The organism is Ktedonobacter racemifer DSM 44963 (assembly GCF_000178855.1).
GTDB classification, from domain to species: domain Bacteria; phylum Chloroflexota; class Ktedonobacteria; order Ktedonobacterales; family Ktedonobacteraceae; genus Ktedonobacter; species Ktedonobacter racemifer.
In genome coordinates this window covers 2,364,352-2,422,022 of the sequence record NZ_ADVG01000002.1, presented here as the reverse complement: position 1 = coordinate 2,422,022, position 57,671 = coordinate 2,364,352, and the positions used below count along the sequence as shown (strand labels likewise).

The window sequence follows — 57,671 nt, the reverse complement described above, 5'->3', positions numbered from 1 at the left end:
GCCACGTCACTAAAGATCTGCATCCCGATGGTACCTTCTCACTCGGTGGCACCGTTACTTTTGCTGCCCTGGCCGCCTATCGTCTGGGATTAGTTCCCACTATCGTAACTTCGGCCGATGCCGATCTCCTCTCTCGCCTCCCCTCGCTCCTCTCGCCCGCCATCCCCGTTCAAGCCATCCCCTCCGCCGAGACATCTACGTTCGTCAATGTATATGCCCAGGGCTTCCGCACACAGTATTTACGCGCCCGCGCCAGCACTATCCAGCCCGAGCATATTCCCACCGCCTGGCGCGACCTCCCAGTTGTGCTCCTGGGACCCCTGGCGCAAGAGCTGACACCCCAGATCCTCTCGGTCTTTCCACGCCGCCCCGGTCGCATCCTTGCCGCCACGCCCCAGGGCTGGCTGCGTCGCTGGGATGCCGATGGGCGCGTCTGGCCTACCCCCTGGCACGACGCCGAGCAGGTGCTCCCCCAACTCGATGTGCTAATCCTCAGCCACGATGACCTGCTCCCCTTCGCCAATGGTAGCCGCACCGAGGCCGACGCCATTCTTAACGCCTGGAGCCAGCGTGTCCCCCTGCTCGTCGCGACCGATGGCCGCCACGGTGCCACCCTCTATCAGCAGGGCGTCCCTACCAGTTTCCCGGCCTACCCCGCCCACGAGGTCGATCCCACCGGCGCGGGCGACGTCTTCGCCGCCTCCTTCCTTGCTCATCTCTACCAGCATGGCGATCCCGCCCAGGCCACCAACTTTGCCAACTGCGCCGCCTCCTTCTCCGTAGAGCACCCCGGTATCAGCGGCATCCCCACCCCCGCCCAGGTTGCCCAGCGCTTGTGCTAATGCCAGCAGTGCAAGTACAATACAACATAGAACACAAAGCATTTCTTCGGGTAAGGTGGTCTGATGTGCCCTGGCGGCCTTCGGCTGCCAGGGCACATCAGACCACTTAAAACCAAACAGCCAGAAACATTTCCGTTTTTTGTAGGGCGAGAGGAATAGAGGGATAGATACACCTGGTTACGTGCTAGCCTGACCAGGATTACGAAGTAGAGGGAGAATATGATCGATCTAAATGATCCCACGCTTCAAGAGCGTTTGCGGCGTCGCACTCCGGAGGGACGCTACGAAATCAGCGAGATCGAGCTGGTCCAAAATATACGCGCGCGCCAACGCGCTGGCGATACACCAGGAGTGAGCATGCTGGCGGAGGTGTTGCTTCAACGCTGCGCCCCCTTCTTTCAGCGCCACTCTCAGGGCCTGCGCCATCGCCCAGAGCTACGCGAGGAGGTCATCTCGAATATGAGCGAGCACCTGCTGCGCGAGGCCCTCAATCCAAAAGAGGTATTTATTACCCAGAACTTTGTCCATTATCTACGCTGTCTCTGCGTCGACGAGTTTAACCGCGTGCTCCGCCAGGAGGGCCTCTACTATCGCCGCGATAACGAGGGGCGACCTGCCGGCCGACCCCAGCATGTGCCACGCGCCCTGGTAGAATCCCTGCGCTCAGCCTCGCCGGATGACGAGAACATGCCCAGTTCCGACGTGGCTGATCCACAGGACCAGTACGAGGTGCTACACGCCAACGATGAGAGCAAGCGTATTTTAACCTACCTGAATGACCCTCTGGATCGCATGATTATGGTCCTGCGCGTCCTGGAGGGCATGAAGTGGGACGATATCGCCGTTGTTTGTAAGCGTACCGAGCGCACTGTCCGTCTACGCTATGAGCGCGCTCGCGGCTATCTGCGCGAATGTATCGCGCGCGAGGGCCAGCATTCATATCCGCCCATGATTTCACAGCCATAAACTACCCAGGTACTACCCAGGTTTCCGCAGAAGGTAAAGGGTTGAGGCACGAAAGGAGCACTCACGATGAGCATGTCAATACAAGAACTCAAAATGGCCTGGCTGGCCGCCAGGGAGGCAGGTGATGCGCAGACACAGCTACAAATCCTGCGCGAGCATCCCACGGCACAGGCCGAACTGACTGATTTTATCGCTGGCTATTATGCCACCACCGCCCAGGAGCTAGAGGAGAACGCGACCCTCCTGCCATTAACGCAGCGCGCCCTGCAAAGCGCGCTCCAGCGCGTCCTCGCCCCACAGGCCAGGACCGCGACCCTGGTTGAACTGCGCAAGAGCCGCAACCTCAAGAAGGTCGATGTTGCCAGAGCCTTGCGTCTCTCGGTTGATGTCTGGAACAAGTTTGAGGCGGGCGCCATCGAGGCCGCAAGCCTGAGTCAGCGCCAGCTAGAGCGCCTCGCGGGTTACTTCCAGCTCTCACTCGATCAGTTCGCCACGCTGCTGGACAATAGCCAGCCCGCGCTAACCTATAATCGCCGCCAGACCTCTCAAGCCGCACGCAAGCAGGAACAGGGACCACAGAAACAGAGTTTTGCCGAGGCCATTGCGCGCAGTAACATGTCAAGCGAAGATCAGGCCTTCTGGTTGGAGCAGTAGGCTGGCCTGTGCATTGTTTGTCTTTCGTGCCGTATGATCCTTGCGAAAATCTCGAAAACCTTGAAATCTTTAGTTATCCGCGTCTATCCACGTCCCTTTGTCGCGTAGCCAACATAAGAAACGAGCTTTGGCCCACCCACACCCAGCGTCAGGCGCCCTTTGACGAGACGGGGTGTGAAACCAACCATCTCGCGCACCGCTAGCTGGTGCCTGGTCAGTGTCGCGTGAAGCTCTCGTGGTTTGATAAAATGCTGGTAGTCATGTAACCCTGGAACCAGGCCATGCTCATGGAAGAAGCGCTCGCCAATCCAGATCAAGGCCAGGCGGGCCAGGAGTGTGCGATTGATGGTATCAAAGATAAAGATGCCTCCGGGTGCCAGTACCCGTGCGATCTCGTGGATTGTTGCGTCCAGGTCCTGGACATGCTCCAGAACATCCAGGCACACAATCACGGAAAAGCTCCCACTGGCATAGGGGAGCCGCTCGGCGTAGCCCTGCGCAAAAAAGGCCTGCTGCCCCAATCCCGCCTGCTGTACCTTTGCGCGTGCGACCTCCAAAGCCTGAATTGAGGGATCAATCCCAAAGGTGACCGCTCCTCGCCGCGCCAGGCTCGCGCAGATCAAGCCCCCTCCACACCCCACCTCCAGTACCTCCTGCTGTGGCAACGCCTCCCGCCCAAAAACACGCTCCACCCGCTCCTCAATATAGTCACAGCGCTCCTCCGTAATCCGAAAGAGCAGGCAACTCTTGTCCCACCAGTTATACGTGGAGAAAATCTCTTCCTGCGCCTGCTTATGTGTCTCCCTAAAACCCAAAAGTCGCATATAATCTCCCTCTGTCCCCGAAAAATAATCTCCTCACATTCTAGCATATCTATGAGCTTGCCCAACGCTTCTCCATAATGGCTTGCTATAAAACGTGCTCCCCCTTGGTAGGGACCCGCTTTAGCGCGTCCAAAGGCGATTCATCGCCTGTAGGCGCAGCCTAGAATAATACGGGCGTTCATAGCGTGCGGCACATGCAAAAAACAGGCTTGCGCCGCACTGCCATTAATGGCATTTGGACGCGCTAAAGCGGGTCCCTACCGAAATGATTGTTCCGCTTGCTTTGCATTGTTTTATGAGATTATAAAATATACTATGATACAGAAGCAATTCAGCAGGGCCAGGAGGTCCTTGAAATGCTTATAGAAAGCGCAAAACAGGATGGAGAGATGCCTCCTCCACCGAAGATATATGCTGCATGATCTCCTTTAAAATACACGTTAGCTGTGCCCTGTAGACAAAACTTAAAGTGACGATTAAATATACCAGGATTGTTAGCAAATACTATTTCTGGTATATGGTGTGGTGCAGATTGGCAGCAGCAGGCTGCCAATCTGCACCACACCATATACCAGGGCGAGCGCCGCAGGCGCGAGAAGTCACGCCCAGGATATACAAAATATTACACATCGGGTTAATTAGATGATCTCATGCTTACCGCTGTAAAGAAACATGATATAATAGTGACCAATTATAAGATAGGCGTTATCTGCTCGGCGGAGAGAGAGGAACGAGAGTAATACAATATGGCAATGTTTGAAAGCTTAACCAAACGCCTCGAGGGCATCTTTCAAAACCTTGAAGGGCGGGGCAGACTGACGGAAGAAGACGTCAACTCCGCCCTCCGCGAGGTTCGCATCGCCCTCATCGAGGCGGATGTCAACTTGAAAGTAGCACGGCAGTTTGTCGACCGGGTCAAGGAGAAAGCCATCGGCGCAGATGTGATGGGAAGTCTCTCCCCCGCACAGCAGGTGCTCTCGATTGTTCATGATGAACTGGTCGAGGTGCTCGGCGGTACCGGTGAAAGCAATAAGCTCGATACCAACGGCAATCCCACCATCATTATGCTTGTCGGGTTGCAGGGTTCGGGTAAGACCACCTCGGCGGCCAAACTGGCTAACTACCTGCGCAAACAAAACGGCTCACGTCCCCTGCTGGTGGCGGCCGATATGTACCGCCCCGCTGCGGTCAATCAGCTCAAGACGCTCGGTAAGCAGATTCAGGTCCCGGTCTATTCGGAACCCATGGGTTCCGATCCCGTTGATATTTGTGTGCATTCGTTAGACTATGCGCGCGAGCAAGCCTGCAACGTGATCATTCTCGACACGGCTGGCCGCTTGAACATCGATGAGCGCATGATGCAAGAGGTCGTCAATATCCGCGAGCGCGTGCGCCCACATGAGGTCCTGCTGGTCGCCGATGCTATGACTGGCCAGGAAGCCGTACGCGTCGCGAAGGACTTTAACGATGCCGTCTCGCTAACCGGTATGGTCCTGACTAAGATGGATGGCGACGCCCGTGGCGGTGCCGCGCTCTCCATTCGTACCGTCACCAGCGTGCCGGTCAAATTCATGGCGCTAGGCGAGAAGTTGGATGCCATTCAGCCCTTCTATCCCGACCGCCTGGCCCAGCGTATCCTGGGTATGGGCGATGTGCTTACCCTGATTGACCAGGCCCGCGATGCCATCGACGAAGAAGAGGCTCTGCAATCTCAGCAGAAGCTACAACAGGGCAAGTTTGACCTCGAAGACTTCCTGACCGCCATGCATCGCTTAAAGAAGATGGGTCCCCTGCGCCAGATCATGGAGATGCTACCCGGCTTCAATAAGCTGGCCTCCACCCCTGAGATGGAGGAGGCGCTTGAAGGCGATCAGTTGAAGTATGTCGAGGCCATGATCCTCTCCATGACCAAGGAGGAGCGCCGCAATCCCGATGTCATCAATGGTAGCCGTCGCAAGCGTATTGCCATGGGTAGCGGCACCAAGGTCGAGGAGCTGAACCAGCTGCTCAAGCAGTTTACTGAGATGCGTACCATGATCCGCCAGGTCTCCTCCGGTAAGGGACCCTGGGGGCAGATGATGCGCCAGTATGCTGGTGCCGGTGGCCAGGGGATGCCTGGCCTCCCCGATGGCCTGGGTGGCTTCCCTGGTATGGATGGCCTCTCCAATATGCAAGGCATGCCCGGTCTGCCACGTGGCAAGAAAACTGGCAAAGCCGCCCGTAAAGAGAAGCGGAAGAAGCAGAAATCTCGCGGCGGCCGCGGCCGCTAAATTCATAAACTCATGCAAAAAAGAGAGCGTGTACAACCCAGGCGTACGCCTGGGTTGTACACGCTCTCTTTTTTGCATGAGACAAAAATTCCTTGTTCGGCGTTGCATTTTTATATATCCTGCGATGTAATATATAGAAGGATAGAAATGTCCAAAGGTACCAGGCGCGCGAAAAGTTTACATGTCCAACGTCTCTTATGTCAGAGCATGTAAGCTTGCTCCTTCCATACCATATATCAGTAAATAAAAATACTTAAATGAAGCCCAATATACCCTGCCCTTTTCTGTCTATACCAATGCATTGATTCAAAGCAAGGATATGCCCGATGCAACCAATAGTGCGACACAAAGGAATGACTCACATGCCAGCACCTGTCCCGCCCTCTCATGTGGCTCGCCAGACCACATCTGCCCGCAGGCAGGCGCGTACTAAACGCCTGGCACAAATGATTCTGCTGACCCTGCTCCTCAGTGCGCTGCTTCCACTGGTCAGCGCATGTGGCGCGGACCCACGCGTACAGCAAGAAAAAGATCAGAGCCTCACTAAACTGACGCAACTTCTCAAACATGCTCAGGATATTGGTGTCCCCTCAACTACTCTACATCCCATTCTCACCCAGAAACAGAACCTGGATAACTCTTCCGCCCCCTGGAATCCCTTCAATGCGCAACTGGTCGATACGTACTACACAAATGCTGCCCATAGCTATGATCAACTGTATCTCCAACTCCAGGGCGTGATCGATACGACGACTGAGCGTACTGATAACCAGGCCCAGGATAACCTGCAAAAGCTTCAGATTACGCTGGCTCAGCAACGCGCTAAGGGCTATCCCACAGAGACGCTTCAGCAGGTGTATACCCAGAACCTGGCGAAGATGAAGAGCGCGCAGTATCCCAAAGACTACCTCGTGGTGAGTGACGCGACCGGAAATGCCATCCAGACCTTGAACATGATGCCTGCGACCAGTGATAAACTCGCCACGCTCAAGAGCACGATTGATCTGATGACCGAGGGCAAGGTAGATGTGACCACGCTCAAAAACCAGTACGAGAGCGATCAGAAAGAGATGGCCAAAGCTACCAAACCCGACGATCTCAAAAAAATCGACAAGACGATTGATGTCCAGTATCAGCAGGCCGCGGCGACCTTCAAACAGGATATCCCCATTATCGCCAAGGCCAAGGTCGATGACCTGGAGACGAAGGTCAATCAGCTCAAAAGCAGCGGTGTTGATGTCAGCAACTATGAGAAACGCCTGGCCGCTGCCCGCGATCTCCAGCAGAAGACCAAAACGCTCGATGACTACAAGGCCTTTAGCAAGCAGATCGATGACGACCTGAACGCGATGCAGAAGGATCTGATTATGGCGCAGGCCCGCCAGTTGCTCCAGCAGTTCCATAATGAGGTCAAGAATTGGGGCAACGCGCACATGGTCTCTGGTGCCTACTACCTCAATGTTGGCTATATGGATCAGGGTATCGGCAGCGACCTGGATGCGGAACTCGCCAATGCATCGACGATGGCCGATTATCAGACTGCCCTGAACGATATCCAGAACGCGATCTTCCATCACCAGATGCTGGAGGCTGACTACAACGATAAGACTCCCTACAATCAGGTTCATCAGTCCGACCTGCAACTGCTTGACCACTACAAACTGAAAAAGGGTACCGCGGTCGTCATCTCGATGGTTGAGGAGACTCTCCGCTTCTATCGCGACGGGCAACTGATCAATTCATTCTACATCACCGCTGGCCGCCAGGAACTGCCCGCGCTCCCTGGCCTCTGGTCAGTGCTCAGCCGCGAGACCAATATCAAGTTCAAGTCTCCCTATCCCAAAGGGTCTCCCTACTGGTATGAGGATACCCCCATCAACTATGCCATTGGCTATCATGCGGGCGGCTACTTCCTGCATGACTCCTATTGGCGCGCCGACTACGGTCCAGGCACACAATTCCCCCATGTGGATGCTACCGGCAACAGTAGTGCCAGTAATGGCTCTCACGGCTGTATCAATATGCCAACCGCCCAGGCCGCCTGGTTGATGGACAATAGCGACTGGAATACCAGCATCATTCTGTACTAGCTTCTCTACTCAGAGAGCAGCACCTTCCTCTTCTGAGTCATATGTGGATGTTGGCCTGCCTGGCTTCTGCCAGGCAAGCCAACATCCACATCTTTTTTTCTCTTGCATTTTCTAGCGTTTTGTTGGCTTAATATAGGTACCATGATATATAAGCGCGTGCGCTTGCCCCCGCTTGTCCCCGAATGGGGGAATGGGGGTTAGCAGCGTCGCCCCACGCGGCTCTGCTTTGCGCCAGCGTTGGCCCTTCTGTCCCATGGAGGCTGCCCACATGCGCCAGATTCTTTCGCAGAAACAGGTGCCGCTCGATATCCTGGGCGCGGCAACCGCCTATCGCCTTGGCACGCCCGAGAAGGTCTTTGAGGCAAGCCAGGAGCTGCGCTTCTTCCGTTTTACCGGCTTCGCAGCTCTCTGCGTCGGTTGCCTGATCCTCCTGGTCTTTGGTGTGGCCTACCCACAGCTCTTTAGCTGGTGGCCCTTCTGGCAGGCCCTGCTGATTCCGCTGATTGGTCTGATCTGGCTTATCTTCGGTGGCTGGGTCTTGCTGGCGCCCCATTTTTATACGCAACCTCAGGTCTACCTCTGTCCCGAGGGGCTTATTTTTAGCGCCGACACCATCGAGGCCGTGCGTTGGGACCAACTGGAGCGTCTCTGGAAGGAGAGCGATGGGCGCGAGCATGGCAGGCGACGCTACACCATCCGCCGCAGCGATGAATCCCTGCTCACCTTTACCAATGAGCTGCAGCATATCGATCTCCTGGGTGCGCTTATGGAAAGCGAGGTCACGCGTCGCTTGCTGCCGCGTGCCATGACCGCCTATCGGGCTGGTGGAAGTGTCTCTTTCGATGAGATCGGTGTTAGCCGCCAGGGCCTGGCCATTCGCTCACTCAAACGCCTCTTGCCCTGGACGGAATTTCAAGCTTTAACCATCGATGAGCAAGTCGTGCTGGTACATACGCGTGTATCCCAGGAACCACTCGTTCGTCTCAAAACAGCCAATCTACCAAATATCGACATTCTGCGTCGCCTCGTCGATCATGCCTGGGAAGAACATACTCTGCATCATACCCCCCACGTTATGGCCTATAAGGCCGGACAACCGCTCTCCTTTGGCAGATTGAGAATAGACCAGCAAGGTATTCAGCTTGAACTACCACATCCCATCTGCCTCGCCTGGGAGGAGATCGGTGCCATCGGTATTGGTCCCCAGGAGATGCTGATCGCGCGCTACGGCGAGCAGCACACGCGCGAATGGTATACCCTCCCCCTGCGCGAGATACACAACCTGGAGCAACTGCGCGATGTCATCCGCTATATCCTGCTCAACGCGAACTCCTGAGCTTTCGCACCCTCGGTACCTGCCCTGGAGTAAAGATGGTGGTACGAAAATACTGCAAGCACCCGCCCTGGAGTAAAGATGGTGAGCGAAAATACCGCGAGCACCCGCCCTGGAGTAAAGATGGTGAGCGAAAATACTGCGAGCACCCGCCCTGGAGTAAAGATGGTGAGCGAAAATACCGCAAGCATCTACCCTGGAGTAAAGATGGTGGTGTGAAAATACCGCAGGTATTTTCACACCACCATCTTTATCCCCCGCGAGCCACGCAGTGGCGAGAAGTCCAGAGTAGACACATTTTTGCCATTTTTGTGAGATAGCTCATAGCAACTACGTACAATAACTGGTATATTTATGGCATAACAGGTAGCATATTGACTTCTGTATCTTCTCTTATGCAGGGCCTGTATGTCGTTCCTAATCATTATTTGCACTCTTGAGGAGAAGCACTCATATGTCTGAACCTATCTATCAGCAAGCAAATGCCCTGCCCCCTCAGGTCGCTACGGGGCAGATTCCAGTCGAGATTACTCAGCAGGCGGAAATCAACGCCCTGGGTCCCTTTGTACGTGCCTTCAGACCAACCAACATCTGGGTGGCTCTAGGTATTACCGTCGGAGTGCTGGTTCTCGATATTATCCTGAACTACCTCATCTGGCTGGCCGGCTATGTTGTCTACTACTTATGGATCGTGCCCATTCTGGTCATTATCTATGCCGTTAATGCCATCAGAACCAATAACCACAAGGCTTTCCTCTACCAAGGGGGCTTCATCTATACCAGTGGTTCTCAGCTCAATGTCATCCGTTGGGACCGTGTTGAGGCGGTATGGATGAAGGTTGTGCGTACTTCACGCTATGGCTCTGCCCGTCATACCTACACAATTAAGAGCCCCGATGGCTCTCAGGTGGTGATTAGCAGCCACTTGAAAAAGGTCAAAGAACTGGGCGATGTTATCATGAATGAGGTGACCCGTCGCCACCTGCCCCTGGCTCGCCAGGCCTACGCGAGTGGCGTCCCCGTCAGCTTTGGCGACCTGAGCGTAAGCTTGCAGGGCATCGGCTTCAGGGATAAACTCCTCCCCTGGCCCGAGGTCAAGGATGTCAAACTGGTCAATGGCTCTGTACAGGTGAAGAAGCAGGGCAGCATGCTCTCCTGGGCCACAATAGATGTTGCCAAGGTCTCCAACCTGCCAATCCTGCTCCAGCTAGTAACCGATGGCCTCAGTGCCCAGCCCCAGTACCGCTAGACCCCCTCAAAAAAGCTTTACAGGACCAATAGAAGCCTTCAACAGACAAAGGGGCTATCTTCCCACGAAGATAGCCCTTTTCGCGCCTCAGTGCCCTTATCAGCTTGCAAACCACAGTGACTAATCGGGTCAAGATGTAAGGCGGCAGCCTGGCTTCGCCAGGCTGCCGCCTTACATCTTATCCTTTACATTCCAAGAGGAAAAGGCGGTAGCAAGCCAGCATCCACCTCGGTGAGCCCCTTGTAGAGGTCAACACCACTCTGCTGTGTACGCCAGCTGTGTGCTGGCAGTAGATCTTGCAGGAAGTCGTACTGGAGATCGACATCCACGGCCTGCCAGGTCAGACTGATGGCGCGACGCGCGAAGGCGATAGCGTTGCGTGGCTCAATCCTATCCAGGTCCTCAAAGAAGAAGGCGCAACTGGTGAAGCTATACTGCTGGTAGTACTGCGCCTCCAGCAGCAAGCGCGCGCGATACTCCAGCTGCTGCTCGGGACGCTGACCACCTTTACCATGACGGCTCCAGAAGCTCTCTTCACTCTCCCAGCCATTGCGCAGAGCCAGGTAGTCATTGCGCGCTGCCCAGGGATCCTGGAAGACCTCCGCGGTATATTGCTCAAAGAGCAGGTCACCACGCTCTGCCAGGCGCGAGAGCGCGCGTCGCAGGACTGATTTCCAGCTACTCTCGCCCTCTGTGCAGGTACAACCCCCACTCCAGCGTGCGACCCCATGCTCACAGCTCCAGGCACTGGGGGTACGTAACTGAACCTCTTTGGTCGCCGGCTGGATCTGCATGTAGCGCTCAAGCGTACATACCTCAAAGCCCTCTGTTGGCGCGCCATGCTGGATCAGGTAGGAGAGAAACTTATCACGCCACGGTTTGTGATGCCCATACAGCTCTCCATCTGTCGCGATCAGAATCAGTTGCGGTTCACCGTTATCGAGCTTCTCCCGTACCAGGTTCCCGGTCAGGTGTGAGCCCGCGAAGACATCGGCGTTGCTCGTCATGGATGAATCAAAGGAGACGCCACCCGAGAGCGGACCATTATAGAAAAAGACCGTCATCGAGCGCCCATTTTTCAGGCGCACAATATATGGCTCCGTCGGATCGACAGGCGTGGCCGCCTGCCAGGGAGCCAGCACCGTATAGGTGACACCGTACTGGGCGAGGATGTCCAGGCATTCCAGGTCAATCGCCGTCTCCGCTAGCCACATGCCATGGGCCTCGTGCCCATAGCGCTGCTGGAAGTCGCGCAACCCCCAGAGAATTTGGGTATGCTTGTCGCGTGTCGTCGCTAGTGGCAGGATGGTATGGTTATAGGCCTGTGCCATAGCGTTGCCTACACCGTAGCGCGCGATATGCTGGCGATCCGCATCGATGATCCGCTGGTAAACTTCGGGATGATGGATCTCCAGCCAGGCTGCCAGGGTAGGACCCATATCATAGCTGATCGCGGCAAAATTGCCTTCTTCCGCGTTGGGGCGATAGCATTCAGCCGTGATTTTCTCATTGAAATTGGCAAAGGGAGAGGCACTGACTTCAATAGGTATTTCATGTGTAAAAGGATTTTCACGTGGAGGCTGATAAAAATGACCATACAAACAGAGGTAAGACTCACCAAGCTTCGAACGTGATAGAGATTCATTGGAAAGTATCTTTTCGATCATGCAACCACCTTAATTTTGTCCAAAGCAGAAGCAGCACTCTCACGCCTGGACTTACTTCCTATTAGAAAACCTGAGCGCGAAGCGCTAGCCACGAGAGTAGCGCCGCTGTGTCCCCGAATGGGGGTTGGTTTTCACAATAAGAAGGACTCTACACAACTAGGCTACTCATCAATAATGGTAACAGAGTTGTCAGCAATGAGGCAATCAATGTACCAATATATGTGGTCCATCGCTAGCGATTGTCACACTGCTCACTTTAAATACGTATCGACGAGCCCCGGTGGTTGCATGTGAAGGCTGAACGACGCCGCTAAAGCACGCATCTACATATAACAGGCATATGCAGACGCGTGCTTTAGCAGCGTCGGGCCACATATGGTCCATAATATGTAGACGCGTGCCCTGTGCCCTTTATGGGTATTCAGCAGCGTCGGGCCACTCTCTCTACCAAGAAAACGATAAGAACAAGAAAATTTGCTATCTATAAGGCCTATACGCATTGAGACTATCAGGCTACGCGCTCATAATTCTGGCCTGACCGCCATGAAAGCCAGTAATAAACTCTTCATAGGCGGCGCGTAGCTTGGGATAGCGCAGCAGGAAGACACCAGCATACTCCGTGGTGAGCGGGCGTGGCTGGCGAAGTAGGTGCATATTGGCATCCTTCAACAGGCGACTGCCTTTTTTTCCGTTGCAAGCACGACAGCAGGCTACCAGGTTCTCCCAGGTGCTCTGCCCACCACGTGAGCGCGGAAGAATGTGGTCAAGCGTCAGTTCGCGGGTGCGCTTGCCGCAGTATTGGCAGGTATCATCGTCACGCAGGAGGATGTTCGAGCGCGTCGGTTGGAGTGCCATGCGAGGCACGCGCACATTCGCCAGCAATTGGACGATAACGGGACGTTCAAGATCCAGGCGACGAGCGTTAATGCTCTCCTCAATCAAAGCCCGGACGTTCTCATCGACAAAGGTGACTTTCTGCTTGGATAGCAAGACGATGAGACGGCGTTCGGGAATAACTGAGAGAGGTTGTAGTGAGGAGTTCAAGACAAGAACAGGCATGAATGACATCCTTTCCTCTCTGTCAGAGCCGACACAAACACAGACAGCGAGGAAGAGGCGCAAGGAATATTGGAAGCAATATATTGGAATAATAAATTTGGCTTCCAGGCCCTACGCTTCTACTGCCGCCTGTGACGACTAAGCGGATAAGGGTGGAGAAATCTTGCATGTCCAGGAAGGCCAGGCCATGCAGGAGTCGTTGCGTGCTTTCCCCCAGATTTATGTTGCCCGCGCAACATATCTAGTGAAGAGGGAGGAGGGCTTATAAAGCTCACTGGGCCATCCTGAGATGGGGAGAGCGTTGTACGCAACCTGTAAACCCGCATGCTAAGAAAACTCCTTAGTGCCTACCCGGAAACCTGAGCGCGCTTGTCCCCGAATGGGGGAAGCGCTAGTCGCGAGAGCGACGTTGGTTTCCGAATAAGAAGGCGTGCCTGCAAAAAAAGAGGCACATACTCTTACGGCTGAAGGAATGTCTTTTATAACATCGATCCAATTCATCGATAGTTCCTTCACTCCCCTTGAAAAAGAGGGAAGAGTATGTGCCTTACCTGGTCGGGGTGAGAGGACTTGAACCTCCGACCTCAGCGTCCCGAACGCTGCGCGCTAGCCGACTGCGCCACACCCCGAAAGTCTTCCATGCAAATGCTTTATCGCACCGCACTTATCCGTACTGAGCAATCCTACTCAATTTCCAGGCTCGACCACTAGACGAATACCTCTATCCGACTACGAAGTTCTACCCTACGAAACCGGCAGTTTCCCTTTTCTTCCCAATCCCTCGGATTGGTGAGATTTTTAATACTGCTCATGGGCTAGTATAGCATACCTCTTGCTATTTGACAAGAGGAAATGCCCTTGTTTAGTATATATCGATCAAATTGATCCCGGCTTGAGAGGCCGTGTCATAGCCAATTGCTCCCCTCGCTCCCTTGAGTGCTTGCGGCGCCCATAAAGGGGTTTGCTGTCACCAGAGGCAAAGTAAGCCTCGAATGATGAGACGTTGATGGCTGAGATGAGTTTTGACACAAATATATCAGGTTATAGTGAACACGGAATGAGATAGGCCCAGGATATACGTAAAAATCACTTAGAGTAATAGATTTTTACGTATATCCTGGGCCTCCCTTAAAAAGGGGGTCCGTCTCCTCCCGTCAAGCAGGGGTGATGGTGACCATGCTGGCAGAACTTGCGACTTCGATGTCGTAATACGGGGCAGACGGCTCAAAGTCAGAGCTTTGCAACCACACGTTGTTGCCCATATCGCTGTAGGTTTGATCATCGAAGACGAATGCGGAGACCCAGCCTTTGAGATGCGCTCGTGCGGCGACGCCTACAGGCTGTCGAACGATGATCTCTGATGCTCCTCCACTGATGCGTATGGGAACCACGCTAGAGGGCGTGGGAAGCTCCAGGCGGATTGTGCTGGCTCCCTTCTTGACCTCCAACCCGGCGAGATTGAGGCCGCTCAGTTCGGCGGTGACCTCTGATGCTCCGCCCTGGATCATAATCTGCCAGGGGATGTTTTTGTTGAGCATGACCTCTGCCGCGTGCTGCAGCCCACTCAGACCCAAGAGACGGCGGGGATAGCGGATAGTTGACCACCCCGTCTTTGGCCTTTACGTCTGGCGCTGGTCCCTCGAAGCGAGACTGGTAGAGTTCGGCCATTCCTTCGATCGCACGCAAGGTCAGCCGGGAGACCCCGGAGGAGACAACGAGTCGGGCACTCTTGAGATCTAAGAGTGGAGCGGAGAAGATTTCCCCCTCGCTCGATGGCGCCTCTTGCAAGCGGTTAATTTCCTTCCTGGAGAGCACGTTGCTGCGCTTAAGAAACTCCAGGAGGAAGGCGATCTGCTCATCGTCGTAGTCCGATGCCAGTTCATCCCATGCTCTCCCAAGAGAATCAAAAATGGGGCCAATTTTGTGTATTTCGTCCTTGCCTCTTTCGAGTTGGACGATGACTCTGCGGCCATCGTTGGGGTCACGCTCCCGGCGCACGAGTTCGGCCTCCTCTAACCGGTTGAGCATTACACACCGCTTGCCGGAGCTGTATGAGGAGCCAGACCGCTTCAAGCCGGAACGCTGGGCAACACTCAGCCGAACTCCGTACGAGTATCTGCCGTTCGCCGCCGGGCTACACAGATGTATCGGAGCAGAATTCGCGTTACAGGAGATGAAAGTGGTGCTGGCGATGCTGCTTCAGCGTTACCGTCTTGCTGTCGTGCCGAATGCCAGGATTGAGCCGAAGGGCAGCAACCTGGACCCGGCGCATGGTATGCCAATGCGCATCATCCCCCAGGACCGTCGGTTTGAGCGCGTCCCGGTACGCGGCAGCATCCATCGCCTGGTCGAATTTGTGTAGGAGTGTTCTCAATGCGCATTTTATTACTTTAAAACTTGTTTTATCAAACGCTCGGCTAGCTCAAGCGAGTAGTTCTGCCCCCGGTCATGGGGATAGACCTGGAACATATTCGCCATCCACAGCCCCGCTAGCGGCGTTTGCAGCGGCGGAATATGCTCGCGGTAATCGACGGTGACAATAGGCTGCGCGAAGGGCGCGTGGAACATCCAGCTCTCCGTGACCCAGCTGGGATCAAAATCAGGCTGGATGCGCTTTACATGCGGCAGAAATTCCTGTAATACCTCTTCTTTACTCTGCGTAAAGAGGGCATCATTCATGGGGCGATAATTCCCCAGGTAGATCAGGTGTCGCCCACCATACTCCTCGGGTGCGCGATAATTGGTATGCTCGACCAGGGCCATGAAGGGATAGCCCGGATCACAGACGTTGATCCAGTAGCTATCGGTCAAAGGCCGATCCAGACCCAGGATGAGGCAATGTGCGCCATAGGCCTGTCCCCAGTCATACTGACGCCGGTAATCCTCAGGTAACTCTGGAACCAGGCGACAGGTCAGGCGCGTCGGCAGCGTCGAGATGACCTCGTCAAACTCCCAGTTTCCCTGGTCGGTGCGCACCTGCCAGCGCTCCCCCTCGTGCTTCACCTCTTCCACGGTGGTGCCAAAGAGCAGCTTGCCCCCGCGCTCTTGAATGCGCTCGACCAGGCGATCATAGAGCAACTGGAATCCACCGCGTAAATACCCCAGTTGCGTCGTGCGATCATGCAGGCGCGCCCAGATCCAGGGCAGGGCGATCTCATCGCGTAGCTCGCCAAATTTCCCGCTAAACAGTGGCTCAAAGAGGACCTCGTAGGGACGCTTCCCCATCCATTTACGCAACCAGGTCGTGGCTGTCTTCCCCTCAAACCACGCGGGCGGCGCGACCTTCAAAAAGGCCAGGACCGCGCCGACGCGCAGGCGCTCATCCAGGCGCCAGGGCTTGAACCTTAGCAGCGTCAAGGGCGAATCCAGCTGCTCAAGCTTCCCGTCGACCAGGCTGACCGTGCGAGGGCGCTGCCACTCCAGCCGCTCACCCAGCCCCAACTCTTCTATGGCACGAATGGCCGTGGTGTCCGAGCGAAAGATATGATGATAGAACTTATCCAGCCATGCCTCGCCAACACGAAAGCCCGCCGCCAGGCCACCCGCCATCGGCTCCTTCTCAAAGAGCATTACCGTATGCCCTGCCTCTACCAGGCGGTACGCCGCCATCAAACCCAGCGCCCCGCCGCCAAGGACCGCGTATTCCATGCCTTCTTCTCCCCCAGATATAAAATAATCTCAACATATGCACCCAGCTACCCTACCCTGCCCTATTCTAACATACCCGATCTCTGCTGGCCTTTTTCGATACATAATCATGGGACCACTTCGATAATGCAGAGGTATTTCTCATGAAGAACAAAAAAACGCTTTTTGACACGAATTCCTTGTGTTACTATACTTATTCACTTAGCCCGTCTTGTTTGATTTTGCCACAACACAGGCGTTCATAGCTTTAGGTAATCTCAAAAATGATCAAGACTGACTATAGTTTGTAAAAGGAAGGCGATTCTTATGTCAAGCCTGGTCCAAATATTGCGGCAGTTCTTCAAAAATCCTTATGTTTCAGCTATGGTATGTTTTCTGACAAGCCTGGCATGGTTCATTGCTTTTGCTTTTTTTGAAAGAAGGGTTGCATATCTCGTAATTGGTACTGTCACTATCCTCTTTGCATTAGCTTTTCTCGATCAAGCACGCCGCACGAAATAAATCTCAGAAGAGTACAGTGGCTTCCATTATGTCGGGGCCTTGCAGAAAGGAAAATAAAGGCGTACCCTAAAGCCTAAACACTCTAGGAGGAACCCACTTGCCCATCCATACCTGCGCCCTGGCTCTACTCACCTGCCCAATCTGTGGCGACCCACTCCACGCCGAGGAGAAAACCTTGCGCTGCGAACACGCCCACTCCTTCGATATCGCGCGCGAGGGTTATGTCTCTCTGTTACGCAAGCAGGCAAGTGGGGGAGATACAAAGGAGATGCTAAAGGCGAGGCGGGCCTTCCTGGAGCGAGACTACTATGCTCCACTGGCACAGACACTAACGGACCTGCTGGCGGCCCACCTTCACAAGAGGTCGGTAGAGCAGACCTCTCCTCTCACTATTCTCGATGCAGGTTGCGGAAACGGTTACTATCTAGGCTCCATCCTTCACCAGCTACCACCCACCATTCCCAGCCAGTCCCTCTGCGCGCTCGGACTCGACCTCTCCAAAGAGGCCATCCGCATGGCCGCGAAGTCATACCCAGATGCCCAATTTATCGTCGCCAGCCTGTGGGAGCGCCTCGTTCTCGTCGACGCCAGCATTCAGGTTATGCTCAATATCTTCGCTCCTCGCAATGCCCCCGAGTATGCCCGCGTCCTCGCCCCCGATGGTCTCCTGCTTATAGTCATCCCTGGCCCACACCACCTCTCCCAGGTACGCGCCGAGCTTGGCCTGCTCAATATCGAGGAACAGAAGCAACAACACATCCTGGAGCAATTCGCGGCCGACTTCACTCTACTGGAACAGCGCGAGCTTGCCTATCAGCTCACCCTCGATCAAGACTCCCTGCGCCAGCTCGTCCGCATGACCCCCAACTACTGGCACATGACCGAGAGCATCGAGCAACACCTCTCCACCATCGACTCCCGCCCCTGCGACATCCAATTCCACTGCCTCCTCCTCCAAAAGTACTCATAAAAAAATATCGGAAACATTGATGCGCCACGTCAGCGGCGCATCAATGTTTCCGATATTTTTTTTATGAGTGTGTAATCTCCTGCCCGGGCATCCAGCGCAGGTTCGGCTTGCGCGCGGCCAGGGCCTGGTCCAGGCGGCCAATCACCGTGGTGTGTGGCGCGGTCTTCACAACCTCTGGCTCTGTGCGCGTCTCTTCCGCGATCTGCTTCATGACGGCGATAAAGCTATCTAGCGTCTCTCGCGTCTCGGTCTCGGTCGGCTCGATCATGAGAGCCTCGGGGACGATCAGCGGGAAGTAGGTCGTGGGGGCGTACATACCGAAGTCGAGCAGGCGTTTGGCGACATCTGTCGCGGTCACACCGGCCTCTTGCTTCTGCTTGCGGGCCGTGGCCACAAACTCGTGCTGGCAGATGAGCGGATAGGCGATCTCATAGTCCTCTGAGAGGCTATGCTTGACATAGTTGGCGTTGAGAATGGCGCTCTCCGAGACATGGCGCAGGCCATCGGGTCCGTTGTAGCGAATGTAGGTGTACGCCCGCACCAGGACACCGAAGTTACCCAGATTGGCACGTACCTTGCCGATGGACTGGGGGCCTGCATCCTCCCAGGAGTAGCTGCCGTCTTCGTTCTTCATGGGCAAGGGACCCGGCAGGAAGGGCACGAGATGCCCCTTGACGCCGATGGGACCGGCACCTGGACCGCCACCGCCATGCGGAGTGCTGCATGTCTTGTGCAGGTTGAAGTGTACGACGTCAAAGCCCATATCGCCTGGGCGCGTGATGCCCATGACAGCATTGGCGTTAGCGCCATCATAATAGAGCTGCCCGCCAACCTCGTGAATCTGGCGCGCGACCTCCAGAATGTTGGAGTCAAAGAGGCCCAGCGTGTTGGGGTTGGTCAGCATGATGGCTGCGACGCTCTTACCATGCTGCTGCAAGAGTTTATGCAGGTGCTCCAGATCCACGCCGCCCGTCTCGGGATTGGTCTTGACCTCGACGACCTTGTAATCAGCCAGGGTCGCGCTAGCAGGATTGGTGCCATGTGCGTTATCTGGGATCAGGACCAGGTTGCGTTCTCCCTCGTCCCGGCTCTGGTGATAGGCCTTGATGAGCATCAGGCCGGTCAGCTCGCCATGTGCGCCCGCCGAGGGCTGCAAGGTGACGCGGATCATGCCCGAGATCTCCGCCAGGTAGCGTTCCAGTTCATACACAACCTGAATCGCGCCCTGCACCGTCTCATCGGGCTGCAAGGGGTGAATATGTGCGAAGCCCGGCAGGCCCGCCATGTCCTCGTTGATCTTGGGGTTATACTTCATGGTGCAAGAGCCGAGCGGGTAGAAGCCGCTATCGACGCCAAAGTTGCGCTGCGAGAGATGCGTATAATGGCGTACCACCTCGATCTCGCTCACCTCGGGCAGGGGAGCCTCTTCCTTGCGCCGCATGTCTGCGGGCAGAAGCTCGTCCAGCGACTCCATGGGGATGTCGAACGCAGGCATATTCGCGGCGCGGCGTCCTGGCGCGCCCTTCTCAAAAATTAATGTCTCAACGCTCATGCCTGCACCTCCTTCAACACAGACACCAGGGTGTCGATCTCCTGCCGGGTACGGGTCTCCGTGACGCAGAAGAGCAGACAATCCTTCAACTCGGGATAGTGTTCTTCCAGGGCATAGCCGCCAATGATGTCGGCCTGGGCCAGCTTCTGCTGCAGTTTCGCGACTGGAATGGGGGACTTAACTACAAATTCGTCATAAAATGGATTATGGAAAACAGGCTCAAAGCCGGATACTGAAGTGATCTGTCGGAAGGCGTAATGCGCCTTGCGCAGGCATAACTCACCCAGTTCACGGAAGCCCTGCTTGCCAATCGCGGCCATGTAGATCGTCGCGCCAATCGCCAGCAGCGACTGATTGGTGCAGATATTTGAAGTGGCACGCTCGCGACGAATATGCTGCTCACGCGTCTGCAGGGTAAGCACATAGCCGGTCTGCTTATGACCACCCTCTTCCACCGTCTGGCCAACCAGGCGACCAGGAAGCAGGCGCATAAACTTCTGCTTGGCGGCCATAAAGCCCAGGGCCGGTGCGCCATAGCTCATGGGATTACCAAAGCTCATCAGCTCACCCACGACGATATCGGCATTGTATTCTCCAGGAGTTGCCAGGATACCCAGCGAGGCCGGCTCGGTAATGGTCGTAATAAAGAGACCCTTGCCCTTGTGCACGATGGCCTCAATTGCGTGCGCGTCCTCAACACAGCCAAAGAAGTTCGGCTGCTGAATGATGACCGCCGAAGTCGAGGGCGTCACTGCCGCGTCCAGCTCGTCAAGGGAGGTGACGCCATCCTGAGTTGCAACCTCGCGTACCGTAAAGCCGCGCGCGAAGGCATAGGTCTGCAACACCCGGCGATACTGGGGATCTACACCGGTCGATATGACGACCTCGCCGCGTCCACCGGGGCCAAGGGCCACGAAGACCGCCTCAATCATGGCTGTCGCGCCATCATAGAGCGAGGCGTTGGCGATGTCCATGCCGGTGATCTGGCAGACCATGGTCTGGAATTCGTACGTTGCCTGCAGGATGCCCTGGCTCACTTCCGGTTGATAGGGCGTGTAGGACGTGACGAACTCCGAGCGGCGCTGTAGGTGTGGCACCACGCTGGGGATGGCCCGGTCATAGGTTCCCGCACCCAAAAATGAAATGGTAGTGTCGAGGCTCTTATTGCGTGCCGCCATGCGTGTGATCACGCGTCGCAGGTCTGGCTCTGAGAGGGCTTGCGGCAGATCGAGCGGACGATCCAGGCGCACATTTTCAGGAACGGGAGTCAGCAGGTCTTCAATCGAAGAGAGGCCCATGCTTTCCAGCATGTCCTGCTGCTCTTCCGGTGTATTAGGCACATAACTCATTGAATTAAACATCTCCCTGGAGATTCTAAAGGCTTTGGTCTTCTGCAAACCATAATCGGCAGGCCTCCTGCCATCTCCCCTGGGGAGTACACAGAGACCCGCATAAAGTACTAAAAATTGATCTATTATAATGGGATGAAGTGGTCAATGCAGACAACATATTATATCGCATTGACGAACGGAATAGCCAAAAAGGATGAGTGGACATAGCCCTTCTTCATTAGCGAGCAAGAAAAAAGCCACTGGGATGGGGCAACGCCCATCCCAGCGGCTTTTTTCTCTCTTGTTATTATCTACCTTCGAGGTATTGCAAATACTGCTCGGCAGTCATCAACTGGTCCAGCTCCGCGGTATTGGCAAGCTTGATCTTCAGCATCCACCCCTCATCATAAGGGTTATCGTTGATCAGCTCTGGGCGCTCCTTCAACTCTTGGTTGGCGGAGACCACCTCGCCGCTGAGCGGTGCCACAAGCTCGGAGGTCGCCTTGACCGATTCAATATCACCGAACTTCTCTTCGTTACCAAGCGTCTGGCCGCCATCCCAGGGCAGCTCGATGTACACAATGTCACCAAGCTGATCCTGAGCATAGTCCGTAATACCAATTGTCGCCTGGTCTCCCTCTACAAGGACCCACTCATCGGTCTTCGTATATTTCAGGTTAGCAGGATGGTTAAGGCTAGCCATCATCTATCTTCTCCTTCAATGTATCTCTGTTTGTTCTATTCCCCGCTTCACGGAAATTGTAGGGTCCATGCTTGCATGGACTAAAAGCCCACAACTAATTCTATTCCCCGCGCTTATAAAAGGGAAGAGCCACCACCTGCGCGGCGACGCGCTTCCCGCGAATTTCGATCTGCACGCGTGTCCCCGCGCTGACGTGCGCTGGGTCCACAAAGCCCAGGCCAATGCTCTTCTGCACCGTTGGCCCGTGCGAGCCGCTGGTAAGAACGCCAATACGCTGCTCACCATCATAGATGGCATAGCCGCTACGTGGTACGCCGCGCTCTAGCAACTCAATCCCCACCAGGCGTTTCTTCAGTCCCTGCTCCTTCGCCTGCTGGAGGGCGCTGCGACCAATAAACTCCGCGCTCTTCTTCAGCTTCACAGTCCAGCCCAGGCCGGCCTCAAGCGGATTAGTCTCATCGTCCAGCTCATGCCCGTAGAGGCAGTAGGCAGCCTCCAGGCGCAGTGTGTCGCGCGCTCCCAGGCCCGCCGGCAGCACCCCCTGTGGCTTGCCTGCTTCAAGCAGGGTCTGCCAGAGCCTGGCCGCGTCAACGGAGGGGTAGTACAGCTCAAAGCCATCCTCGCCCGTGTAGCCGGTGCGTGAGATCAGGCAACGAATGCCCGCGACCTGGCCCGGCGCGAAGTGGTAGTACTTAATCTCGTCCAGCTTGACGTCCGCCAGTGGTTGCAGAATACTCGTCGCCAGTGGGCCTTGCAGGGCGATCAGCGCAGTCGTATCCGACTGATTGGAGAGGGTGACGTTGGCAAACTTCTGCGCGTGACTCTCGATCCAGGCATAATCTTTATCGATATTAGCGGCGTTGACGACGATCATATATTGCTCTTCCGCCAGGTGATAGATCAGCAAATCATCAATCGTCGTGCCATCTGGTCGGCAAAGCTGCGTATATAACGCCTGCCCAACTGCCAGGCGTGAGACATCATTGGGCACAAGATATTGCAGGAAGGCCAGGGCATCGCTCCCCTCAACCTTAAACTCGCCCATATGACTGACATCAAAGAGCCCCGCCTTCGTGCGAACGGCCTGGTGCTCCTCGATAATGCCGCTATACTGTACAGGCATATCCCAGCCACCGAACTCCACCAGGCGGGCACCCAGAGCCCGGTGCTGTTCATAAAGCGGGGTCCTTTTTAAACTAGGGACGGCGCTGTCTTGTGTGGTCATACAAAAACTCCCATGCATGCGCTCTAGAGGATCGATTACTCTCGCTATCTAATAAAAATACCAGACGCGCAAAGCTTCCGCTGTCCACTATAGCAAAATTTGGTCAGCGCGACAACAACACGCTATCTCAGCGGCCTGCGCGCAAACTTCTGCTGTACTATGACCAGCAAGCCTTGCAGGAGCGCGATATTGGGGACGCGCGCCACTAGCAGCCAGGCCCATGGCCGCGCATACCCCTTCACCGTAATCGTAATCAGTCCCCAGCGCTCATCGACAGAGAGGGCGCCGAAGAGCTGCCAGGGCAAGAGATCCTGCCCATAGTAAATACCATCTTGACTGAGCAGGAGTGGACCAAAGGAGACAGGCCTCCCCTGTTGTAGTAGCGTCTGCGCCAGCGAATACTGGTAGCGCGTGGCCTCGTGATCAATCGTGTCACACAGCTTCGACCAGCGTAGATAATGCTGTGGAATGTTCAGCGAAACTCCTCGATATGAACGCACAACATACGAATGCTTGAGAATGCTCGACCCCTTGGTCGCCTCGGTATGGGTCACATAATCCAGATTACTCCACGATGTTGCATGCGGATTATCATACGCGATATATGCCAGGCGGTTCGTATCAATTTCAAAATCCGGATCAGGCGTCTGCAGATCCACCTTGTGCCAGATATACTCAATCTCATCCCAGCGCAGCGCCACCCACCCCTCGCGATTCGTCGCCACCAGCCCCTGCTCATAGACTCGCACCGCCTCATGCCGATAGCGCAGAAACAACGCCAGGCAGAAGCCAAAAACGATCAGCAAAATTACCCCAAAGAACCCCGCCATCCCCACCGTCAACATATGAATTTTTAACAAACGTACAGCCTCTAATATTAGCCCCAGCGCAATCACACAAATAATCAGCGTCAACATTGTCTTCAACAGCATAACGTGGCGATACGTCGCACGTAGCGCCCCAAGATATGGGCCCCCATTCTGGCCAGCATCGCTATATCGAGATTGTTGAACCATAAATACACACCCTTTGCTATCTCGCTTGCTATTATACCTTATATCGTAACATCTATTTACATCATTTAGAATGGAATCCGGCAGCAAAAATCGCGCAAATTTACCCCCAGCTACAAAAATACCAAAAATGCCCTCTAGTACCATAAAAATATAAATACATACACTTATCCGTCTTAACAAGAGGAAGCCTCGATTCCGTCCCATCTCCTCCCCCTCGGTAGGGACCAGCTTTAGCGCGTCCGAACGCCATTCATGGCAATTCGGCGCAAGCCAAAGCCTTGGGTGGGCAACTGGTAACCCATCGCTACATGATGTCCTGGAACGTTTAGGGCTGCGCCCGCAGGCGATTAATCGCCTTCGGACGCGGTAAACCGGGTCCCTACCAGCCGGAGAAGCCGTCTCGCGTGATAATTTTTTTCTGCCGCCTCAGGCAGCCTTGGTCAGGAACTGCGGGGGGGCGGGGGCAAAGCCCCCGAGTAAATTTTTTTATAATTTTTTTCTGCCGCCGCAGGCGGCAACGTGGAAAGAAGGGAAAGGGAAACATATGCTCGAAATATTACCAAAAATCGCCAAAATACAAGCCTCATACGCCACAGGCCAACCACAGGCCCTCCCACTCAACCTCACCATCAGCGTCAGCTATCGCTGCAACTCGCGCTGCAAAACCTGTAACGTCTGGCAACGCCCCAACGACGACTTCACGCTAGAAGAATACGAACGCACCTTCGCTTCAATTGGCCGCGCCGCCTACTGGTTCACCTTCAGTGGGGGGGAACCCACCCTGCGCCGGGATCTCCCACAGATCATCGCCTCCGCCTACCAGCACTGCCGGCCCGGCATTATCAATATCCCCACCAACGGTATCCAGGACGCTATCATCCCTGCGCGCATCGAGCAGGTCCTGCAAGCCGCGCCCGGCTCAGAAGTCATTATCAACCTCTCCCTGGATGGCATTGGCGAGAAGCATGACCGCGTGCGAGGTGTCAAAGGTAACTTCGCCCACGCCCTCAAGACCTATGCCGGCCTCAAGGCCCTCAAGGCGCGCTACAAAAACCTGACCGTGGGAGTACATACCGTCATCTCAAACTTTAATGTCGACGAATTTGAGCAGATCTATGCCTACGTACGCGAGGAGCTGCGCCCAGATTCCTTCATCAGCGAGATCGCCGAGGAGCGCGTGGAGCTGGACACCGTCGGCATGGGCATCACCCCTCCTCTACCCAAGTACCAGGCCGTTATTGAACGCTTGCAGCAGGGGATACGCCAATCCGAGGCCAGCGGCGTCTCGCGTATCACCCAGGCCTTCCGGGATCGCTATTATGATCTCGTCAAACGCACCCTCGCCGAGCAGCGCCAGGTAATCCCCTGCCTCGCGGGCGTCGCCTCCGCCCAGATCGCCCCCAATGGCGACGTCTGGACCTGCTGTATCCGCGCCGAACCCATGGGTAACCTGCGTGAGCACGACTATAATTTCCAAAGCGTCTGGAGTACCCCCCGCGCCGCCGAACTGCGACGCAGCATCAAGGCCGGCGAGTGCTACTGTCCTCTCGCCAACGCGGCCTACACCAACATGCTCTGTCATGTACCCACCGTCAGCCGCGTCGCGCTCTCAGTCGCCCGCGAGAGCGCCCAATCACTGATCACCTTACACCCCCGCACCGGCGACGCTCAGGCCAAAACCGCCAGCCAACCATCATAGAAAGGAGCCACTTCACCATGTCTAATCCCATGTTCATCTGCCCTCAATGTGGCGAAAGCAATGAAGAGAGCGCCAAAAACTGCCGCGCCTGCCGTATCAACCTCTACTGGGCCGCGCAACACTACGCCGAACTAGCGCACATCAAACAAAGCCAGCAACAACCCTCACATCCCCCAACCGCCAACTTCCTCTTGCAATCCAGCCAGCGCGCCGACCAGGGGCCTGTCGCCACCTGGCTGGCGCGCACCATCCAACGCTTCGGCCTCAAACACTCCAACACTCCTAAATCCTCTCCCGACTAAACAATGCATCTGTAAGGTCCATGCTTGCATGGACTTCTGGCTACCCATTGAACCACTGCGCCGCTAACTGAATTCCCTCGCGCAAATCCACCTGGGGCGCGTAGCCCAGCTCGCGGCGCGCCTTCTCAATACTATGCTTATTATCACTACCAAACATCAAGGCCCCCAGCTCCGTGACCAGGGGCCGGGTCCGCGTCATACGCGCCACCAACTTCTCCGCGCAGATCGCCCCCAGGCGGATCGGCTGGTAAGGCAGGTGCAGCCTGGGGCGCTCTCCCCCTACGGCGTCCGCGATCTCATTAAACATCTCAAGCTGTGTCAGCGGCTGATCATTCGTAATGTTGTAGACGTTCCCTGGTGCCTGGGGATGATATCCCGCCAGAAGATAGCCCTGCACGATATCGTCAACGTAACAAAAGGGGAGATGATTATCACCGCGCCCCAGAATGACGCCGCGCCCACGCCTCAACTTCTCCGCCATGCGCGCGAAATGCAGCTTATCGCCCGGCCCAAAGAATGTCCCTGGCCGGATAATTACCGTCTCCATCGGGCTTGTGAGCATCAGGCGGCGCACCAGCCTATCCCCCTCCGCCTTGCTCAAGCTATAGGGATCGTTATCGGGCCGCAGCGGCTCATCCTCCGTCAGAAATCGCCCATACCCCAGTCCATACACCGTATGCGAACTGGTATGCACAAACCGCCTCACTCCTGCCTCCATAGCTGCCTTGTAGAGATTCCGCGTCCCCTCAACATTCACGTGGTGGTAGTCCGCCAGGGGACGCCAGACCCCCATCATCCCCGCCAGGTGAAAGACCAGCTCACTCTCCTGCACGGCCGCCGTCAGCGCGCCTGCCTCCGTAATATCTCCACACACCACCTCGACTCCCAGTGCCTCCAATGAACGCGCATCCTCAGCCGGAAGTACCAGTGCCCGCACCCGCTCATCCCTCTCGCGCAACGCCTTCACCAGGTGCCCCCCCAGCAACCCCGTCGCCCCCGTCAACAACACCCGCATAAAATTATCCTCCTCACTCCCATCGCATATCTAGATTGAGCATTGTACAATAGAAAAGAAGATTTGCTTATTCCCATTACGCAACGAGCAAATGTCAGAGGCTAGTGCCAAAACTTCTAAAAGTACTAGTATTTCGATGTGTCACAGGTCAAGAAGACTTCTGCGTGTAATCTATAGTTCTTCTAACTTGTATGTTCACACATCTTACAGTAAAATCTTACTGACCTTATCACATTGACCTATCAATGTAAGAAATGTTTTCAGAGGGAAGACACATGCAGAAACCAAAAGTTACTGATACCAAGAATACCCTGCAAAACCAGGCGCCAGATGACAATACCGCGCTCTCCGGCGAAGTGAAGGTTGTTTTTCCGGAATGGCCCTCCTCCCGGCCCGGTCCACGCACCACTCCTCCTCCCACTGGTATGAAGCCCATCAATGCCATCCGCCGCGAGCAGGTGACCGAGGTTGAGTACAACCAGGAGACTGGCGTCTCCGAAATCCGTGGCGCTGAGGAGAAAACCTCCCCCTTCATCCACAAAAAGCCCAAACAACGCCTCTAAAATATTAGGTGTAAAAAGAGAGTGGCGTGGATGCCGACATGCGTCGGCATCCACGCCACTCTCTTTTTACACTTGACCAGGACACTCGTGATCCGTCCCACTCTCTTTTTGCACCAGGGTAATAGTGTGTGGTGGTGGCGGTGCGGCTCCGCCGCACCGCCACCACCACACACTATTACCCTGCGAGCCACGCAGTGGCGAGAAGTACACAGATACCGATATGTAGGTATTTTACATATAAAATACCTACATATCGGTATCTATTTTTACAAGGGGCGGTGTATAGTATTTTTAGGCAGAGTATTCCGCCCTTAACGGGCCAAAATTGGGCAGTGCGAACCCATACGGTGTTAGGAAAGGAGTACAAGCCATTGCAGGGGTCTGCAAGTTGCCGAAATGGAAGAGGATATAGTGCGAACGCAGCGAAAAAGCTGGAGCGAACTCCAGCCATCACATATACTACAGCGTGTACTCAAGACCGGCGCCCTGGCGCTACTAGGTGTACTCTCGATTGGTGTTGCCCTGGGACTCTCCATGCAGAACGTCCAGGTCGCCGCCGCCGAGGCGTCTCAGTGTGCAAGCGTGGAGAGCGCAAGCCAGCAGCACCTGTCAGATCAACACGCCCAATCTTCTCAACACTCCTCCCGCAATCAACTTGTATGCCATAACAATGGAAGAACATCGCCATACCAGAACGAGTCTCTCAAGGCTGCCGATGCGGAGGAGGGCGTGAACAACGCCGCGAAGGGAGAGAATGCGCAGCCTCATCTACAACCCCTGTCGTTGCAACACAACAGGGGAGGGCCACAACAGCCCTCATTTATCAACCAGCTTCCCTGGTTTGATTCAGATGATGAGATAGACTACAACAGCTTCCCCTTTGGAACCTGTACCTGGTATGCCAATAAACGTTTCCATGACCTCTACGGATACTATGTCCCATGGAGCCACGGTGGCGCCATGGCCTGGCAATGGGCCGACCGCGCGGCCGAATTAGGCTGGAACGTCTCCTCAGCCCCCACTGAGGGAACCATTATCGTGCTCCAGGGTGGCGTGCAAGGTTCAGGCGGAGCAGGCCACGTCGGAGTCGTAGAGCGGGTTCTAGACGACGGATCAGTGATCGCCAGCTCCATGAACTGGCAACCCAATCCCCGTGCCGTCTCCTACCAGCACTACTACCCCGGCCGGGGTGTATCTTTTGTCAGCCCCCAATAAAAAACTATATACATAGCCAAACTATAAATAGCCAAACTACCTTTCTTATGCTTGCCCGCGCGAGAGAGGTAGCCCCTATAAATGGCTGTCGTATCGAGACCCCATGCACCTTCTTTTTGGTAGAGAAGAGGCAGACTGTACCTGGCTTCGTCAGGCACAATTTGCCTCTCCCTCTTCCCTGAAATACCCCACAAAAACTATTGAACGATGATTGACGAGTATGGTATCATTGAAGGCGATGGGCCTGTAGCTCAGTGGATAGAGCAAGCGTTTCCTAAACGCTGTGTCGGAGGTTCGAGTCCTCTCAGGCCCACTTTTCCACAATTCATCCACATCTTTTCCACATATGTCCTCTTGCCGAATAAATCGCGTTTGCATACTTCTGATCCGAAAACCCTGAGCGCGAAGCGCTAGACACGCAAGTGGCGTTGGGTTTCGGAATATGACCATTGTATAATATTCACATCTAACAAAAGCCCTTACAGCGCAAAGGATATTTTTATGAGTGATGGGTCCGCCCAGGATATGGTCTTTCCTTCCTCTCTCCGTATCGAGGATCAGGAGTTTCGCCTCGAAGATCGCACCGCCACCGACGTTATCTACCATACCACTAGCCTGGCGAAGATCGCCGGTCATCACATCGGCCTCCTGCTCGTCTTCTCCTTCAACGAGGGCTGGCATGTCGGCCTCCTGCTCGAAAAAGATCCCCTCGCCTTCTTCGATGGCATCTTCGCCAGTGCCGAGGACGCCGTCGACATGGCCACAAGCTTCATGACCCATCCCACCAACATCCAGAATATCGTCAAGATGAGCCACCGCGTCAAAGACCCCCAGGTCCTCATGATCGAGTGCCTCTCACCAGATACATCGGATTAAATTCTTCAGCGTTTTTTCAGCAAAAACCTCCTGATATTTCAATCCAGCTTGCTATGCTAGCTCTCGAAGGCAAGACCACACCTGTTCTCTTGTCTGTAAACATATCAAGGAGGAAATACTATCCTATGTCAGAGGAAAGAAACCCTGAGGTCGAGAACAGTACGTCTCTCGACAAGATTAGTCCGCGCTCGCCTCGCTTTAAACCAGTTCATCTCTATGCCCTGGTGGGCACATGCCTGATGCTCGCGTCCTTCGTCGCTGGCGGCATCTTTATGCACACGGCTCAGGCCTCTACCAATGCTTCTCTTCTAGCTAACACAAACCTGGTTGATCTCTCCAAGTGCAATCCGGGGAAGCAGCCCGATCCCAATGTCGCAAATGTGCTCGGCACGATTACCGCCATTAACGGCTCTTCGCTGACTCTACGTCGCTATGACAATGGGGCGACTGTCTCGGTCACCACAACCTCTACTACAGAGTATGGGAGCAAGCTGGCGGACAAGGCCATCTCATCTCAAGATTTGAAGGTTGGTGACTTTATCCAGGCCTCTGGCACCTATAATGCTGAGAAGACTCTGACAGCCAAATCCATCAAGATTGGACTGCCTCCCTCCTCCAGTGAGAAAAAGCCCTCTTCCGAGGGCGATAAGCAGAAGCTTGAGAAGCTTGCTGGCTCGGCCACGACCAACCAGACCGGCATCGTGGGACGCATTACCGCGATCCACGGGGCAACGCTTACGGTGAGCGGTTTTAATAATGGCAAGACCTATACCGTCAATACTAGTACCAGTACCGAGTTCGCGAGCAAAATCGCTGGCCACTCGATCTCCCTGAGCGAATTGAAGGTTGGCGATTTTATCATGGCAGATGGTAAGCTAGCTAGCAATGGTTCACTGGATGCCCAGCAACTGACCGTTGGCCCACCTCCTTCGGATACTCCAGCCTGCAAGCAGTCCAGCAAGTAAAAGCGTTGTTTTATGTGTCACACCTCAGTACCTGCGGTGCTTCAACCCGGGGAAAGGGGATATGGCGGCGTGGCTACGCCACGCCGCCAAACGTCCCATGATATGTAGACGCGTGCTTTAGCAGCGTCGTCACTCACCTTACAAAGAACGAGGCCATATGGTATCTTCTCCCGAAGCACAAGAGCACATGCCTACCATCTTGCTCGTCGATGATGAGCGGCAGATTATTGAGTTTCTGCGCATGGGCTTCGAGTATGAGGGCTTTACTGTGCATGTATCCATGACCGGCCACGAGGCCCTGCAAGCCGTGGAAAGACACAAGCCAGATATTGTAATCCTTGACCTTATGCTCCCCGGCCTGGATGGTATGGCCGTTGCGCAACAAATTCATGGTGCCTACAATACCGCCATTATCATGCTGACAGCGCGCGAGGAGGTGGAGGATCGCGTAACTGGCCTTGAGCTAGGGGCCGATGATTATGTGACCAAGCCCTTTGCCTTCAAAGAACTCCTGGCCCGTGTACGGGCAGTCCTTCGACGACGCGGCTTGCAGCTTGGCAATGTGCTGGTCTTTCAAGATATTACCCTCAATCGCACCACCCGTGTCGTACGCCGTGGTGCGCGCGAAATAGAGCTGACTCCGCGCGAGTTTGAGCTTCTTGAGCTATTTCTCTCTCATCCCCGCCAGGTGCTGACGCGCAACGCCATCCTGGCGCGCATCTGGGGCTATAACTATGTCGGTGATGATAACGTCATCGAGGTTTATGTCAAACACCTGCGGGAGAAACTCCAGGATCTCCCTCCCCAACTACTGCAAACCGTGCGTGGCGTTGGCTATGTCCTACGTGAAGTGAAAAACTGAGGTGATCCTATGCGCCGCTTCTCCTGGCTCTCTCTCTGGCTCAATCGCCTTCCCCTGCGCTGGCGTGTGGCTCTCGTCTCCTTTGGCCTGCTGGCGCTGATCTTGATTACGATGGGCATTGTCGTTTCAAGCGCCGAGGAGCAGGTGCTCCTCTCCAACCAGCTTAGCACGCTTAACACTCAGGCGAGCATTCTGATCAATGCCTCAGGTGTCCCAACTAACACCCTTTCCAATCCTCTGCCCCTCTCACTGAACCGGGCGCGTGAAATCGCCTCGAAAGCGCAAAGCCTTGTCGATAAAAGTACCCTCGTGACCATTCTCTCTCTTGATGGTCATCCCCTGGCTCAAAGTGACAAGGGGAAATTTTCTGCCACCATCTTTAGCTCCGAGCAGGAGCAGGAGCTACTACAGCAGGTGCATAAACAGGGCCACGCCAGCATGCTTATGACTCTCCCCAATGGACAGCGCCAACTGGTTGCCTGCTATAATATTTTTATAGTGGCGGATAAGCAAAGCATGGCCTATGCTGGGGGCATCCTTCAACTTCAAAGCTCGACCACCGTTATCGATAGCGCCGTCTCCTCCACACGCCTGCTCCTCCTTATCGCCATCACCATCGGACTCCTTGTGGCTGCCCTTTTGACGCTACCCCTGATTCGCCACGCCCTGCGCCCCCTGGCCGAAATCGAGCGCGCCAGTATGCGTATCGCCGGTGGCGATCTCACTCAGCGCCTCTCCGAACCCCCAACCCAGGACGAGCTTGGCCGCCTGGCCACGGCCTTCAATAGTATGGTCATCCGCCTGGAGCACATGTTTGCGCGCCAAAAACAATTTGTGGCCGATGTCTCTCATGAGCTACGTACCCCGCTAACGGGCCTGGGAGGAAGCCTGGAGATGCTGTTGCTGGAAGCCGACAATGGTGACGCGGTGGCTAAACGCCGCCTGATGCTTGGTATGTACAACGAGGTCGAGCGTATGCAACGCCTGGTCGCCGACCTGCTCGTACTCTCTCGCCTGGACGAAGGCCAGGTGAAACTCAGAAAGACCCACATCGATCTCTGCCAACTCCTGACCAATGTAAAAGAACAGGCCGATATTCTAGCTCAAGGTCAGCATATTACTCTTGATCTGCCCAAACAACCCCTCTCCATTGAAGGCGATAGCGACCAGTTGCGTCGTGTCTTCCTCAACCTCATTGAGAATGCCATCAAGTTTACCCCTCCTGGTGGAGATATCACTCTGCGCGCTCTGGGTAAACAATGCGAGGATTGCTCCCTGGCCTTTATAGAGATCACCGATACCGGCCTTGGCATTCCTGCCTCAGCTCTCCCCCACATCTTTGATCGCTTCTACCGCGTCGATCAAGCCCGCACACGCACCACCGCCCAGAGTGGTAGCGGCCTGGGCCTCTCCATCGCCCAGGGGCTGGTCCACGCCCACGGCGGCACCATCACCCTCACCAGCACCCCCAATCAAGGCACCACCATAACCCTCCAATTTCCCACGAATCAGCGGGTAGGAAATCAGGTGATGCCGTGAAACACGTTGACGCCATGCCTTCATATTGTATATACCAACTACTCCACAGCCACGTCAGCCTTGACTCGCCTCTCTCTGGTGATTTCACGTCCCGCCAGGATAATCCACGTCGGAATCAAAACCAACGAGGGCAGCAGCCCGATAAAATGCGTCGGATCAAACGGCGCGACAAAAGAGTAGCCACCCAGCACCAGAGCCAGGAGCAGCCCCACAACGCGCATCGTCCCCTTCTGTCTCCAGGAGGCCGTGGCGAACCAGACCGCCGCCGAAATATGCCCACCATACTTCAACGCGATATACGTCGCATGTGGCACACCATTCAACTGCATGATCTCGGTCGCCATGTCAATCGCGATCCAGCCATAGCCCGCCGCCTTCCCCCATCTCGGACCCGGCAACGCATCCACAACAGGCAGCAACGTCATATGCGTCGCGATCCCCAGCACACAAAATAGCTCGCTTAACAACGGCGCCCCACTCGGACTCGCATCCCGCAATGCCGGAACAAAAAAAGCCAGCAAACGCACGATCCAGAGTCCCGCCGAAATATACGCCACCCGCCCCACCACACGCCTCGTCTTACCCGCAACAGCCTCAGGCTGCTCAACATAAGTATTCATCATGCCATCCTTGTCATAAAGAAACAAATACATTGATAAGGTTATAACACATGACAGATTATATTTGAAGCCAAAAGTTATCTAAAGAGCAAAGGAAAAGCGCGACTACGAAAAATCGGCCACTAAACTTAAGCAAGGATAAAACAGTAGGGAGGGTCGCACATGTGCGACCCTCCCTACTGTTTTATCCTTGCTTATTACTTCTTTTTAAGAGCCTGGTTGATCTGCTTCAGATCGCTGGCGGCCTTTTGCAGGTCGCTCTGGATGGTCTTCTCATCGCTTTTCAGTGTGTTGAGCCGCCCCTCATAGGCGCTGCGATTAGTATTGAAGTTTGCCGGGGTCATGTTAGGCAGGATGGCCTTCGCCCCATCAATCAGAGGCGCGACCGCCGTCAACTGCGCCTTGTAGTCATTGTACAGGCTGTTCAACTGATCTTTCTTATCTGCGGGCGCTTTATCGATGCGTGTCTCGATCTTCGTTTTCATATCCGTGAGCTTATCGTTGAGGGTCTTCTCGACGTCAAGGTGCAGCCTATGCTCATCGCGTGGTAGCACAACGGCATAGATGCGGAACTGCTCATAAATGTTCTTCACATCCTGGCGCGCGGCCTGGGCATCGCTCTCGGCGTCCAGCTTGCTCTTCAGCGTATTGAGACCATTCTTATTGGTGCTCACATCATTTTTCAGGGCCTCAGCCTCGTCTTCGCCGATATGCTTCTTCTGCTGCAAGGTCTGCACCTTGGTGTCCAGGGCACTGAGATCTGTCAGGCGCTCAGTGATGCGCTGATCCCCAAAGGTAATCACACACTTTACATCCTTGGCCCCACACTTCTGGGCATCAACATTCGTCGTGGCCGCGAAAGCCTGTGTCGGAAGCGCCATGCTCAACGAGAGCACCCCCAAACCAACCGCGAAACCAACACGACCCGAAAACCGGCGTACAAACTGCATTGGGCTGATCATATCTTTACCGAATCCTTTCTCAAAAACTCTCCTTCAGAGTGAATATAGGCTATGAACTTGGCCACCATTCCGGTAGGGACCCGCTTTAGCGCGTCCAAAGGCGATTCATCGCCTGTAGGCGCAGCCTCAAAACTTTTCGAACGGATGCACGCACCTACTCTCCCTTGGCCTCAACAGTAGCCGCGTACGCAAGTAGCGGGCCCGCTTAGGGAATAAACCCATCATCGCTGCCATGCGAACTACCATTGTTATCTGGAGACGTATCATTCGCCGATTGCATCAGGTTCTGAATCTGCTGATCATCGCTGCCATTATCGCTCGTCGTAGACTGATCAGACGTCGTCTGTGTGCTGCTCGTCGTCGTCGTCGTACCTGTGCTCGCACCCCCAGCATTACCTCCACACGCCACCAGCGTGCATGAGAGAATCAGCAACGCGCTCAAGACGAGAAGAAGGCTCAAGCGCCGTGCCTGCTTTTTCCAATTCATCAGCTAGCTCCTTCATTTCCAAAAATTCTATCTATTCTCTTTTCGCAGAGCATAAACATATGCGCGGAATAAGCTTGTCGCCCGGGAACTTATTTCTCTGCCTACTTGTTTTTCCACCGACACTCTCGATTATAAAGCTGAGGTTTCAAGAAAATATCAAGAACCAATAAATCTTTACTCTGCAAATACTCACGAATAAGTCACCACCCCGCCAAAGCATTGTTCTTGCCATTTTCAAACGGTTCTGCTAGACTTTTTCCTAATATTGCTAAGAGGAAGCAGGTTATTTCATGAGTACAGGCACACAGACGGCGTCTTCAGACGAACTGATTCAGCAGGGGAATGGACAGGCAGGGCCCAGGCGCCTCCTGGCATTTCTTATCAGACCTTCGCTGGTTACAGCGTTGCTCTACCTGGTCTTCATCGTGGCACTTAGCATATATAAGCAGTATGACGCCTTGCATTATGTGCATATCGGTACAGTCTTTTCGCAGCATGTAGCTCATGGAAGCGCCGGCTACGATGGCCAGTTTTTCTATTATATGGTGACCGACCCCCAGCACGCGTCGGCGCATATTGATGATCCCTCATACCGCTATCAACGCATTATCTATCCCCTCTTGACGGCGCTGCTCAGCCTGGGACAGAAAGCCCTGGTCCCATATGCCATGCTACTCATCAACTTTGTCTCAATTGTGGGCAGCGTAGAGATCGCGGCCTATCTGCTCAAGCGGCGCAAGCTCTCGCCCTGGTATAGCCTGGCCCTGGGCCTCTACTTCGGCCAGACCACCGCCTTTATCTTCGATACAACCGAACCCCTGACCTATTTCTTGATCTGCCTCGGCCTGCTCTCGCTAGAATGGAAACGCACCCGTACAGCCGCCCTTTGCATGAGCCTGGCCGTCCTCGCACGCGAAACCGCCGTCCTCTTCCCCCTGGGTTATATCGCGCTCCTCTTCTGGCGCCGCCGCTGGTGGGAAAGCATACGCTTCGCCCTCATCTCACTCCTCCCCACCGTACTCTGGTACGGCCTGATCGTCGTCATCTTTGGGCGCACCGGCCTGGGCTATGCCCCTCCCTTCGAGCGCATACCCTTTCGCGGACTATTTGTCTTCTACCAGGACCATAACCGCTTCCCCCCACTCGTCATCCTGATGCTTATCCCCACCGTGCTCAGCATCATTGCCTTCGCCCGCGCCACCCTCCTGCGCCGCTGGGGAGACTGCACCTGGCTCATCTGGGGCCTGAACCTGGCCCTGACCATCTTCATGTCCATCGCCTCATATGAGGAACTCGTCTCCGCCGGCCGCCTCTCAACCGGCCTCGTCCTGGCCATGCTCCTCTACGGCTGGCAGGCCCGCGACCGCCTCACCCTCTGGGCTTCCCAAATATACACCATCACCTTCATCCTCTACATCGCCGGACTCTTCATCCTCCACTTCCCCAGCTAGCCCTCACGTGAGGGGCACGATGTGGGCAATGTAAACCTCGTTCCCCCTCACAATGCCCCGTACCATTATATGAAGACGCGTGCTTCAGCAGCGTCGTCACCCCCATCACCTTTGGCACAGATTGACCAACCGTAAGTACATACACTACAATAGTAAAAGAGAAGTCGAGCGCCAGATAGTAAGGCGTCACTTCTGTGCTCTTATTATCAGGAGGACCGATGAGCATTCGTAAAGCCGTACTGCCGGTAGCTGGTCTAGGCACTCGTGTTCTGCCAGCAAGTAAAGTTATTCCCAAAGAGATGTTACCCCTCGTCGATCGACCGACGTTACAATACATCGTAGAAGAGGCCGTGGCCGCTGGAATTGAAGAGATTATTTTTGTCACCAGCTCCAGTAAGCGCAGCATTGAAGACCATTTTGACTCCTTCCCCGACCTTGAGCGCACCCTTGAGCGCAAAGGCAAGCTCAAAGAACTAGAGGAGCTGCGCCGTGTACAGACCCTGGCCTCCTTCGCCGCCGTCCGCCAGCCAGAGGCGCACGGCCTGGGCCATGCCGTCCTCTGCGCCAAACATCTCGTTGGCAACGAACCCTTCGTCGTCATGCTCGGCGATGACCTGGTTGCCCCCGAAACCCCCTGCCTACCCCGCATGATCGAACTCTTCGAGCGCACCCAGAGCAGCGTCATCTCCCTCTTCGAGGTCCCCAAAGAAGAGATATCATCCTTTGGTATCGTCGCCGGCGAGACCACCAAGGGCGAAGACAACTTCATCAAAATCTCCCATATGGTCGAGAAGCCCGACCCCGAAGAGGCCCCCTCCAACCTGGCCGTCGCCGGTCGCTATGTCCTCTCGCCCGACATCTTCGAACTTCTAGAGCAGACCCGACCCGGCAAAGGCGGCGAGATCCAACTCACCGACGCCCTGCAGCGCCAGGCCGAAGCCGGCCGCTGCTACGGCCTCCGCTTCGACGGCGAGCGCTTCGACACCGGCACCCCGCTCGGCCTGCTCAAGACCTCCATCGCCTACGCCCTCAAACGCCCCGAGCTAGCCCCCGCCCTCCGCGAATACATGCACTCCGTCCTCCAAGCCGAGAAATTCTAGGAAAGAAGAGTGAAGGTGGACTGGCGCGGCCAGTCCACCTTCACTCTTCTTTCCTATCTCTTACTTGTTTTTCCTCCCCACTCGCGCTATATTACAACACAGCACACACCCCTTACCGGTTATACCAGGTAGGCAAAGAATAGATTCCTTGAGGAGACACAACCTTGACTGGACTCGTACTAACCCTTCATCAATACAATCCATACCTGATCTTTCTCTCAGGCGCCATCGTCATGATCTGGAGTTTCGTGCAATATTTCCGTAAAGCAGGCGTCACCCGGCCCCTGGCGATTGGCATGTACATCGCCGTCGGCCTCGCCGCCCTACAAGGCCTTCTCGGCCTCATCATGGTAGCCACGGGCCTCAAACCCGGCGGCGGCTCCAACCTCTACTACCTCCACTACGTTTATGGAGCCATCGTCATCTTCGCCATACCCGTCGCCACCACCTACGCATCCAGCGGCAAAAAACCACGCACTGACGCCCTGATCTACGGCCTCGCCGCCCTGATCCTCGTCGCCGCCGCCGTCCGCGCCTTCGTGACCGGCCCCGTCCACATGTAGTAGAAAAGGGGAGGTGCAGGAGGGTCTCCCTCCTGCCGGGGCGCGGGGTGTCCCCACAAAGTTTTTCTTTCCGATTTATTGGAAGGGGAGGTGCAGGAGGGTCTCCCTCCTGCCGAGGCGTGGGGTGCCCCCCACAAAATTTTTCTTCTCTTTTATAGCGCGCGCCGCAGGCGCAAGAAATCAAAAAAGAAAGGCATAACCCTTATGCGCGCGTCCTTCATACACTGCGCGGACACCCACCTGGGCTATGAACAATACGGCGTCCGCGAACGCTTCAACGACTTCACATGGGCCTTTTGGGAACTCGTCGACGAAGCCATCAAGCGCCGCGTCGACTTCATGGTCATCGCTGGCGATCTCTTCAACAAACGAGCCATCGACGCCTTGACCCTCATCCACGCCATAGAAGGCCTCAAGAAGCTCAAGGACGCCAACATCCCCGTGATCGCCATCGAAGGCAACCACGACCGCAGCTACTACCGCGAGGGCACCTCCTGGCTGCAATTCCTCTGCTACCAGGGCTACCTCGTCCTGCTCCAGCCGCGCATGGTCGACGGCATGCCCCAGCTCGAACCCTGGGACCAGCAAAACATGCTCGGTGCCTACGTCGACCTGCTCGACGGCAATCTGCGTGTCTATGGCATTCACTGGCTTGGCTCCTCAACCGCCCGCGCTCTCGAAGGCATGTCGCACTCCCTCCAGGACGCCCGCGCCGATGAAGATGCCTCCGGCGTCGCCTACCGCCTGCTCATGATGCACACCGGCATCGATGGTATGGTTGCCCGCATCCAGGGCCTCCCCACCATGGCCCAGTTCCAGGCCCTCAGCGGCCAGGTCGACTATCTCGCCCTCGGCCACGTCCACAAACCCTACGAATTCGACGGCTGGATCTACAACCCCGGCTCCACCGAGACCTGTAGTGCCGAAGAGGTCCAGTGGGAGGACCGTGGCTACTACTACGTCGAGATCGATACTGACGAACCCGGACGCATCATCAACCTGGAGAAGAAGGAGCGCATCCATCACGCCGAACGCCTCAAGAGCACCCGTCGCCCCTTCGTGCGCCACGAAATCCGTGTGGACGGCCTCAACGAGCCCGAAGACATCTACCTGCGCCTCGAATCCTACTGCCAGGACAAAGGTCCTGCCTACGCCCAGACCGAGAAGCCCCCCGTCGTCCAGGTCACCCTCTCGGGCACCCTCGCCTTCGACGCCGGTTCCCTCGACATATCGCGCATGGAAGAGATGCTCCGCCAGTACTTCAACCCTCTCCATGCCCGCATCGACAACCACACCAGCGACCAGGACTACGAACCCGACGAAGGCGACCTCGACGGCCGCGACCGCTCCCTCTGGCACGAACTCGAGCGCCACATCTTCGAGGAACTCCTCGCCCGCGACAACCGCTTCCTCACCGCCAAAGAGCAGTGGAGCACCGTCCTCGCTGACATCAAAGCCCAGGCCCTCCGCAAAGAGGAGCCCGCCCAGATCGCCCAATTCCTCCGCGACAAACGCACTACCCTCCTCACCCCCGAAAAATCCTGACCCACGCTCTCGCTGCCCGGTGTGCCTTGTTATGGTTTGGTGCGCCGGGCATGACCCTGTTCCCCCGGTTGACCCTGTTCCCCCCGGTAGGGACCCGGTTGACCGCGTCCAAAGGAGATTAATCGCCCGTGGGCGCAGCCCAAACCTTTCCTTTTCCTTGCGTTATGTCGCGTGAAAGGGCGTTTCTTCACTGGCCAAACCAGGCTTGCGCCGCACTGCCATAAATGGCGTTCGGACGCGCTAAAGCTGGTCCCTACCGGCTTGGGAAGCCATCCCGCGTGATGGTTTCTTCTCTTTAGGCAACGCGTTCGGACAACATTTTCCAGCAAAATCATTTATCGCGCGCAAGGCGATTTATCGCCCGAATCCCGAAATGCATGTATCTCATCATAACGCGATCGAAATGGCGCGAACATGCTACATTGGTGTGCGGATCAATCAGATGGATCGGAGAAGTTTCATCAAGAACCCTTCCCGCTGTGAACGGTGAGATCTCTTGGGAGATGGGCCGAGGCTTGATAGGCAGCGTCGATGTGGCCCCTGTCCTCTGCCAAGATCACATCAAGCAACTGGACGGCCTCGGCCCTGCTCTCTTCTCCCCAATCATCCCTGAAACACACGTTGTGGGTACACTCGATCAGATCTTGTACGACCCGTTCCCAGAGGAAGTAGGTGAGGGCCACCCAATCGATCTCCTCCTGTCCATAGCCCTGAAAAAACGCATCCGCGTGTGGTGGCCTGACAAAGATGAAATCGCGCTCTTTGGGGGCCAGCATCACCTCATCCCAATCGATCACGAACACCTGATCCGCTCGATTCCGGATCAGATTCCTTGCATGCAGGTCGGCGTGACAGATGACGCAGGACAATGGTCGCGACTGGAGCACCGCCGCCAGCTTTTCTAGGGAGGTTACCACTGTATGAATCGTGGACTGATGCGCCACCCAGGCGGAGCGAAGCGCACGCTGTGAGGCACCTCCGCCTTGAGCATGGGCGTGTTGGGTTTCAAAGGCACGTACCCATCGAACATACTCTGTCGGATCAAAGGTCTCCTTGCGCAAGGACGCAAAGCCACCAGGCGGCAGCATGACCTGGTGAATCCGTTGGAAGATGGTTCCCACCTGCTTCCACTGCTCGTCCGTCATCCCCGTCAAGCTACTCTCTCCGGAGATCCAGGGGTAGACGATCACAGTCCAATCCGAGAGCTGGGCCCACAATGCACTGCTGCGGGTGGGAATGGGAGCCACGACCGATGCAATCCCCTGATCGTTGAGATAGCGAGGAACCAGACATCGTGGTTCGTAGAGCGATCTCGTCGTGACCTTGAGCGCATAGACTGTTCCCTGCTCGCCTTCCACACGATATATCCCGGCATCGTAATCATGTCCCAGGGGAAGAAACGTCAGCGTGATGGGGCTCAGATCATACTGGTCCTGCAAACAGGCACGAAGGTCTTCCTCGGTAATCCTCGGTGGTTCACGCATAGCTCGGCTCATCCCATCCTATCTTTTCTTTCAGTGATCTTCATTCATTCAAAGGAATATGTGTTCGCCCATTGGTGAAAGGGGATGTCTCCCTATATTACGCGAGCCTTAGTGAGCTATGCAAGGTTTTCGTCCAAAAAGCATGCATCACATATATACATCAGAAGCACTCCCATGCCCCATCTGCCTGTGCTTGGGTATCCTGGCAACGCTTCCCTGCCCCATCTGCCTGGACGTGCTACTGGCTCCCTTGGTCCCCCCCTGCATGGGCGTGGATGCCCCGAAGACCTCGCTCACCTAGCAGTAGCCGTGTACGCAAGTAGCCGCCACTGGACAACCCCCCTCCTTAGCTGATAGGATGAAAAAAAATCCTTTTCTGAGAATATGGCTTGGGCGAATAAAACTTGAAAAATAGAAAGGGTCTACTCGTTTTATGACACAGTTAGAAACATATATTACCGAACACGAGGAGCGCTTCCTCGACGACTTAAAGGGCTGGCTGCGCATCCCCAGCATCAGCACCCTGCCAGAGCATGCAGGTGATGTTCGCGCCGCCGCCGAATACGCCGCCCGCGATCTGCAGCGCATTGGTTTCGACAAAGTAGAGGTCATCGCGACCCAGGGCCATCCCCTCGTCTATGGAGAATGGCTCAATGCCCCTGGCAAGCCTACTGTGCTTATTTATGGACACTATGACGTCCAACCCGTCGATCCCGTGGAACTCTGGGATACGCCCCCCTTCGAGCCAACCATCCGCAATGGCAACATCTATTGCCGTGGCGCCTGCGACGACAAAGGGCAGACCATGCTCGTCTTTAAAGCCCTGGAGTCTCTCATGGCCGTCGATGGCAAGCTGCCCGTAAACGTGAAGGTCCTCATCGAGGGCGAGGAAGAGGCTGGCGGCGAATCCATCGAGCACTATGTGCGTACCACTCCCGAACCTCTGGGCTGCGATGCCGCCTTCATCTGCGACACCCACATGCCCGGACCCGAGACCCCGGCCCTGATCACAGGCCTGCGTGGCATCATCTATACTGAGGTCGAAGTTCAGGGTGCCAGGCGCGACCTGCACTCAGGCACCTATGGCGGCATCGCCCCCAACCCCCTGCACGCCCTGGCCATCATCATCAGCAAACTGAAGGACGAGCAGGGACACATCCATATCCCCGGTCTCTACGACAAACTACGCCCCGCTGCCCAGGTCGAGCGCGACTTCTGGGAGAAGGACCCCCTGAACTTCGCCGAGGCCCTGCGCGAGGAAATGGGCGTCTCGCAACTCGTTGGCGAGGTGGAACACCCACCCCTGGAGCGCATCAGCGCGCGCCCCACGCTAGAGGTCCACGGCATCGCTGGCGGCTTCATCGGCGAGGGCGCCAAAACGGTCATCCCGGCCGTCGCCAAAGCCAAAATCAGCCTGCGCCTCCCGCCCGACCTCATCTCTAAAGAGATCTTCCGCCTTTTTGAGAAGGCCGTCCACAACGCAGCCCCCGAAGGCGTCAACGTCACCGTACGCAACCTGCACGGCGGCGAAGGCCTCGTCGTCGACCTGGACAACCCCGCCATGGTCGCCGCCACTCAGGCTCTCAAAGAGACCTACGGCAAAGAACCCATCTACCTCCGCGAAGGCGGCTCGATCCCGGTCGCAGCCCTCTTCAACGAAATCCTGCACGTCCCCGTCGTCCTCATGGGCTTCGGCCTCCCCGACGACAACCTCCACGCCCCCAACGAAAAATACTCGCTCGCCCAATTCTACCGCGGCATCCGCACCGTCGCCCGCTTCCTCCAAAACCTCGCCTAACTAAAAAAAGCGGTTAATGATGCGGCGCCAGGTCGGTGACCGCAGGTCACCGACCTGGCGCCGCACCATTAACCACAGCGAGGGCTGCAGGCGCGAGAAGTGCCAGGGCCTGGGGTGTCCCCAGTTAAAAATATATTTATTTATTTGTTTGCGCCGCCGCAGGCGGCACAAACAAAAAGAAAGGAACCATCTAATGACAAAAAAACTCCAATCAAACGCCGTCCAGTCATATCTCGACGAACACAAAGACGAAGCCCAACACCTTCTGGAACGCCTCTGCCGCCAACGCAGCGTCGCCGCCCAGAATGACGGCGTCGAAGAAATGGCGAACCTCGTAGAGTCGCTGCTTGCAGAGAACGGCTTCAGCATCCAACGCCTGACCGTAGACGACGCCCCACCCGTCATCTTCGGTGAAATTCGCGGTCGCAGCCCCTTCACCCTTTTGCTCTACAACCACTACGACGTCCAGCCCGCCGAACCCCTGGAGCTATGGGATACTCCACCCTTTGAGCCAACCATACGCGATGGCAAGCTCTACGCCCGCGGCTCCTCCGACAACAAAGCCGAGATCGCCGCCCGCCTGACTGCTATCCGTGCCCTGCGTGCCGCCCACGGTGAACTCCCCATCACGATTCGCTGGATGATCGAGGGCGAAGAAGAGATCGGCAGCATCCACTTCGACGAGATCGCGCAGAAATACGCCCACCTCTTGCAGGGCGATGGCGCGCTCTGGGAAGGTTCCGGATTCGATGAGGATGGTCGCCCCAGCCTGGTGCTTGGCTGTAAAGGCCTGGTCTATGTCCAGCTCGACGTCCAGGGCGTAGGCGTGGACGCGCACTCAGGCAATGCCCCCATCCTGCCCAGCGCCGCCTGGCGCCTGGTGCAAGCCCTGGCATCGCTACGCACCCCCGAAGGAAAAGTCCTCATCCCCGGCTTCTATGACGCCGTCATGACCCCCAGTGAGGCCGAGATCGAGGCCCTAGCCAGCCAGGGTGATCACGAAGAACTCCTCAAAAAAGCCTTCGCCGTCGAGACCTTCAATGACAACCTGACCGGCATCGAACTGCGCAAGCGCCAGGCATTCTCGCCAACCTGCAATATCGCGGGCCTGCTGAGCGGCTACACAGGCGAGGGCACCAAGACTGTCCTGCCAGCGAAGGCCATGGCCAAGATCGATTTCCGCCTCGTCCCCGAGCAGGACCCGGACGACATCGTCGCCAAACTGCGCGCCCATCTCGACGCCCACGGCTACCAGGACATCAGTATCACGACCTTCGGCAACGCCGAACCCGTCATGACACCCCTGGCCCATCCCTTCGCGCAACGCGTGGCTCATATCGCCGAGGAGTACGCGGAGAAACCCGTCTCCATCACCCCCCTCGGTGGGGGAACCCTGCCCCTGCTCGGCTCCATGCGCAAGCACGTCAACCTGCTCGGACTGATGGCCCCCGGCAACGCCGCCTACTGGGGCAGCGCCGCCCACTCACCCAACGAGCACATTCGCCTCTCCGACCTTGAACGCGCCGTCTCCTACAACTGCTACATGTTCACCGCCTTAGCAGAAGAATAAAAATGTGTGGTGGGGTATTTGTCGACGCCAAGCGTCGACAAATACCCCACCACACATAACCTAAATTGATCGCGTCGCATTCCACCCACCATAGGTGCCCGATTTATCGCGCACAAGGAGATTTATCGCAGTAATACCGAATAACGTGATTTTTTGATACTACCGCTCACCCTGTTGATTTGCCAACTCCGTCAACTCATTGCGCACCTGCCATAACTCAGGATAGAAGGCATCGCGCAGGGTGCGCTCAAGGACCTGCATAGAGGTCCCACCCGTACCCATCGAACCCGGACCAATCATCCGTATCGCCAGCTTAAAATGCTGAGTGCGGAAAAGCTGGAAGATCTCATCATAATCGATGAGCGCCTCGGCCATAGCCAGGAGGAGGGGATAATGTTGCGGCTGTGTATGAACCTCGATCAGCGTCACGCCCTCGCGCTCAAGCAGGGCCTTATAGTCATCCCACAGCAGAGGCGAGAGACGCATCAGCGCATGGAAGCCAGGCGAATCCGTACCCGCCCCATCCTCAAGTACCTTGCGAAACGCATGGAACTCCCAGGGCGTCATACTTTCAAGCATCCGCAAATTCTCCAGCATCAAATGCTGCGTACGAATCACCCGCTGCATCAAGCGAATGGCATAGGGCAGATCGCCTTTGCCCAGAAGCGTGCGAATTGTCCGCAGCTCAAAAGCACTCTCCTTCCACCACAGCTCAAAAACCTGGTGTACAACCTGGAACTGCAACTCATCATGATGAGCCAGCTCCCCCTCCGCCTTCTGCAGCGCAAGCAACTCATTCGTACGCAGATAACGCTCATACGTACTCAACTCGCGCCCCCTACCCGGCTCATGAACCATTTCTCTAACCATTTCTTATTCACTCCCTCATCGGTCATCTGGAAACAACACCGTTCCCCTCAAAAGTAGAGAAGACCATGTCAAAAAATCACACCACCATCTTCTCCCAAGCCCCACGGCTCCCCCCTATTATATCCCCTTCACATAAGGCGATGCAGAAGGACGAAATCCCCCCTGCCAGGATCTGGTGGTCCCCCCGAAAAAGGGAGTGCAGGGCGACGAAATCCCCCCTGCCAGGGTCTGATGGTCCCCGAATAAGGCGATGCAGAAGGACGAAATCCCCCTGCCAGGATCTGGTGGTCCCCCCGAAAAAGGGAGTGCAGGGCGACAAAATCCCCCCTGCCAGGGTCTGATGGTCCCCCGAATAAGGCGATGCAGAAGGACGAAATCCCCCCTGCCAGGATCTGGTGGTCCCCCGAAAAGGGGGTGCAGGGGGACGAAGTCCTCCCTGCCGGGGTCTGGGGTGTCCCCAGAACCCCCCTTTTTAATTTGTTTTTTGCCGCCGCAGGCGGCAAAAAACAAAACCACACCACACAAAGAAAGGAGAAAACTAATGAAGAGGAAGATTGGGGGGGCGACGTGGGACCTGGCGAACCACCTACGGTCGCCAGGTCCCACGTCGCGCCAACCGCGCTTTAGACAACCGCAAGGCAAAAACAATTTCCCTACCCATCACTCACCAGGAACGATGATTATTAAGCGACGAACTCTCATGTACCTGACGCATAAGGTAGTGAGTCACAGCATACAGACTCCCCGTCTCCTTATAGACCGCGAGCTGCCTATCGGCCCCGGTACCGCGCGGATCATCCAGGAGCGTACGCAGATAGTTAATCTCGCGGCGGCTCCCCAGGTCATCCAGCACATCATCGACAAAATCAAGCGTCTCGCCAATCGACTCGCGCATAGTCATGCGGCGCTGTTGCACAAAATCGACGTACTCAGCATCCAGTCCGTACCGGCTAGCCTTCCACTTGTTTTCTTCAATGAAGTGCGCGGGCAGAGCATGCGTAGTCAGATTGCGTTTATGCATCCAGGAGAGCTTAGCCACCAGGGCCTGAACAAAGGCCGTCATAGCCAGCGTATCCTCAAGGGTCGCGGGCATATCCGCGATCCGAAACTCGACTGTATTGAAGAAGGGATGCGGGCGCACATCCCACCAGATGCGCTTACCGTTATCGATACAGCCAGTATTGATAAGCCCCTGTACATAGCCATCAAAATCGCGATAAGAGTTGAAGAGCATAGGAACGCCAGAGCGCGGGAAGCGCTTCCAGACGATAGAGCGATACGATTTGAGGCCTGTATGACGCCCGGCCCAGAAGGGCGAGTTAGAAGAGATGGCCAGAAGGTGAGGTATCCAGGTGCGCAACTGGTTCAAAAGCGAGATCGCAACCTCCTGGCTCTCGACCCCCACATGCGCATGCAGACCAAAGATCAGAATCGAGCGCCCCACATCCTGGTATTCCTCTTCAAGTTCCTCGTAGCGTGGATTATGCGTGCGCTCCTGGTCCTTCCAGTGCGCCGTTGGATGCGTCCCCGAGCTAATCAGAGCCAGTCCCTCGGACTCAACCAGGTTAATAAGCTGGGTGCGCAGGTTTTGGAGATCGAGACGCAGCGTCGTAATGTCGGAGCAGACATTCGTAATCAGCTCCACTGCCGACTGCAACATCTCTGCCTTAATGTGTTCGCCGAGCAAAGGGGCGCTTTTGTCCATGATGGCATGAATATGCGAGGCAAGCTGGCCCGTATGTTTATCGACCATCTGGAACTCTTCTTCGACGCCAAGTGTAAACTGATGCGCCATGGTAGGCTCCTTCCTGAGCTTGCTAGTATCCAGGTCTACGACCCGGTAGCGAAACACCATTAGATGCATGGATGCACTACTCGTTCTGTAAACCGACTATTGGGAGCACCTACCCTGCTGCCCCAATTCAAGGCTCACGGTACAGTTGTGCGCGAACAATAGCTTTTTCCCACGCAGAAGGCCCGTTTAGTGAGAAAGATTGCATGTATGCTTGCTTGTGCGGGCCAGTTGTGCGCCGAAAATAAAGTAATCGGAACAATGCGCGAACAGGTGGTGATAAAGCTTCAGACTCAGGAAAATTAGGAATGAGGAAAGGAAACTGCCGTCTCTGCACCGTATGTCCCTGCGCGGACCTGGTGCTCGTAGAAAACAGGAAGAGAACCCGAGCCAGAACCCGGGATAAGTTGTCAGGAGACCATTGTGGTACTTGTGCGCCTGTGCGCCAAACCACATAGATGCACCTCAGAGCGAGAACTAGAGTTTTCGCACTAGGAGTTCACGCTACAAACTCAGGTATAAAGGGTGCATACATCTACCAAGATGCTACTGGTAAACTATAGAGTACACAAGAATAGAATGCCTGTCAAGGGAAGTTCACACAAAATTCACACAAGAGGCAAATAAGTAGAATGGACTAAAACAAACCAATAAAAAGCACACTTGCATCAGCAAAGCCATGTATAACTTATATCCGGCAAGAGGTGCGACGTACCGCAACTGCCATATGCAAACTACACCCAGCAGAAGATATGGAGTACCGCAACTGCCATATGCAAACTACACCCAGCAGAAGATATGGAGTACCGCAACTGCCGTGTGCAAATTACGTCCAGTAGGAGGTATGGTGTGCCGCAACTGCCGTGTGCAAATTACGTCCAGTAGGAGGTATGGTGTGCCATGGCTGCCTGCGGCAGCCATGGCACACCATACCTCCCTAGTTCTGGCGAGCGCCGCAGGCGCGAGAAGTCAAGCGCCATTAGAGCTGGAAGGCATTAGGAAGGAGATCACGCACATGCATACTATGAATAACTGGCTTCCCCTGCTCATCCGTCCCGCCATCGATATGAATAACCGCATCTGGAGCCAGGTCAATCATCCACTGGCGACAGGCCCCACAGGGCGTACGCATATTCAGGGGCGCGCCATCAGGCGCATCAACGCAGGCCACCGCGATCTCGCTCACCTGCTTATCCCCCGCCGAAATCGCCGAAGCCAGCGCCGACCGCTCCGCACAGAGCGTCAGTCCATAACTGGCACTCTCAATATTCACACCCGTATACACACGTCCGTCGGCCACCACCGCTGCCCCCACATGAAAATGCGAATAAGGCACATGCGCATTGCGAGCCGCCTCACGCGCCCTCGCAACCAACTGTTCCGGACTAACCATTCTCCAACCATCCTCTCTCTAGCTTCAAATAACAAAGGCCCAAACACCCATGTAATCCCAAACACCCGTGCGATCCCAAACACCCATGTAATCCCAAACACCCGTGCGATCCCAAACACCCATGTAATCCCAAACACCTGTGCGATCCCAAACACCTGTGTAAGTGGTGGAGATCCAGCGTCCGGCTCTGCCGGACGCTGGATCTCCACCACTTACTTTTATTCTTGCGAAGCGCCGCAGGCGGAGAGAAATCTCATATCCAGTAGAGATTAAAGAGCGCCTCATACATAAACACAAGCGTCAACCCCAGAAAAAAGAGCGAACCAACCACACCTGGAATAATGCGATAGAGACGCGGAAACTTCCCACAACGATCATACATAGGCTGGCGCGGATCGTAGCAGACAAAAATATTATACAGATCAGGGAGACTATGCCGCTCAATAGGAGGTGCCATAAGTTGGATATGACGCGCGACCCCCTCTTGCTGATTTTCACCCGTGCGGTAAAGCACCGTGTACACATTAATAGTAAAGTCGCGCCGGCGTTGCTCAACACGATTGACAACGATGCCGCGCGTCAGCACGCCACGTGTGCGCAGCACAATATAACGCCAGAGCTGCCACTCCAGGCAGTAGGCCAGCGCGGGAACAAAGATCAGAAAGGCCAGGAAAAAGAAGGCAAAACTGGACAAGATCTGCCCAAAGGTAAAGCCCTGAAAGACCAGCAGCGCACGCTGGGGATCAGCCGGATCATACCAGCAACTCTTCTTCTCGCCAACACGGTAGCGATCCAGAATATGCTGGACAGCCTCTTTCGTACTGTAGACCAGGATATCTGGCCCCTCAAAGCCCTTCGTGCGAACCTGCTGTCCTCCAGGAAGGGTCAGGGTGTAGGAGAACTGAGGGCGGTAACTTCCATACACGCCCGCATCTCCGTTACTCTTGCTCTCCCGACTGTTGCTCTTGCTCTCCCGAATGGTGAGCAGGGATTTAGCGGTAATGACACAAGGTGCCTGTACAAAGGAATTATAGTAGAGTACGCGGCGCACAGGGGCCAGTAATGCTAAAAGTACAACGATACATATTACCAGGAGGGCGCGCCGCAGGAAGAAGGCTCTCTTTTTCACAAAATTGTAACTCACATTCGCTTGCATGCAGATTTTTGCTGGATAAAGTTTGTTCAATACAGCAAGTGTTTGTATACGAAAACCACCCCCCCCATTCGGGGGCACGCGTTACTCTCGCCGCGCCCCCGAATGGGGGGTGGCTAGGGCTTCGCGCTCAGATTTTCGCTAGGAGATCGCAGAATGATTGTAGCACGCGCCTCCAATCCTTGCTACTTCTCAACCAGAGCACACCCCAGCATAACCAGGAGAAAGCCGCCAAGCTTGGCTGGCGAGAGCTCTTCCCCCAATAGCCAGTATGACAGGAGGAGTGTAACACCCGGAATGATAAAGTCAGAGTAAGCCGTCCGGATCGCACCGATCCGTCGAATAAGCCAGAAGGTCAGAAAGAAACTAATGCAGCTACAAAATACCACGAGATAGAGTAGAGCCTCCAGGGTTGCCCAGGTGGGCGCGAAGGGACCGCCATGCTCAAAGATGAGAGATGCCAGTAAGATAACAACTCCACTATAGAAGACCTGCCAGGCCGTCATAACTAGCACAGGCACATCGGCACTATAGCGCTTAGCAAGCAGCATTCCAAAGCCATAGACCGCCGCCGAGGCCAGGACCATTAGCTCCGCGATAAGCGCGGGTCCACTCATGGCGAAACCAGGTATGCTCGCCCCCTGGTTGGGCAGAAAGGGAACACGTCCCAGGAGCACAAGCAAAATACCCGCGATACCAATAAGCAAGCTTACAGGCAAACGCCAGCCGCGCGCCTCTCCCACCCCCCTGAAGTTAAAGAGCGAGACGAAGAGGGGCGCGGTGGCCCACATCAAGGTAAGCGCGCCTGCTGGCGCGTATGGGATCGAGGCAAAGAAAATAGCGGCAGGTATGCCTACCATAAAGAGCGAGGTCTGAAAGATGCGCAAGTGCTGTGTGCGTGTGATCCGGAGGCTTATCCGGCGCCAGCGTGCGACCAGGAGCAAGAGCAAAAACGCCAGGAGGAAGCGTACCGCAGAGAAGAGCAGAGGCGGGACGTGCTCCGTTCCAATTTTGGCTGCCACGGGAAAAGATCCCCAGACGAGCACCATGGCGCCAAAGCCCAGGAGCGTAAGCATGCGTGCCTTGCGCGGATCAGCGGCTGTGGATACGGATTGAGTAGTCGATGGGGATAATTCTTGATATTCCTGCATAGTAGTTAGATATGCCTTTCTATGGCGATAAAGAAAAGAAAGAATAACTCGATTATGATAATGGTATACGCAGCGCTCAGAGGTAAGTGTGTGTGGGAAGCTTCTCTTGCCCAGGAGCGCTTTCGCGCCTGCGGCGCCCACGGGTAAGGGGATGTGGATGGAAAACGGATTTGCCGTACTTATGTTTCCATCCACATCCCCTTACCCTGCGAGCGTAGCGAGCCGAGGCAAGAACTGGAACTTCCCACACCTACTCGATAGATGGGTTGCGTGGTTGCGTAATGCATATTATGATACAGGAAAGCGTAAAACAACAATGCTGGCAATACCAGGCGCGAAAGAGGTTGCAACTCTACTCGCCTGTTTGCTAGAGAAATTATCAGTATATGGAGTGACAGCATGGGAACTCTCCCGTTCGCCGATCTTATCAATTGGGGGTGGTTACGTATTGGCCCACCCTATATCTACTTGAATATTGATCCGGTCATCTTCAGGCTTGGCCCGCTGGCCGTACGCTGGTATGGCTTGATGTATGTCGTTGGTATCCTGATAGGATTATGGATTATCAAGGGATACTGCCAGCGCAAGGGAGTTACGGAAGACCTGGTCTACCGCCTCTTGTGGTGGTGTATCGCGGCTGGTGTGATTGGTGGGCGCCTGTATTTCGTCTTACAGCAGCCAAACCTGGTTGAATACTATTTGAGGAATCCTATTCATATTATCGCGACCTGGGAGGGCGGCATGGCCTTCTTTGGCGCGATCTTCCTGGTTATCGCGACCCTCTTCTGGCGCGCGCGTGTCGAACGCGTGAATCCGCTGGTCCTGGTGGACGCGGCTGTCCTCTTTGGCGCGGCGGGCCAGATCTTTGGACGTATTGGCAATATCATCAATGGCGACATCATTGGCTATCAGAGCACGCTGCCCTGGTCGACGGTCTATGTACATCCTGAGAGTTGGGCCTGTGGCGTCTACAACCTCTGTAACGTCCCCGTTCAGCCCGCGGCCCTGTACGAGATGATCACCAATATCGTACTACTCGGTGTCATGCTCTACTGTGCGCGCAAGTTCAGGCGCCCAGGCATGCTGATGCTAGTCTACCTGTACGCATATGTGATTACGCAGTTCTTCATCTTCTTTACCCGGGACAACATCATCGTCGACTTCCTGGGAACACATATTCTCAAACAGGCACAGTGGACCTCGGTAATCCTGTTCGTCCTCCTGCTGCCCATCACCTACCTGGTCATCTCCCGATCCAAACCAGTTCCCGAGGGAGAGGTAGCCGCGACTTACAGTATTCTCCAACTGGCAAGCAAGGAGGCAGCGAGCGATGAGAAGCCAGAGACGCTAGCCGAAGCAGAGGAGCAGGTCGAGGGGGAGAACGTGGATGAGGATGAGGTCGAAGCAGAAGTAGTCTCAAACAAGCCATCAACTCCTGAGTAAGAGATGTGGGGCGTACTGGCAGCCTGCGGCACAAACAAGCCATTACTCCTGAGTAAGAGACGTGGGACGTACTGGCAGCCTGCGGCACAAACAAGCCATCAACTCCTGAGTAAGAGATGTGGGGCGTACTGGCAGCCGCAGGCTACCAGTACACCCCGCATCTCTTTTCCAAGCGAGCGCTGCAGGCGCGAGAAGTCTTTAACCCTGGTAGAGAAGCTTGCGATGCAGGAGAGAGATGAGTGTATCAGACAAAGCCATAACCTCCTCGAAGCGCTCGGTCTGTTGCTCTAGCGTGAGACCCTCTTCACGCCAGCGGGGGAGCAGATGTTGCTCATAGGCCGCGACCTCGCTACGCGTAAGCTGTTTGAGCTGGAAACGGATAAGTGAGGGGAGCGCGAGGGGGAGGCCTAGTTCTTCCAGGTGGCGGTAAAGCTGAAGCAAGAGCACATCATCTCCAGTGAAGAGCCGCTCGCCTTGCTCGTCCTCAAAGGGGAAGAGCAGTCCCAATTCTACCAGTTCATTGATGCGCGCAACAGTTACTTCTCCCTGGCGCGCCAGTTCTTCCTGGGCTAAATGAACCTGTGTACCACCTACGGTCAGGGATTTGAGATGGCGCTGCTTGAGCGCCATGTGCATCTGTACATCTCCCTGCTGGGCGCGAACTTCGAGCAGGCGCTTGATTGCCTCTAACGAGAGATTCTGATGTTCTTTAAGCTCGCGAATAATACCCAGGACCACGAGATGCTCTTGCGTGTAGTAGGCCGTGCGCCCTTTCATGACAGGAGGCGGCAACAGCCCCTGGGTATTGTAAAAGCGAATCGTCCGGCTTGGCATGCCCACCTGTTGCGCTAGCTCATCAATACGCAGCATGGAAGGTTGCTCTACATCACTCTGGATCAAGGCACTCTTCCTCATATGCGTTCTTCAATATAGTGAATGTGCCGAGACTGAGAGATTGGCGCCCCCGCGTTCGCCAATCTCTCAGTCTCGGCAGGTAACTATTTTCTTGCTTTATTGCTTGGCCTTGGGTGTGGCCTGTGGTGAAGCGGGAACAGTCGGCGAGGGCTGGGGGTTATTCAGCTTGGCCTTCTCATCATCAATTTTGCGCTGGAGGGCGCGCAGGTAGGCCTGAGCACCATCCAGGTCGGTCTGGGTCACGGCGGTAAGCTGCTTAGGCATATTCTGTACCTGGCTGACCCAGCTTTCAAGGACTTTTTGGATGGCCTGGAGGGTCGCGTTGTCCTGGTAGACGCCCGCAAGCAGGCCGCGTGCAGTCTTAAGCGCGCTGAGCATGGCCTTCAAGAAATCGGTTGCGACCGTCGAGCCAAACTGGACGATGGGCGCGACAAAGACGTCATAGGCCACGCGCGTCAACTTGGCGGCCTCAATCGCTCCCTGAAGGGTAAAGCCCTCCAGGTTATCCAGGGCTGTGATAAACTCCTTGCGTGCGTTTTCGGCTCCCTGGGCCATACCTTTATTGAAGGCATCCTGGATCTGGTGCTCTATATTGCTCCCGGTGTCGCTAATGGCTTGAGGAATTTTGGGGCCTAGCTCATAGGCGGTGACGCCTGCGGTCGCTACCGCAGCGGCCCCCAGGCCGATGAGAATCCCACGCCGAGAGACCTTCTTGTTGCGTTTCTTCTGACGGCGGGCCTCGCGTTCGTCGATCTCCTCATAGCCCTCATCGTCATATTCCTCATAGGGCTCATCGTATTCTTCTTCTGGTGGAAGAGGAGGTGCCAGGCGACCGCTGGGCGCACGAGGTTCATAGACGTCATTATACATAACGCTACGCCGGGGCTGAAGCTGGGCTGAGCGCGCAATGCCCGGGCCTGGACTGGCGTAGCCCAGGCGCCCGTCTAAAGGATCATCTTCATATTCGTCGTCTATGACTTCATCAAGCTCTGCCTGTTCCCATTCGTTGTCTTCATCCAGGTAGAGATCGTGCGCCGCTGGAAGGTAAGGGGCCTGAGAGGAGAGGTTATGGGTCCGGTTAGGGCTACGTGATGCAGAGGCGTTGTTAGCAATATTGCTAGATATAACGCCCGAGGTGCGGCGCATACGCTGCTCCAACTCATCGGTCTCTAGCTCGCGAAGTTCATCGTCTCCCTCTTCTGTCCCGGAAGCTTTACTGGAAATGATCTGCTGGCGCAACAGCTGGCGTGTTCTGCGTGGGTCGGGTCGCTGGGTATGAAGAGATCCAGAGCGGCTATCGGATGGCGAAGACAAGCGACCGCTCTGTCGAGCCCCGTTGCTATTGAGCTGACCACTCCTGCTAGCGCCAGTACGGCTGCGCAGGGGATCAAACTCGGAGTCATACTGGCGTCCAGGACTCCGGCGATAGGTTCTGCGTTCCGATTGATCCTTCGACATGTTTTGCTTCTCTTCCTCCGAGTGCTATCGACCGTCTACATTTTTTGCGGGGGCACTGCGATGCGAATAAACGCCAGCAACCTGGCTTGCATAGAGCGAGGAGAGATCCTTATCTCCCGCTATTGCTGATTGCATTTCCTACATCCATTCTACACATCTTTTTCTTTCTCGTCCAGTTAAAAATGGTAAAAGATTTTTTCTCCGATATGTGAGAAGGATTGATATAGGAATATACAGCTATAATAGTTTATGTTCTAGACCGCAAACAGTTTTTAATTAAGAGGCGACATTGCATGGTTACGCCGTGTGTAATGTCTATAAAAGTCGTTATGATGCATGCCTATCGGCAAAAAAGCCTCGTTGTCGACCACTTTATCACATAGGAGGTGAAGCTGCAATTTCTGCCGTTGCTGCTGACTTCTGCCGGGTTTCTATTTAACATCATGTATATTTAGCAGGTGGTGTGATGCGTGTTGGCAGCCACTGGCTGCCAACACGCATCACACCACCTGCCAGGGCAAGCGCCCCAGGCGCGAGGAGTCAAACCAGTACTTTGGCATAGGTTATTTCGCTCCCAGGTACGAAGGGTGGTTGAAGAGCGTTATGTTATAATGGGGGTCGAACGCTTGACGTTAGCGAACGTTTGTAAAGAAAGAGCGACATACCATGTCTGGGACCAGCACCAATCAAGAGCAGCCTATTGTCGCCTGTATCACTGTAGGTATGCTGGAAGAAAACTGCTATCTGTATGCCTGCCCGCAAACGCGCGAGGCTGTCATTATAGATCCCGGCGACGAGGCTCCACGGATTCTCGAAGCCATTAAAGAACTGCAAATCGTTCCTAAGTACATTATCAACACGCATGGTCATTTTGACCATACGGGAGCTATTGACGAGGTTAGCGCGGTTTACCCAGTCCCACTGGCAATTCATCCCGCTGATGTATACATGTATACTGATGAGCAAATCTCGAAAAGATACAACCTCAAACATCCGCTTGTCGAGCGTGAGCCAGATATCTTGCTCAAAGAGGGCGACCGCTTCACCATTGGTACCCTCACACTGGAGGTTATCGAGACTCCCGGTCACTCTCGGGGTGGCGTCTGCCTGATCAGCCAGCCATATTGCGTCTTTAGCGGCGATACTCTTTTTTATCGCGGCATCGGGCGTACTGACCTGGAGGGCGGCGACTACGAGCAGCTCATACAATCGATTCGCAATAAGCTCTATACCTTGACCGAAGACCTCTTTGTATTTCCTGGTCATGGTGAGCCTTCCACTATTGAAGAAGAAAAGCACGAAAATCCATTTGTTGCTATAGAGGAGTAAAACCGTGTCAAATATCTGTGTTCTAGGAACAGGATACGTTGGACTCGTTACCGGCACTTGCTTTGCCGACATGGGCAACAACGTCACCTGCGTAGATATAATTGAAGAGAAAATTGCAAAGCTCAAGCAGGGAATCCTACCCATTTATGAGCCTGGCCTGGAAGAGATGGTAGAGCGTAATGTACATGCGGGGCGCCTCCACTTCACGACCAGCTACGAGGAGGGCCTGGACAATGCTGAGTTTATCTTCATTGCCGTTCCCACACCTACGGGTGCCAACCAGGGCGCGGCCGATATGCGCTATGTCGAGACGGCTGCACGCATGATCGCCCAGGAACTGGACCACTATGCTATCGTTATCAATAAGAGCACGGTACCAGTAGGTAGTGGTGATGTGGTTTCGCGTGTCATTCGCAACAACCTGAAGCGCCCCGAGGTTAACTTTGCGGTCGTCTCTAACCCTGAATTCCTGCGCGAAGGCAATGCCCTGGGTGACTTCCAACGTCCCGACCGTGTCGTGTTGGGCTCTTCTGATCCCGAAGCGGCTCAGAGCGTGGCGCGGCTCTATCTCCCGCTGCGCGCCCCCATCCTTGTGACGGACATCTATACCGCTGAGATGATTAAGTACGCCTCGAATGCCTTCCTGGCCACCAAGATTTCCTTCATCAACGAGATCGCGCAGATCTGTGAGCGCCTGGGTGCGGACGTGAAAGAGGTCGCTGAGGGCATGGGCCACGACAAGCGCATTGGGCGCGCCTTCCTGGACGCTGGCCTGGGCTATGGCGGTAGCTGTTTCCCCAAAGATGTGCGTGCCCTGGCTCACATGGCGGATGAAGCGGGCCTTCACCCCCAGATGCTGCACGCCGTGATGGATATCAACCATGATCAGCGTCGCCTGGTTATCAACAAACTGACCAATATTCTTGGCTCGCTGCGTGGTTGCGTGATTGGTGTCCTGGGTCTGGCCTTTAAACCTAACACTGACGATATGCGTGAATCAGCCTCCATTGATATCATTCGCTGGGTAACCGCTCAGGGAGCGACCGTACGCGTCTATGATCCCGTGGCTACAGAGACCGGGCGTGCGGCTCTGGAGCGCGAGGGCATTAACCTGGACATGGTCGAGTTCTGCCAGACCTCCTACGATGTCGCGACGGGTGCGGATGCTCTGGTGATCTCCACTGAATGGAACGAATTTAAGTCGCTCAATATGTTGCAGGTACGTGCCGCCATGCGCCGCCCCGTCCTGATCGACGGTCGCAACATCTACGAGGCGACAGAGATGAATCGCTATGGCTTCATCTACCGTGGCATTGGGCGTGGAACCGGCCCCGCGCCAACGATCCTGCCTCCAGGCGATACCACGAGCATTCTAGGTGAGGCGCAATTGCTCAGTCTCGAAGAGAGCAAGTAAACAGTAGTGCGTAAGAGGTAGGTACTAAGCGGGCGTATATACAAGTCGCGCCGCCTAGCGCCTTCCTTTTTTGTCAAAGGAAGGCCTAATGGACGACGAGCAACCACTCTTATTTACACCCCTGGTGCGCCAGCCTGGTGTCGAGATTCCCGATTGGCTCTTTGGTCCCGCAGGCAAGGCTGGCCTGCCGGGTGGGCTCCATCCCACGCAGGGTGTCAATATCGCGGTCGGCATCGA

Annotated in this window: 53 protein-coding genes and 2 tRNA genes (2 of these 55 only partly in view); 31 read left to right on the top strand and 24 right to left on the bottom strand. The window is 55.4% G+C overall.

The features are described from left to right. The 3 genes from KRAC_RS26765 to KRAC_RS26755 all read left to right on the top strand — a co-directional run. Nucleotides 1-842, top strand: partial view of a PfkB family carbohydrate kinase gene (locus KRAC_RS26765; RefSeq protein ID WP_007912647.1) — the 3' portion only. It extends 43 nt beyond the left edge of the window; 842 of the gene's 885 nt are visible here — the last part of the coding sequence; its start codon lies off the left edge, out of view; the stop codon is at nt 840-842. A gap of 219 nt (nt 843-1,061) precedes the next feature. Next, nucleotides 1,062-1,808, top strand: coding sequence for an RNA polymerase sigma factor (locus tag KRAC_RS26760; protein ID WP_007912646.1), 747 nt, complete (start codon nt 1,062-1,064; stop codon nt 1,806-1,808). 72 nt (nt 1,809-1,880) lie between these two features. Beyond that, the gene (locus KRAC_RS26755; protein ID WP_169460945.1) at nt 1,881-2,462 is read left to right on the top strand and encodes a helix-turn-helix domain-containing protein; all 582 of its coding nucleotides are present in this window, start codon (nt 1,881-1,883) and stop codon (nt 2,460-2,462) included. 83 nt (nt 2,463-2,545) lie between these two features. On the opposite strand, the gene ubiG is transcribed toward KRAC_RS26755, so the two are convergent. Continuing rightward, the gene (gene ubiG / locus KRAC_RS26750) at nt 2,546-3,286 is read right to left on the bottom strand and encodes a bifunctional 2-polyprenyl-6-hydroxyphenol methylase/3-demethylubiquinol 3-O-methyltransferase UbiG (protein ID WP_007912643.1); all 741 of its coding nucleotides are present in this window, start codon (nt 3,284-3,286) and stop codon (nt 2,546-2,548) included. A gap of 752 nt (nt 3,287-4,038) precedes the next feature. On the opposite strand from ubiG, the gene ffh reads away from it, so the two are divergent. The 4 genes from ffh (at nt 4,039) to KRAC_RS26730 (ending at nt 10,228) form a co-directional block, all read left to right on the top strand. Further along, complete coding sequence (gene ffh, locus KRAC_RS26745; protein WP_040445026.1) at nt 4,039-5,556, top strand: signal recognition particle protein; 1,518 nt, start codon at nt 4,039-4,041, stop codon at nt 5,554-5,556. A 362-nt stretch (nt 5,557-5,918) separates the two neighbouring features. Then, nucleotides 5,919-7,646 (top strand): L,D-transpeptidase, encoded by a 1,728-nt coding sequence (locus KRAC_RS26740; protein WP_040444198.1) that lies wholly within the window; start codon nt 5,919-5,921, stop codon nt 7,644-7,646. A 268-nt stretch (nt 7,647-7,914) separates the two neighbouring features. Beyond that, nucleotides 7,915-8,982, top strand: coding sequence for a DUF6585 family protein (locus tag KRAC_RS26735; RefSeq protein WP_007912637.1), 1,068 nt, complete (start codon nt 7,915-7,917; stop codon nt 8,980-8,982). A 451-nt stretch (nt 8,983-9,433) separates the two neighbouring features. Beyond that, nucleotides 9,434-10,228 carry a DUF6585 family protein gene (locus tag KRAC_RS26730; RefSeq protein WP_007912633.1) on the top strand — a complete coding sequence of 265 codons (795 nt, stop codon included), beginning with the start codon at nt 9,434-9,436 and terminating at the stop codon, nt 10,226-10,228. 185 nt (nt 10,229-10,413) lie between these two features. Here the strand turns inward: KRAC_RS26730 and KRAC_RS26725 are convergent, their stop codons facing one another. From KRAC_RS26725 to KRAC_RS79710, 5 genes are all read right to left on the bottom strand, one after another. Beyond that, a complete protein-coding gene (locus KRAC_RS26725; RefSeq protein ID WP_211221320.1) occupies nt 10,414-11,829 on the bottom strand; it encodes a DUF3536 domain-containing protein in 1,416 nt (471 codons plus the stop codon). 579 nt (nt 11,830-12,408) lie between these two features. After that, nucleotides 12,409-12,954, bottom strand: coding sequence for an HNH endonuclease (locus KRAC_RS26720; RefSeq protein ID WP_007912628.1), 546 nt, complete (start codon nt 12,952-12,954; stop codon nt 12,409-12,411). A 552-nt stretch (nt 12,955-13,506) separates the two neighbouring features. Further along, a tRNA-Pro gene (locus KRAC_RS26715) sits at nt 13,507-13,583 on the bottom strand. 525 nt (nt 13,584-14,108) lie between these two features. Next, on the bottom strand, nt 14,109-14,345 hold the full coding sequence (locus KRAC_RS79715; protein ID WP_420795822.1) for a hypothetical protein: 237 nt from the start codon (nt 14,343-14,345) through the stop codon (nt 14,109-14,111). 1 nt (nt 14,346) lies between these two features. Continuing rightward, nucleotides 14,347-14,982, bottom strand: coding sequence for a MarR family winged helix-turn-helix transcriptional regulator (locus tag KRAC_RS79710; protein WP_420795821.1), 636 nt, complete (start codon nt 14,980-14,982; stop codon nt 14,347-14,349). Between KRAC_RS79710 and KRAC_RS66535 the strand changes: the two genes are divergently transcribed. Beyond that, nucleotides 14,864-15,316 (top strand): cytochrome P450, encoded by a 453-nt coding sequence (locus KRAC_RS66535; protein WP_083814834.1) that lies wholly within the window; start codon nt 14,864-14,866, stop codon nt 15,314-15,316. The two genes, KRAC_RS79710 and KRAC_RS66535, sit on opposite strands and share 119 nt — an antisense overlap. A 23-nt stretch (nt 15,317-15,339) precedes the next feature. Here KRAC_RS66535 and KRAC_RS26695 read toward each other — a convergent pair whose 3' ends face one another. Then, the gene (locus KRAC_RS26695; protein ID WP_007912624.1) at nt 15,340-16,602 is read right to left on the bottom strand and encodes an NAD(P)/FAD-dependent oxidoreductase; all 1,263 of its coding nucleotides are present in this window, start codon (nt 16,600-16,602) and stop codon (nt 15,340-15,342) included. Between the two features lie 306 nt (nt 16,603-16,908). On the opposite strand from KRAC_RS26695, the gene KRAC_RS26690 reads away from it, so the two are divergent. Together KRAC_RS26690 and KRAC_RS26685 are read left to right on the top strand one after the other, a co-directional pair. Further along, nucleotides 16,909-17,103 carry a hypothetical protein gene (locus tag KRAC_RS26690; protein WP_007912622.1) on the top strand — a complete coding sequence of 65 codons (195 nt, stop codon included), beginning with the start codon at nt 16,909-16,911 and terminating at the stop codon, nt 17,101-17,103. A 97-nt stretch (nt 17,104-17,200) separates the two neighbouring features. Further along, nucleotides 17,201-18,073, top strand: coding sequence for a putative RNA methyltransferase (locus tag KRAC_RS26685; protein WP_007912620.1), 873 nt, complete (start codon nt 17,201-17,203; stop codon nt 18,071-18,073). A 61-nt stretch (nt 18,074-18,134) separates the two neighbouring features. Here the strand turns inward: KRAC_RS26685 and gcvPB are convergent, their stop codons facing one another. The 5 genes from gcvPB to KRAC_RS76275 form a co-directional block, all read right to left on the bottom strand. Beyond that, nucleotides 18,135-19,625, bottom strand: a complete 1,491-nt coding sequence (gene gcvPB, locus KRAC_RS26680) for an aminomethyl-transferring glycine dehydrogenase subunit GcvPB (RefSeq protein WP_007912619.1) — start codon at nt 19,623-19,625, stop codon at nt 18,135-18,137. Next, nucleotides 19,622-20,974, bottom strand: a complete 1,353-nt coding sequence (gene gcvPA, locus KRAC_RS26675) for an aminomethyl-transferring glycine dehydrogenase subunit GcvPA (RefSeq protein ID WP_007912617.1) — start codon at nt 20,972-20,974, stop codon at nt 19,622-19,624. Before gcvPA ends, gcvPB begins: the two co-directional genes overlap by 4 nt. 289 nt (nt 20,975-21,263) lie before the next feature. After that, on the bottom strand, nt 21,264-21,662 hold the full coding sequence (gene gcvH, locus KRAC_RS26670) for a glycine cleavage system protein GcvH (protein WP_007912615.1): 399 nt from the start codon (nt 21,660-21,662) through the stop codon (nt 21,264-21,266). Between the two features lie 97 nt (nt 21,663-21,759). Continuing rightward, the gene (gene gcvT, locus KRAC_RS26665) at nt 21,760-22,884 is read right to left on the bottom strand and encodes a glycine cleavage system aminomethyltransferase GcvT (RefSeq protein WP_007912613.1); all 1,125 of its coding nucleotides are present in this window, start codon (nt 22,882-22,884) and stop codon (nt 21,760-21,762) included. Between the two features lie 122 nt (nt 22,885-23,006). After that, on the bottom strand, nt 23,007-23,900 hold the full coding sequence (locus KRAC_RS76275) for a DUF6585 family protein (protein WP_040444191.1): 894 nt from the start codon (nt 23,898-23,900) through the stop codon (nt 23,007-23,009). Between the two features lie 544 nt (nt 23,901-24,444). On the opposite strand from KRAC_RS76275, the gene KRAC_RS26655 reads away from it, so the two are divergent. Then, a complete protein-coding gene (locus KRAC_RS26655; RefSeq protein WP_007912606.1) occupies nt 24,445-25,599 on the top strand; it encodes a radical SAM protein in 1,155 nt (384 codons plus the stop codon). 17 nt (nt 25,600-25,616) lie between these two features. Next, nucleotides 25,617-25,901 carry a hypothetical protein gene (locus KRAC_RS26650; RefSeq protein ID WP_007912605.1) on the top strand — a complete coding sequence of 95 codons (285 nt, stop codon included), beginning with the start codon at nt 25,617-25,619 and terminating at the stop codon, nt 25,899-25,901. 40 nt (nt 25,902-25,941) lie between these two features. Here the strand turns inward: KRAC_RS26650 and KRAC_RS26645 are convergent, their stop codons facing one another. Continuing rightward, complete coding sequence (locus KRAC_RS26645; protein ID WP_007912604.1) at nt 25,942-26,916, bottom strand: NAD-dependent epimerase/dehydratase family protein; 975 nt, start codon at nt 26,914-26,916, stop codon at nt 25,942-25,944. A 275-nt stretch (nt 26,917-27,191) separates the two neighbouring features. Here KRAC_RS26645 and KRAC_RS26640 point away from each other — a divergent pair, with 275 nt between their 5' ends. From KRAC_RS26640 to KRAC_RS62545, 7 genes are all read left to right on the top strand, one after another. After that, nucleotides 27,192-27,479 carry a hypothetical protein gene (locus tag KRAC_RS26640; protein ID WP_007912601.1) on the top strand — a complete coding sequence of 96 codons (288 nt, stop codon included), beginning with the start codon at nt 27,192-27,194 and terminating at the stop codon, nt 27,477-27,479. Nucleotides 27,480-27,890: 411 nt separating this feature from the next. Then, nucleotides 27,891-28,694: a CHAP domain-containing protein gene (locus KRAC_RS26635; protein ID WP_007912600.1), complete on the top strand. Its 804-nt coding sequence runs from the start codon at nt 27,891-27,893 to the stop codon at nt 28,692-28,694. A gap of 240 nt (nt 28,695-28,934) precedes the next feature. Next, a tRNA-Arg gene (locus tag KRAC_RS26630) sits at nt 28,935-29,007 on the top strand. Between the two features lie 188 nt (nt 29,008-29,195). Then, complete coding sequence (locus tag KRAC_RS26625; RefSeq protein WP_007912599.1) at nt 29,196-29,570, top strand: hypothetical protein; 375 nt, start codon at nt 29,196-29,198, stop codon at nt 29,568-29,570. Between the two features lie 125 nt (nt 29,571-29,695). Next, nucleotides 29,696-30,535 carry a DUF5666 domain-containing protein gene (locus tag KRAC_RS26620; RefSeq protein ID WP_007912598.1) on the top strand — a complete coding sequence of 280 codons (840 nt, stop codon included), beginning with the start codon at nt 29,696-29,698 and terminating at the stop codon, nt 30,533-30,535. A gap of 157 nt (nt 30,536-30,692) precedes the next feature. Beyond that, nucleotides 30,693-31,397 (top strand): response regulator transcription factor, encoded by a 705-nt coding sequence (locus KRAC_RS26615; RefSeq protein WP_007912597.1) that lies wholly within the window; start codon nt 30,693-30,695, stop codon nt 31,395-31,397. A gap of 9 nt (nt 31,398-31,406) precedes the next feature. Beyond that, nucleotides 31,407-32,936 carry a sensor histidine kinase gene (locus tag KRAC_RS62545; protein ID WP_007912595.1) on the top strand — a complete coding sequence of 510 codons (1,530 nt, stop codon included), beginning with the start codon at nt 31,407-31,409 and terminating at the stop codon, nt 32,934-32,936. 38 nt (nt 32,937-32,974) lie between these two features. On the opposite strand, the gene KRAC_RS62540 is transcribed toward KRAC_RS62545, so the two are convergent. The 3 genes from KRAC_RS62540 to KRAC_RS26595 form a co-directional block, all read right to left on the bottom strand. Beyond that, a complete protein-coding gene (locus tag KRAC_RS62540; RefSeq protein ID WP_157507081.1) occupies nt 32,975-33,559 on the bottom strand; it encodes a hypothetical protein in 585 nt (194 codons plus the stop codon). Nucleotides 33,560-33,753: 194 nt separating this feature from the next. Further along, entirely contained in the window at nt 33,754-34,518 is a 765-nt protein-coding gene (locus KRAC_RS26600; RefSeq protein WP_007912591.1) for a hypothetical protein, read from the bottom strand. 205 nt (nt 34,519-34,723) lie between these two features. Then, nucleotides 34,724-35,005 (bottom strand): hypothetical protein, encoded by a 282-nt coding sequence (locus KRAC_RS26595; RefSeq protein WP_007912589.1) that lies wholly within the window; start codon nt 35,003-35,005, stop codon nt 34,724-34,726. 290 nt (nt 35,006-35,295) lie between these two features. On the opposite strand from KRAC_RS26595, the gene KRAC_RS26590 reads away from it, so the two are divergent. The 4 genes from KRAC_RS26590 (at nt 35,296) to KRAC_RS26575 (ending at nt 39,664) form a co-directional block, all read left to right on the top strand. Continuing rightward, entirely contained in the window at nt 35,296-36,456 is a 1,161-nt protein-coding gene (locus KRAC_RS26590) for an AZOBR_p60025 family cell surface glycopolymer formation protein (RefSeq protein WP_007912587.1), read from the top strand. Nucleotides 36,457-36,674: 218 nt separating this feature from the next. Then, nucleotides 36,675-37,556, top strand: a complete 882-nt coding sequence (gene galU / locus KRAC_RS26585; protein WP_007912585.1) for a UTP--glucose-1-phosphate uridylyltransferase GalU — start codon at nt 36,675-36,677, stop codon at nt 37,554-37,556. 164 nt (nt 37,557-37,720) lie between these two features. Beyond that, nucleotides 37,721-38,119 (top strand): hypothetical protein, encoded by a 399-nt coding sequence (locus tag KRAC_RS26580; protein ID WP_007912580.1) that lies wholly within the window; start codon nt 37,721-37,723, stop codon nt 38,117-38,119. A gap of 204 nt (nt 38,120-38,323) precedes the next feature. Further along, nucleotides 38,324-39,664: a metallophosphoesterase family protein gene (locus KRAC_RS26575; protein ID WP_007912579.1), complete on the top strand. Its 1,341-nt coding sequence runs from the start codon at nt 38,324-38,326 to the stop codon at nt 39,662-39,664. A gap of 461 nt (nt 39,665-40,125) precedes the next feature. Here the strand turns inward: KRAC_RS26575 and KRAC_RS26570 are convergent, their stop codons facing one another. Further along, the gene (locus KRAC_RS26570; RefSeq protein ID WP_007912577.1) at nt 40,126-41,148 is read right to left on the bottom strand and encodes a phosphotransferase enzyme family protein; all 1,023 of its coding nucleotides are present in this window, start codon (nt 41,146-41,148) and stop codon (nt 40,126-40,128) included. Between the two features lie 174 nt (nt 41,149-41,322). On the opposite strand from KRAC_RS26570, the gene KRAC_RS73860 reads away from it, so the two are divergent. The 3 genes from KRAC_RS73860 to KRAC_RS26560 all read left to right on the top strand — a co-directional run bounded on the left by KRAC_RS73860 (nt 41,323) and on the right by KRAC_RS26560 (nt 44,516). Beyond that, nucleotides 41,323-41,502, top strand: a complete 180-nt coding sequence (locus tag KRAC_RS73860; RefSeq protein ID WP_169460944.1) for a hypothetical protein — start codon at nt 41,323-41,325, stop codon at nt 41,500-41,502. A 79-nt stretch (nt 41,503-41,581) separates the two neighbouring features. Then, the gene (locus tag KRAC_RS26565; RefSeq protein WP_007912576.1) at nt 41,582-42,946 is read left to right on the top strand and encodes a dipeptidase; all 1,365 of its coding nucleotides are present in this window, start codon (nt 41,582-41,584) and stop codon (nt 42,944-42,946) included. A gap of 193 nt (nt 42,947-43,139) precedes the next feature. Further along, nucleotides 43,140-44,516 (top strand): M20/M25/M40 family metallo-hydrolase, encoded by a 1,377-nt coding sequence (locus tag KRAC_RS26560; protein ID WP_007912575.1) that lies wholly within the window; start codon nt 43,140-43,142, stop codon nt 44,514-44,516. Between the two features lie 159 nt (nt 44,517-44,675). On the opposite strand, the gene KRAC_RS26555 is transcribed toward KRAC_RS26560, so the two are convergent. Continuing rightward, the gene (locus KRAC_RS26555; protein ID WP_007912573.1) at nt 44,676-45,386 is read right to left on the bottom strand and encodes a tryptophan 2,3-dioxygenase family protein; all 711 of its coding nucleotides are present in this window, start codon (nt 45,384-45,386) and stop codon (nt 44,676-44,678) included. A 360-nt stretch (nt 45,387-45,746) separates the two neighbouring features. On the opposite strand from KRAC_RS26555, the gene KRAC_RS26550 reads away from it, so the two are divergent. Further along, entirely contained in the window at nt 45,747-46,013 is a 267-nt protein-coding gene (locus KRAC_RS26550; RefSeq protein WP_007912570.1) for a hypothetical protein, read from the top strand. 37 nt (nt 46,014-46,050) lie between these two features. Here the strand turns inward: KRAC_RS26550 and KRAC_RS26545 are convergent, their stop codons facing one another. From KRAC_RS26545 to KRAC_RS26530, 4 genes are all read right to left on the bottom strand, one after another. Next, complete coding sequence (locus tag KRAC_RS26545; protein ID WP_075164355.1) at nt 46,051-47,181, bottom strand: carboxylate-amine ligase; 1,131 nt, start codon at nt 47,179-47,181, stop codon at nt 46,051-46,053. Nucleotides 47,182-48,157: 976 nt separating this feature from the next. Next, nucleotides 48,158-48,571: a cytidine deaminase gene (locus tag KRAC_RS26540; RefSeq protein WP_007912560.1), complete on the bottom strand. Its 414-nt coding sequence runs from the start codon at nt 48,569-48,571 to the stop codon at nt 48,158-48,160. 253 nt (nt 48,572-48,824) lie between these two features. Then, nucleotides 48,825-49,727: a DUF3592 domain-containing protein gene (locus tag KRAC_RS26535; RefSeq protein ID WP_040444185.1), complete on the bottom strand. Its 903-nt coding sequence runs from the start codon at nt 49,725-49,727 to the stop codon at nt 48,825-48,827. A 182-nt stretch (nt 49,728-49,909) separates the two neighbouring features. Further along, nucleotides 49,910-50,875: a DMT family transporter gene (locus KRAC_RS26530; RefSeq protein ID WP_040444184.1), complete on the bottom strand. Its 966-nt coding sequence runs from the start codon at nt 50,873-50,875 to the stop codon at nt 49,910-49,912. Nucleotides 50,876-51,274: 399 nt separating this feature from the next. Here KRAC_RS26530 and lgt point away from each other — a divergent pair, with 399 nt between their 5' ends. Next, nucleotides 51,275-52,318: a prolipoprotein diacylglyceryl transferase gene (lgt, locus tag KRAC_RS26525; protein ID WP_007912554.1), complete on the top strand. Its 1,044-nt coding sequence runs from the start codon at nt 51,275-51,277 to the stop codon at nt 52,316-52,318. Between the two features lie 198 nt (nt 52,319-52,516). Here the strand turns inward: lgt and KRAC_RS79705 are convergent, their stop codons facing one another. Next, nucleotides 52,517-53,218, bottom strand: coding sequence for a MerR family transcriptional regulator (locus KRAC_RS79705; RefSeq protein WP_169460943.1), 702 nt, complete (start codon nt 53,216-53,218; stop codon nt 52,517-52,519). A gap of 111 nt (nt 53,219-53,329) precedes the next feature. Continuing rightward, a complete protein-coding gene (locus tag KRAC_RS26515) occupies nt 53,330-54,691 on the bottom strand; it encodes a hypothetical protein (protein ID WP_007912540.1) in 1,362 nt (453 codons plus the stop codon). 666 nt (nt 54,692-55,357) lie between these two features. On the opposite strand from KRAC_RS26515, the gene KRAC_RS26510 reads away from it, so the two are divergent. The 3 genes from KRAC_RS26510 to acpS form a co-directional block, all read left to right on the top strand. Further along, the gene (locus tag KRAC_RS26510; RefSeq protein WP_007912538.1) at nt 55,358-56,020 is read left to right on the top strand and encodes an MBL fold metallo-hydrolase; all 663 of its coding nucleotides are present in this window, start codon (nt 55,358-55,360) and stop codon (nt 56,018-56,020) included. 4 nt (nt 56,021-56,024) lie between these two features. After that, complete coding sequence (locus tag KRAC_RS26505) at nt 56,025-57,434, top strand: UDP-glucose dehydrogenase family protein (protein WP_007912536.1); 1,410 nt, start codon at nt 56,025-56,027, stop codon at nt 57,432-57,434. Between the two features lie 88 nt (nt 57,435-57,522). Further along, on the top strand, nt 57,523-57,671 hold the beginning of the coding sequence (gene acpS / locus KRAC_RS26500) for a holo-ACP synthase (protein ID WP_007912534.1). Its footprint extends 397 nt past the window's final position; 149 of the gene's 546 nt are visible here — the first part of the coding sequence; the start codon lies at nt 57,523-57,525; the stop codon falls past the right edge of the window.

Coding starts and splice junctions, on each gene's coding strand:
- ubiG (WP_007912643.1), bottom strand. CDS start 3,286: ATGCGACTTTTGGGTTTTAGGGAGACACATAAGCAGGCGCAGGAAGAG.
- lgt (WP_007912554.1), top strand. CDS start 51,275: ATGGGAACTCTCCCGTTCGCCGATCTTATCAATTGGGGGTGGTTACGT.
- KRAC_RS26560 (WP_007912575.1), top strand. CDS start 43,140: ATGACAAAAAAACTCCAATCAAACGCCGTCCAGTCATATCTCGACGAA.
- KRAC_RS26620 (WP_007912598.1), top strand. CDS start 29,696: ATGTCAGAGGAAAGAAACCCTGAGGTCGAGAACAGTACGTCTCTCGAC.
- gcvT (WP_007912613.1), bottom strand. CDS start 22,884: ATGACCACACAAGACAGCGCCGTCCCTAGTTTAAAAAGGACCCCGCTT.
- KRAC_RS76275 (WP_040444191.1), bottom strand. CDS start 23,900: ATGGTTCAACAATCTCGATATAGCGATGCTGGCCAGAATGGGGGCCCA.
- KRAC_RS26565 (WP_007912576.1), top strand. CDS start 41,582: ATGACACAGTTAGAAACATATATTACCGAACACGAGGAGCGCTTCCTC.
- KRAC_RS79710 (WP_420795821.1), bottom strand. CDS start 14,982: ATGCTCAACCGGTTAGAGGAGGCCGAACTCGTGCGCCGGGAGCGTGAC.
- KRAC_RS26590 (WP_007912587.1), top strand. CDS start 35,296: ATGAGTACAGGCACACAGACGGCGTCTTCAGACGAACTGATTCAGCAG.
- KRAC_RS66535 (WP_083814834.1), top strand. CDS start 14,864: ATGGGGCCAATTTTGTGTATTTCGTCCTTGCCTCTTTCGAGTTGGACG.
- KRAC_RS26515 (WP_007912540.1), bottom strand. CDS start 54,691: ATGTCGAAGGATCAATCGGAACGCAGAACCTATCGCCGGAGTCCTGGA.
- KRAC_RS62545 (WP_007912595.1), top strand. CDS start 31,407: ATGCGCCGCTTCTCCTGGCTCTCTCTCTGGCTCAATCGCCTTCCCCTG.
- KRAC_RS26690 (WP_007912622.1), top strand. CDS start 16,909: ATGTCAAGCCTGGTCCAAATATTGCGGCAGTTCTTCAAAAATCCTTAT.
- KRAC_RS26695 (WP_007912624.1), bottom strand. CDS start 16,602: ATGGAATACGCGGTCCTTGGCGGCGGGGCGCTGGGTTTGATGGCGGCG.
- KRAC_RS26535 (WP_040444185.1), bottom strand. CDS start 49,727: ATGCAAGCGAATGTGAGTTACAATTTTGTGAAAAAGAGAGCCTTCTTC.
- KRAC_RS26735 (WP_007912637.1), top strand. CDS start 7,915: ATGCGCCAGATTCTTTCGCAGAAACAGGTGCCGCTCGATATCCTGGGC.
- KRAC_RS26730 (WP_007912633.1), top strand. CDS start 9,434: ATGTCTGAACCTATCTATCAGCAAGCAAATGCCCTGCCCCCTCAGGTC.
- KRAC_RS26740 (WP_040444198.1), top strand. CDS start 5,919: ATGCCAGCACCTGTCCCGCCCTCTCATGTGGCTCGCCAGACCACATCT.
- KRAC_RS26760 (WP_007912646.1), top strand. CDS start 1,062: ATGATCGATCTAAATGATCCCACGCTTCAAGAGCGTTTGCGGCGTCGC.
- gcvPB (WP_007912619.1), bottom strand. CDS start 19,625: ATGAGCGTTGAGACATTAATTTTTGAGAAGGGCGCGCCAGGACGCCGC.
- KRAC_RS26510 (WP_007912538.1), top strand. CDS start 55,358: ATGTCTGGGACCAGCACCAATCAAGAGCAGCCTATTGTCGCCTGTATC.
- KRAC_RS26625 (WP_007912599.1), top strand. CDS start 29,196: ATGAGTGATGGGTCCGCCCAGGATATGGTCTTTCCTTCCTCTCTCCGT.
- ffh (WP_040445026.1), top strand. CDS start 4,039: ATGTTTGAAAGCTTAACCAAACGCCTCGAGGGCATCTTTCAAAACCTT.
- KRAC_RS26540 (WP_007912560.1), bottom strand. CDS start 48,571: ATGGTTAGTCCGGAACAGTTGGTTGCGAGGGCGCGTGAGGCGGCTCGC.
- KRAC_RS26570 (WP_007912577.1), bottom strand. CDS start 41,148: ATGCGTGAACCACCGAGGATTACCGAGGAAGACCTTCGTGCCTGTTTG.
- KRAC_RS26720 (WP_007912628.1), bottom strand. CDS start 12,954: ATGCCTGTTCTTGTCTTGAACTCCTCACTACAACCTCTCTCAGTTATT.
- gcvH (WP_007912615.1), bottom strand. CDS start 21,662: ATGATGGCTAGCCTTAACCATCCTGCTAACCTGAAATATACGAAGACC.
- KRAC_RS62540 (WP_157507081.1), bottom strand. CDS start 33,559: ATGATGAATACTTATGTTGAGCAGCCTGAGGCTGTTGCGGGTAAGACG.
- KRAC_RS26615 (WP_007912597.1), top strand. CDS start 30,693: ATGGTATCTTCTCCCGAAGCACAAGAGCACATGCCTACCATCTTGCTC.
- KRAC_RS26555 (WP_007912573.1), bottom strand. CDS start 45,386: ATGGTTAGAGAAATGGTTCATGAGCCGGGTAGGGGGCGCGAGTTGAGT.
- KRAC_RS26645 (WP_007912604.1), bottom strand. CDS start 26,916: ATGCGGGTGTTGTTGACGGGGGCGACGGGGTTGCTGGGGGGGCACCTG.
- KRAC_RS26755 (WP_169460945.1), top strand. CDS start 1,881: ATGTCAATACAAGAACTCAAAATGGCCTGGCTGGCCGCCAGGGAGGCA.
- KRAC_RS26530 (WP_040444184.1), bottom strand. CDS start 50,875: ATGCAGGAATATCAAGAATTATCCCCATCGACTACTCAATCCGTATCC.
- KRAC_RS73860 (WP_169460944.1), top strand. CDS start 41,323: ATGCCCCATCTGCCTGTGCTTGGGTATCCTGGCAACGCTTCCCTGCCC.
- KRAC_RS26575 (WP_007912579.1), top strand. CDS start 38,324: ATGCGCGCGTCCTTCATACACTGCGCGGACACCCACCTGGGCTATGAA.
- KRAC_RS26545 (WP_075164355.1), bottom strand. CDS start 47,181: ATGGCGCATCAGTTTACACTTGGCGTCGAAGAAGAGTTCCAGATGGTC.
- gcvPA (WP_007912617.1), bottom strand. CDS start 20,974: ATGAGTTATGTGCCTAATACACCGGAAGAGCAGCAGGACATGCTGGAA.
- KRAC_RS26550 (WP_007912570.1), top strand. CDS start 45,747: ATGCAGAAGGACGAAATCCCCCCTGCCAGGATCTGGTGGTCCCCCGAA.
- galU (WP_007912585.1), top strand. CDS start 36,675: ATGAGCATTCGTAAAGCCGTACTGCCGGTAGCTGGTCTAGGCACTCGT.
- KRAC_RS26650 (WP_007912605.1), top strand. CDS start 25,617: ATGTCTAATCCCATGTTCATCTGCCCTCAATGTGGCGAAAGCAATGAA.
- KRAC_RS26640 (WP_007912601.1), top strand. CDS start 27,192: ATGCAGAAACCAAAAGTTACTGATACCAAGAATACCCTGCAAAACCAG.
- KRAC_RS26595 (WP_007912589.1), bottom strand. CDS start 35,005: ATGAATTGGAAAAAGCAGGCACGGCGCTTGAGCCTTCTTCTCGTCTTG.
- KRAC_RS26600 (WP_007912591.1), bottom strand. CDS start 34,518: ATGATCAGCCCAATGCAGTTTGTACGCCGGTTTTCGGGTCGTGTTGGT.
- KRAC_RS26655 (WP_007912606.1), top strand. CDS start 24,445: ATGCTCGAAATATTACCAAAAATCGCCAAAATACAAGCCTCATACGCC.